The following is a 56780-nucleotide window of genomic DNA, read 5'->3' as shown; positions in this document are numbered from 1 at the left end:
AGTCCTCGGGGTTTGAGGGTGATCTGTTCGGTGACGTCGAGTTGGTAGTCGGGTTCGGGTTCGAGGGTGAAGGCGTGGAGGATGTGGGCGAGGGCGAGCATGGTTTCGTGGTAGGCGAATTGTCTTCCGATGCAGGCGCGTTCGCCGGTTCCGAAGGGTTTATAGGCGGCACGCACGTTGGGGTCGAGAGTGCGTAGTTTCTCCGGGAGGAATCGGTCCGGGTCGAATTCTTCGGCGTCGTGGCCCCAGCCGGGGTCTCGGTGGGCGGCGAGTGTGAGCACGAAGACCCAGTCGCCTTCGCGGAATCGGTAGCGGCCGTTGTCGATGGTGGTGTCGTGTTTGGCTTCTCGAAAGTATCCGGGCGCGATCGGCCACAGTCGCATGGTTTCGTCGATCACGCGGCGTAGGTAGCGCAGTTTCGCGACGTCGTCGTAGCCGATGTGGGGTTGTGTGCGGTCGGGCCAGCGTTCGTCGACCTCTGCGCGGGCGCGTGCTGCGATATCGGGTCGGGTGGCGAGGAAGTGCAGGGCGAAGGCGAGTACTCCGGCGGAGGTTTCGTGTCCGGCGACCAGGAATGTCAGGATCTGGTACCGGATGTTCTTCTCGTCGAGTGCGTCGCCGGTGTCGGGGTCGGTGCTGTTGAGCATCAACCCGAGAAGGTCGTCGGTGCGGTGGGGATCTTCGTGGCGGCGTGTGGCGATGACGTCGTCGACGAGTTTCTTGGCGAAGTCGACGTCGGTGGCGTACTGAGCGGCTCGGCCGGGCGGGAAGCCGTGGATGAAGGGGGGCAGGTTGGCGTTGCGGTTGATGAAGCGCAGGCTGCGGGTCATCGCGGTGACGAAGGGGTGCTCGTCGGTGTCTGCGCGGGTGAAGGAGTCGAAGCCGGTGCTGAATCCGCAGCGTCCGATGACTTCGAGGGTGAATTTGTTGGTGTCCTCTGCGACGTCGACCCATTGATCGGTGCGCTGGGTCCAGTAGTCGATGAGTTCGGCGGCGGTGTCGGTCATGGTGTGGTGGTAGCTGCGCATCGCGGACTGGGTGAACGCGGGGGCGAGGACGTTGTGTGCTGTGCGCCAGGCGGGTTCGTGGTTGTAGGCGGTGAACAGTCCGTCGCGGGCGATGCGCCGCATCAGTTTGAACAACGGGCTGAGGTTCTTGCGCCAATGGGTTTCGTTGTTGATCTCGGCGAGCAGGTCGACACCGGAGACGATGACGACCGGGTAGTTGATGATCCGCCGTTCGTAGATCGGCCCGAGCAGACGGGCATCACGCATCGCCGCCTGGGTGGGTTTGCCCGGTCGTACGGTCAGCAGATCCCCGATCAGGGGGAGTCGCAGCGGCGGGTGGGGTAGTTCCTGGACGGGACGGGCGGACAGATCGGTCAACGGGATCGCTCCTTGGTCGGTTGGTGTGGCGATGCCGGTCTGTGTGCCCGGGAGGTACTGGCAGCAGCGAGGACGGGAGGCCAGCGGTCGGCAAGGGCGAGTAGGACCCGTAGTTCGGAGTTCGGATCGTTGGCTGTCGACGGTGTGCGGGGCGCGATGCGGGCGGTATCCGGATCGGGTTGTGCTCCGGCGAATTTGGCGTCCAGCGCGTGGGCGACCAGAACGGAGTATCGCGAGATTCGGGTGCCGAGTTCCGTGTCGGCAGCGGGATGGCCCTCGCCCGCAGTGGTGTCTACTTGCATGTATGGCCGCAGACCGAGCAGGGTGTCACGGATCTCGACAGTCATCCGGTGTAGCCGCGCCGCGGGTGGGTGTCGTGCGAGTTCGGCAGCGGGGTATAGGACCAGCCCGGGAAACGCCGCGGTGAGATCACGCCACAGGGGATACAGTCGGCGAGCGTGTCGGCTGGTCGTATCCCAGCCCAGGCGGGTGGCGAGCATCGCGAGCAGCGGGATCGCGGTGAACAGGGAGCACAGCAACGCTGAGAGGAAGAATGTGGCTGCTTTACGGCTCATCCGAGGGTCGTCGGGAAACGGCAGGTCGGTATAGGTTTGCAGCGCGGCAACTGTCGGGCCCGCGAGCGCGTCGCACAGCAACCCCGTCGCGGCGGCGAAGATCGCGGCGTAGACCAGCTTTTCGCGCCGGCCGAGGTCCTCGACCTGGAAATCGTGGACACAGATCCGCAGGACCGACACCGCGCACACCGCCAACGGCGCACCGAACACCGCCCAGAACACGACCGCGGGCCAGCTCAACGCTCGATCGATGAGCATTCCTTCTCCGCGGGCGGGGGTTCCGGCGATCAACACCGCCACGAACACCAGCGCGATCGTGAGATCGTAGCGGCGCTGCCGTTGCCGGGTCGTCGTCGGATCCGCTCCGTGCCACAGCCGGGCGATCCCGTAGATACCGGCCAGGATGGCCAAGATCGCTCCCAGCGACAGTTGATGCCACAGACTGGCGTAACGCGGGGCCAGATCGTGGTGATGCAGCACCATCCCGACAACTCCCCAGACCAGCGACCGGTTGATCAGCTTGTCCGTCGTTGTCTGGTTGATCAGCCGGAACCGCATCACAGTGACCACGGACTCGAGCACGATAACCGGCACCGTGACAGCGATAGGAAGCGCCGAGATCAACGCGGCCCGCTCCGGAAGAAGGTGCCTCGCATCGGCGACTGAGACCTCGGCGGGTGGGTGGCGTGCAGCATCGCCGCATCGGCGAATGCCTCGGCCTCACGCTCGGTGTCGTCGCCGTAGGCGTCGCGGCCCAACACGTGTCGGATCGAATCACGCGCAATCGAGGGCATCAGCGCCGCCAACGCGGTACCCCTGAACGTATCGGCCTGCCCGGAGGGTTGCCGGTCGTGTCCCAGCAGCATGTGCCCGATCTCGTGCAACACGATGTGCTGGGCATGCCAGGGCGAGGTATCGCGATCGTAGACGATGATGTCGTCGTCGTGACGTGCGATCCACAGCCCGCTACCCGTACCACATCCGGCCCCACCCAGCATCGATGTATCCATCGCGGCCAACTCGATCGGGCGCCCGCGATACTCGGCTACCGCGGCGATATAGGCATCCAAGTCCCATGGGCCAGGAAACGGCACCACGACCGAAAGCTCGCGAAATCGGTCCCCCATACTCGACATTCGATCGAACTCTCCCGGGACCACGAACCTGCGAGGGGCCACCCCACGGACTTCGCGATCCCGCACACTCGAAGCCCGCCCTCCGAACAACGCTCACCTGACCCTACCGGTCACTCGACAACCCCGCACGACCAGACAGGTACTGCCAGAACAGAACTCGTAAGTGTACTTTCGCCGTTGTCAGCGGTCGGTGCTCGGTCCGGAACGCTGATGCGATCCATCGGTGACAGCGGCGAATCTTCCCCCGCGAAACCCCTCGTGGGCAGACCTTCGCCGGTGCGACCGAAATCGATCGAGCCACCTGTCAGTACGCCACTTACACGCCGTCCCTTCACATCGGAAGAATTATTCCGAATACGGACCGGTCGCATTCCTCGGTAATCGAAAGATTACCGAGCGATGAGACCAAAAAATTCAGCCGATCGGAAGCTATCGATAATATTCGAGTGAATAGTGGAAGTCATCGGATCGAACAGTCGGAATCGATGCAAGCGGTGCCGCCGCGTCCGGCTCCCTGCTCGCGTCGTGGTGGGCGAGGGCAGCGGTCAACTGCTCGGCTCCGCTCGGTCGCGGGCCTGGCATGGCCGAGTTCGGGCAGGTGTTTGTAGAGCGTCGAGCGGGAGCGCGCGAGGAGTCGCGCGGTCGAGGACGCTGATTGGTCGGGTGCACCCGCCTGATGTGCCGGTGTGCTGCTTGGACTCGACTCGCAGGATCAGATCGGCTCGAGCTGTGGCGCTTCCGCGAAGGTGACCGGAACCGTCTCGCCCAGAACTGATTCCACGTCGAAGGCATCGGGGTCGCCGTGCAGTTCCTCGATGCGCTCGTGCCTGAAAGGTTGGTGGTCGCAGGTCAGGTTCGCGCGGATTCTTCGATCCACAGGCGCGCATCCAGGGCTGCGAACGCCGCCTCGGCCTTGTTGCGGTGAGCCGGGTGGTGTCCTCGGCGAGTTCGAACCCGGCGTCGTAGAGGCAGGTCACCACTTTGGCGGCGACTTGCTCGGCAACGGCTGTCCGTCCGGGTGTACCCGGGGCGCCGTCGATAGATTCTCGGGTGAAAACGGCCGTTTCGGCCCGGTAGTGTCGATCGGCATGGCCACGCCCGAGATCGAGCAGGCAATGACCTGGACCGCCGTCATCGGCACCACGCCGGTCGTGATCGTGCTGCCCCGATTCCGTAGCGTGCACATCGCCGAATCCGGCACGCTGGCTACCGCGGACGCCTGGACCACCGCGCTCACCGAACACGGCGCCCAGCCGATGCGCGATACCGATTTCCTCGGCGATCCGGCACCGGGCTGGACGGTCACCATCGGCGCGGGTGTGACCACGGTGCGGATCACCGGCCCGACCGGACTCGGCGAAATCTACTCCGGCGGACTGGAAGCTGATATGCAGTGGCGCGAGCGGGTCGCGGGTCTGCATCACATCGGCACGGGCCTGATCGTCATCAGCGGCACCGCCGATCAGCTGACTCCGGACGCCGCGCTGGAAATGGTGGAGGCCGAACGCGCGGTGTGGATTCGCGCCACCGTGCTGGCCTGACAGGACGGAACTTCGACCCCAACATCCGCCATATCCGGCCGGAGTTCTGCCGATGCTCCCATGTCAGGATTTCCTGACAGCCAGGTAGGCTGTCAGGAAATCCTGACATTTGTCGAATGGGGACGATCATGGGTCGAGAGACCGAAGACGGGCGGCACGAGGGCGTGGTGGTTCATGTCTTCGCCGATGGTTGGTACGGCAGCGGCTGGGGAGGTGGACCGAAGGTCACCGAACGTGCCGACGACAGCCAACTGCATATCGATGACTGGCAGACCCGGTCCTGGGATGAGGTGGTCGCCTTCAGAGCGATCTGCTCCGACCTCAGCCACCACAGCAAGCGCTGCTGGAGCGGGCCGACCTGGACCAGAGTCGCGACTGCGGAGGAGGCCGATCCGGCACGCCGTCGCGTGTACGCGCCCGACCCTTATGGTCTCGACGAGGCCGCCGAGGACCAGATCATGGTCGACTGGCTCAACCACATCGCGCCGACGCGCGGAACCTACGAGATCGAGCTGGCCGCACGCGAGGTCGCCGATGCGCAGATCCGGCTCGCCGATGCCGTACGCGAAGCCCGGGCGGCCGGCGCGTCGTGGGAGGCGATCGGCACAGCCGCAGGCATGAGTCGCCAGTCCGCACATGAGCGCTGGGCCAAGCCGGACCGGCTCATTCCACCTGTCAGGCGATGAGCGCACCTGGGGCTGCCGCGCCGTCCCGCTGAGGTAGGGCTCGGCAGAACCGAAAACGCAGCGGACGACAGGGCTCCGTGCGGGCGGCCGCGAGATCACCACCGTCGCCCTCGCCCAACTCGCCGAACACTTCGCTACCTCAGACGCCATCGGAGCGGTGATGGACGGACGCGCCGAAGAAGGGGTCGGCGATCCCGACAACACCGCCACCGCCGTGTCGATTCTCGTCACCGACCTGTTCGACGCGCTCGGTTGACCTGCACTACCAGGAGTCCTCGCTGGTAGACCGCCATCTGAGCTTCCTCTTGCGGAGCCCTGTGGTGTTCTCTTCCTCATCTCCATCGAGAGGCCCCAGTTGCGGATTGCGCCTTCCAAGCCCTGCTGAGATTCCCTCGCCATCTCCATCGAGTGAGCTCGGGCGGGGAGCTTGTGTGGGCGTGGGCGGGGGTTCCAGCTCGACGATCAATGACACGAAGTTGTTGTACAACTCGTTGCTGTCGATTCGGGAATTCCAGGCGATGGTGCTTCCCTCGGAGTTGCCGTGATGCAGATCCGGCCCCATATCGCCGCCTCCGCGCAGGGTGTCCATCGTCCAGCTGCCGTCCGTGCGGACCGTCAACACGCAACCTCCTCTCGCACTTCCCACGGGAAGCACCCAGCCATCACCTCTTTCGGCGAACATGCCTGGGCCGGGCTGCGTCACCGGGTCTGTGGGGAGGTTCATGTCGCGTGCCGTTGTCCAGAACTCGCGCACCACGTCATCGACCACTGCCCAGTTCTGTTGATAGAGAATCTGGTCCCGCGCTGCCGAGTCGTTCAATTTCGCACGGTGGCGAGCCACATCGTCGGCCATACCCATGCTTGCAGGGTATCGCTGGAAGCGATCTCCGATCGGACCACGTCGGCTGCTGACACCGCCTCAACAAGCACTTTGATCAGTGTTGTCCGCCCCGAACGTGGTTCAGTACACCGATCGCACCCAGCAAAACCCATTCCGCGTTGTCCGCGCTGGCGATCACGGAAACTCTTGGCTAGCAGATAGGCGCGGCCGCGCCCGGTTTGTCGGGGCAGGGATCAGAATGATCGCTATGACTCTGGTTGTGGTTGACACCAACATCCTTTGCGGCTCGCCGTGGCTGCGCCGACGGGATTGGCTGTCTCTGCTGGAGAACCGGGAGGCATGGGAGGTGAGGGTCGTGGTGCCGGAGGTCGTGTTCTTGGAGACAGTGAACGTAGTCCGCCGGAATTGGGCAGTGGAGTCGGCGAAGCTGGCGAGCGTGAAGGCCGGGGTGTTCGGGCTGAAGGAACAACAGCAGGCGATGATCGAGGAGATCGCCCGGCGTTCCGGGGAATACGAGCAGTGGCTTCGCGATCACCTCAGCGAGCTGGGTGTGCTGATCGTGCCGACTCCGCAGTTCGGTTGGCTTGAGGTTGCCCGGCGCGCCTCGGAGCGGCGGGCGCCGTATTGCGAGCGGGAAGTCGACGGGCTCCGGGACACGCTCATCTGGTTGGCGGTGATGTCCCTGGCCGAGGAGAACGCGGACGAGAAGGTGTGGTTCGTCAGCGACAACCATCGCGATTTCGGCGACGTTGGCAAAAGCATCAGCCCGAAGGAAGCATGCCCGTTCCCGCTGCATCCCGACCTGGTCGATGATCTCGACGGTAAAGAGCTCTCGGGCCGTGTCGAGTATGTCGTCAAGATGGATCGGCTGGTCCGGAAGTTCGAGTCATTGTTCGAGTCGATCACTGAGGCCGAACTGGTGCGCCGGACCGGCGAATTCGATCTGAATGTCCTCGCGAACCTGTTCGTGGTCTCACTCGCCGGTTTGGACGTGGATCCTGAACTTGCGGCATTGCCGTTGCAGACCGTCGCTGCCAGGGCAGTGGATGCGGAGAAGACGATCGAGGGGTGGCGGTTCAGCGATGGTGCCGGCCGCGGGGAGGCGGGGTGGACGGTGCGGTTCTCGGTAACCACCGAGATCGACCTCGCGTTGCTGGGCGACGGGTTGAGCAGCAGCACGGTCACGAAACAGCTACGGGTGTCCGGCGACATCCTGGTCTCGCCGGATGGGGAGCTCCAGAGTGTGGAGGTGACGTCAGTCGAGGCGTTGCCCGATGATCCGATGCGTGCTCGGTGGAAGCGCCGTGCCGAGCGGGCGGCGATGCCGAACCCGTTCGCCCAGTTTGCGGCCGTCGAGGGGGTCAAGAACTCGATCGCGGACTTCGCTGCCCAGTATGCGGCCTCGGATATGTTCAAGAGTCCGATCGCGGACTTCGCTGCCCAGTATGCGGCCTCGGATATGTTCAAGAGTCCGATCGCGGACTTCGCTGCCCAGTATGCGGCCTCGGATATGTTCAAGAGTCCGATCGCGGACTTCGCTGCCCAGTTTGGGGCCCGCGGCCTGTTCCAGAACTCGGTCGAGGACGCGGCCAAGAGGGCCGCGAGAGATCCGGAAACAGAGACGGCAGAGTCCGCCGAGGACAGCGAGCCGGAGGAGCCACCCGAGCCCGACGAGGATTGAGCTTTCAGATGATTTCGAGAGTCGTGCTCAAGAGATGGTCTACATCGTGCGGCGGCGGTGGCATGCGCAGCGCAGACCGAACAATCCTTCCCCACAGACAGCTCGCACCGTGCTTGCAGAGGGCAGCCATCAGGCCACAGCATAGTGGTCTGCTGCGGCCCTGGTTCGACTTGTTGCGGTACCCAGGGGGTCGTTACACGGTGGCGAGGGTGGGGAACAGGTGCTCGATGTCGGTGCGCAGTTTGGCTGGTTCGGTGAAATGGAATGCGACCCCGCCCCATTCACGGAAGATCTCGCAGGTATCGGCGCAGTCGTCGATGAGGATCGCGTTGGCGGGTTCGAGGCCGTAGAGGGCCAGGGTGGGGCCGAAGAATCGGTCGGGGGATTCCTTTTTCAGGCTGCCGACGCTCGAGGACACGATCAGTTCGTCGATGCGCAGTTCGCCGGTGAGGACTTTCGGGGCGGCTTGGGCGAAGCAGGCCATGTTGTCGGAAGCGACGGCGAGGAACGCGCGGTCACGCAGGTCGCGGACGATGTCGGCCATGTCGGGGTCGACCGTGGCGTTGCGGCAGTCGCGCAACAGCTCTCGTAGCAGGTAGTCGTCACCGTAGCGGCGCGGTAGCGCCACGTTGAGGGTGGTGATGACCTCTTCGTCGCTGACCAGCCCGCGCATCCAGGCGCCGACGTAGTCCTTGCGGCCGCGGAAGAGGTCTTCCAGGGCGGCATCGAGCGCTGTGGAGAGGGGGTGTCGGGAACTGGCGAGGATGCTGTCCCAGAACTGGGCGGTCGATAGCGTGTTGTACCAGTCGAAGAACACGAAGACATCGAAGATGGGGAGCACGCATTGTTGGCTGGTGCGGCTGGTCATTGGGTCTCCCGGGTCCGCTGCTGGATCGGTGTGCGGCCGGTGACGATATCGCCGACGAGCCCGATCAGCCCGCGAACACCACCGGCCCAGCAACTGAGCACCGCTACAGGGTACAGCGCCGATCCGGTCGCCACCTGGGGACCGGTGGGCCGATATTCGGCGGGGAAATCCAGCGATCGCAACCCGGTGAGCAGCCGCAGCAGCGGCCCGTAGAGCGCCAACAGCCACCCTGCGGCCGCGACCACGCGTTGGCGTCGACTCATCAACAGCAGGGCCGCGACCTGCACCGGAAGCCCGGTCACCCACTTGAGTCCGCCGTAGGTGCCCTGTGCCGCGATCAGCAGGCCGCGTCCGGTGCGCGCGTATTCCAGGCTGCACAGCGGGCCTCGGATCCAGGTCCGGCGTTGGCGTTGCAGTTCCCGGACCGAGCGGGGTGCGTCCCCGCATTCGAGGGTGGCGAAGGGGTGGATGCGGTGACCTGCGGTGCGGACCGCGACCCCCAGTGCGGCGTCCTCGAGGCCGAAGCGTGGGTGCGGGAGCCCACCGATCTGCTGGTAGAGAGCGCGTGAGATCAGTAGACCGTGCCCGACGGCGTGCTGGTACCACCGCGCGCCGATCCAGGTCGGTAGCCACCAAAACTGACCGGTGTCGGCGAGGTAGCGCAAGATCTCGTGTTCGAAGGTCCAGCGTGATTGGTAGAACGCTTCGGCGGTCGCGGCGGGGCTGAGTTCGGCCAGGTTGGCGAAGAACACACTGGACTGTTGGGCGATCCCGACTCCCGCCGCGGCGAGTTCGATGATTTCGGCGCACCCGTCGGCCGAGACCCTGGAATCGATGTTGGCGACATAGAGGTAGTCCGGTGCGTCCGCGGTGCTGGTCAACCGGTCCAGTGCCCAGCCGAGTTGTTCGCCGTAGGTGCGATTCACGCGCGGATAGTGCAGGTGCTGGGTACGTCGGTCGGTGACGGCGCGAGCGATACTGTCCCAGCTGTGCGGTCCGGTCGGGCGTTCGTGGCGTTCGCGTTCGGTGGTGACCACGCACAACCGCAACTGCGGATGATCGGCGCGCAGCTTTGCCCAATGGTCCACGCAGTCGGCCGCGCGGTCCGCTTCGTGCAGCATCGGCACGACGATCACGACCGATCCGTCGGCGCCGACAGTGGTGGGCTCGGCGGCAGCGCGGTCGGTGGTGAGCGCGCGCAGACCGGTCAGGCTGGCGTGCACGCACCAGGTGCTCCACGCCCCGTTGATCAGCATCAGCGTGGCCACGGCCCACCCCGGCCAGCCGCCGGGTTCAGAAGGTTTCACCGACGTGCCGGCAAGCCTGGGCCACCACCTGTGCGAGTGGCTGGTTGCTGTCGACGGTGATGATCCGTGCGCCGCTGGCGGCCAGGACCTGGTCGTAGGCGTCGAGCAGCGCGGACAGAAACATGTGGGTGCGCATCCGGGGATCGATGGTGCGAGCGAGGCGTTGGTGGCGCTCGACCGCGGTCTGCGCTCGGACGGCGAAGTGCACCACGACCGGCGGGATCGGCCGTTCGCAGATCGGTGTCGGTGCCTGGTCGGGGGTGTCGGGGTCACCCGGCAGGCCGAACGCGGTGTGCAGCGCGAGCCGGTAGGCCGCGATCGAGATGTAGCAGCGGTCGAAAATAATGGTGGGACTGCTGGATTCGGCGGCGGACTTCCATCGCTGGTCATCGAGATCGCGATAGACCGCGACCCGGTGGTGTTGATCGTCGGCGTCTGCGGACAGTTGCGCGGCCCGCCACCGCGCGTCGGTGGCGAGAAGTTCGTGGTAGTCCGGCACGACCGAGATACCGCGGTAGCGACGTTCGAGTTCGGCGGCGGCGGTGGACTTGCCGGTGAACGGCAGCCCTTCGAAGGCGATCACACGCTGGCTGGATCCGGTCATGGGTTGCTCGTTTCCGCGGTGATGGCCGCGGCGAGGGTCTCGACGGTGTCGTCGGCACCGACCGGGAACCGTGGTCGCAGTAGCTGGCCGGTGTCGAGTCCGGGATCGGTGGTGGCCAGGTGGGTGTAGAGGTCGAACCGTTGGTTCAGGGCCACGGTGGTGGCGTTGTAGCAGCCGTGCGGAAGCACGAATTCGGTGCATTCACCGAGCAGTTCGGTGAAATGCTCCTTGGCCTCGACCAGCTGGAACAGTGCTTCGTTCTCGGTCATCGGGTCGTGGCGACCGGCTCCGGAACGGTCGCGGTAGCGTCCGCCCAACGGTGTGGCCAGCAGATTCCCCACGAGGTCGTAGCTGGCGACCCGCATATGGGAGAAGCCGTGCGCGGCAACACGAACCCCCAGTCCGGCCGCGGCGCGCAGATCGTCGGTAGTACCGTAGCCGGACCGCCCGATCGAGGTGACCGGCGCTGCGATCACGACCTCGGCGAAAGCACCGATGTCGAGGTTCGCCAAGACCAGGTCGAACACCGAGCGCCGGTTGTCGTCGAAATACAGGCGCACGTGCCGGGACAGGTCGTGGTCGTCGCACCAGCGGATGATCGCGGCGAGGTTGTCGGCGGTGATGTCGTAGCGGCTCCACAACTCCTCGGTGGTGGCGGCGATGTCGTGCATGACCAGGTTCACCGTCGCGTCGAGCTGGGTCAGCGTCGCCGACAAGATAGTCGTGCGATCAGGGCAGATCATGGGCAAGCAACTCCGTGAAGAACCGGCGGTGCGCGAGCGCCAGGAGGCGGTCGCGTTCGCTCTGGCAGTGATGGGCCGGGTTGTGCTCGACGTGCAGCGCGGCACGCTCGATCTGGGGCACGACCGGCACACCGCGGGCGACAAGGCGTGCGATCAGGCTGGTTTCGGTGAAGCCGTAACCGGTGAAGGATTCATCGAACCCGCCCACCTCGAGCGCGGCGGTGACCGGCACGGCGAAGCAGCCACCGGCGACCATGTTCGGCAGCAGCCACGGCCCCACGGTGCCGTGCCAGCGACGGAAGTAGTCGGTGCCGGTGACCAGGTCGAACCGGCGACCCACATACAGCCAGTCCCCAGGGTCCGCGATCCAGGACGGCTGGAAACGGCACGACCACCGCCAATCCGCGCGCACCGAAGCCAGCGCCACCGCCGCACCGGGGTCGAACCCGTGGTCACCTGCCCGATAGGTCGCCATCAAGGTCGCCACGATCGGTGCCCGCGCGGGCGGGTCTGCGGTCGGGGCACCCCACAGGCGGCAGGTGCTGATCACCTGCCCGGCGTCGACCAGGACATCGGAATCGACGAACAACGCCATATCGAACCCGCTGCTCGCGCGTAACCCGATATTGCGGGCCGCGGTACGGCCCTGGTTGCGCGGCAATCGGATGACATTTGTCCCGGCCGTTGTCGTGGCGGGGTACGGGATGGTCGGGGAACCGTCGTCGACGACCACGATCTGAGTGTCGGGTGGACCATCGGGATGAGCGGCCCGATACGCGGTCAGGGCGGCATCGAGACGGGACACGCATTCGATCGCGAGGGCGCCGGTGTCGTAGTAGGGCACGATGCACGACACCCTCGGCCGCGGCCGTGGCCACGACGGGGTACGCGGATCGAACCCGTAGTCGTTGTCGTGTCGCAGAATCGCCGACCGCAACGTCCGCGCCCGCCCAGCTGCACCGTCCGGAGGCGGGGTCTCACCGGTGTTCATTGTCACGGATCCTCTTTCTGTCACAGGAATTCGACATCCGGGCCCGGTGCCACGACGGCGCAGGCGTCGAAGACGTACCGGGCGGTGCTCAGGGTCGCGAGGTCGAGCCGGTCGTGGGCTATCAGCACCGCCACCGCCGACACCGTGCTCACGAGTTCGGTGGTGACGACGGCGAACACATCGGCGACACCTTCGGCGACCGGGTCGTAGGTCAGCACCCGCACGCCGTGATCCCCTAGTGCCGCGATCACGTCGAGGGCTCGGGAGCCTGCGACGTGGGCGACGTTGGGTTTGTAGGTGATCCCGGCGACCAGCACCACCGCGTCGGCGGCCGCGATCCCGCGCCGCGCCAACCCGGCGACGATGCGCTCGGCCACCCATTCGGGCACGGTGTCGTTGACCCGCAACGCGGCGTCGATCAATGGTGAGACACCGCCGATGTCGCCTATCCGCCACGACAGGTAGCGGGGCGCGACCGGGATGCAATGGCCACCGGCGCCGATACCCGGGCGAAACGCCATGAACCCGTACGGTTTTGTCGCGGCCAACTCGACCGCCGCCGAAATATCGGTGCCGAGCCCGGCGGTGTGGCGGGCGATTTCGTTGACCAAGCTGACATTGACCAGCCGGAAGGTGTTCTCGATCAGCTTGGCCAGCTCAGCGGTACGCATATCGGGCGCGGGCACCACCACCTCGACCAGACCTTCCCAGAACAGCGTCACCGCCGCCAACGACGCGGCATCGACCCCGGAAACGATCTTCGGGACCGCGGGCAGCGCGGCGAATCCGTCGCCGGGGTTGATCCGCTCCGGGCAGTACCCGAGCCGGACATCGGAGCCAACCGACAGCCCTGTCGACTCCAGCAGCGGGGCCACCACCTCGTCGGTCGTGCCGGGCCACGTGGTCGATTCCACGATCACCGTGCATCCCGGCCGGGCGTGCTTCGCGACCGTCGCCGCCGCGTCTTCCAAGCACCGCAGATCCGGACGTCCGCCGATCAGCGGCGTAGGCACGCTGATCACCGCCACCTCGAACCCGGCCAACAGGGCAGGATCGACGGTCGCGACGAACCGCCCCGACGCCAGAGCCTCGGCGATCAGGGGGCGCGGAACATCGCCGAGATCATCGTGTCCGCCGGTCATTCGCGCGATCCGGTCGGGATCGATGTCGTAGCCGATCACGTTGTGGCCTGCCGCGACTGCCAGCATCGAGACCACCGAACCGACGTGTCCCAGACCGATCACAGCGACCTTGCGTGGCACCGCCGGTCTGCGTCGATCGGGCCCGGACTGCTCCGATATCGCCATCGCGGCCTCTCCCCTCCAACAGCTTGCCCGGGGTGGGTGAAAATCAACTCCCCGTGCAATCGAGTGTGGGCGCGCGCGTCGGCGAAATCGTCTACAACCGTCTACATTCGGCGACTAGCATCATCGGATGGGCGAGCGGCGCCAATCCTCCGTCATCGGCGCACGTCTGCGCGCGGCCAGAGAAGCCGCAGGCAAGTCCCTGGCGTGGACCGCCCGCCAAACCAACTACAGCAAAGCCGCCCTCGGCCACGCCGAGAACGGTGTCCGTCGACCGAGCCCGGACCTCATCACCTGGTATGAACGACTCTTCGGGGCCACCGCCACCGACCCGGTGACCTCGCTGTCGACACTCGGAAAGGGAGACGTGGATCGACGATCGTTCCTGCGCCGCGCCACCTACTCCGCCGCCCTGTCCGCCACAGCGCTCGCGCTGACCCCCGAAATCGGGCGCATCGCCGCGATCGATGACACCCGTATCGTCGGCATGGGCGAGGTCAACGCCCTACGCCAGGTCACCGACGCGTTCCAACGCCTCGACGAGCACCGCGGCGGCGGAGTCGGGCGCACCGCCATCGCCGAATTCCTCGCCACCGACGTCGCCGATCTGCTGCGCTCACGCTTCGCCACCGCAGAGGTCCGTTCCCAAGCACTCTCGGCGGCCGCCGAACTCGCCTACCTGGCCGGGTTCAAAGCACACGACGCCAACCACGACGGCATGGCCCAGCGCTACTACCTCGCCGCACTCGAACTCGCCGAAGAATCCCAGGTACCCGGCCACGACGGCTGGATCTTCCGCATCCTCGCCCTACAAGGCGCGGATCTGGGCAACCGCACATTCAGCGTCCAGCTCGCCGAAGAAGCGGTACGCCGAACCCGCGGCCGCGTCGACGGCGCCACCCAAGCCCTGTTCAGTGTCGCGCTGGCACGCTGCCACGCCGAAACCGGCGACCGCGCCCGAGCCCACGACGCGCTACGCACAACCGAACCATGGATCACCGCCGACCGCGGCGATCAACTACCCGCGTGGTGCGCATGGTGGGGCGGCGACAAAGCCACCGTGAACAGCCAAGCCGCGAAAACCCTACGCGCACTCAACGAATGGGGCGCAGCCGAATCGCACCATCTGCTGGCCACCACCTTCTGGGACCCGAACGCACACCGACGCGTCTACGGGCGCACCTGGGCCGACGTCGGCCTGGCCCGGTGGGAAAACGGCGACCACGGCGGCGCGGTCGCCGCATGGGAAATCGCCGTCCCCATCCTGCAACCACTGCAATCCACCCGCGCCGACGCCGCCCTGACCAAGATCAGCAAACGCGCACCCCAGCTCGTCAAAGCTTGACGGCGAACCCGTTCTGGACATCGACCCCACCTGCCCACCCCGCCAGCCGGATTCAACAGCTGTCGCCACATGGACACACGTTGCCGCACAGCGAATCCCAGAACGAGCGGGTTCGCGGAATGTTGCCTGCCGGGGATCGAGTCGTAGCAGCGGGGTGCTGGCATGCTGAAGTGATGCTGTCGCATCCAGATCCGCAGTCCGCCTTGAACATCGAGGATCGGCATCCTGTCGACATCGCGCGGGGCGGCCTCTCCGGCGCGGACGTGAAGTCGCTTTACCTGCGTGCCGTGCAGGATTCCAGTGCTGCGGCGGCGGGCTTCTACAACCGCAACGTCCGTGTCGCCGTTGGAGGTAGCGCGGTGAACGTCCGCGTGCCCATCGACGGCGCGGCCGTGATGGACGTGCGGCAATGGCCCGAACCTCAGATCCTCGCCACGATCGCGCCCTACGTCAGCGACGCACCGCGGCTCTACGCTGTCAACGAACAGCCGCGATGTCAGATCCAGGAATACGTGCACGGACACCAACTCGACCAGCTCGCGCCGCGCGGCACCGCTGTCCCTGACCATGTCCCGACCGACGTCGCCGCCCTCTTCGCCGACCTTCGCGCCATCCCTATCGACGCACTGCCGTCCCCAACAACCGATCTCGATGACCATCCACACCGATTCGCGCACAGATTGTGGGGTAACACCCGTCGCCTGCACGAGGGCCACCGCAGCGAGTTCGCCGCGCTGTTCCGACGACTCGACATCCCCGAAGACCCCTTCGCGCCGTTGTCCGGCGCCGCCGGATCGCTACAGGCGCGTCCGTTTCGACTGATTCACTGCGACCTGCATCGCAAGAACATGCTCATACGTGCGGGCAGAACAGTTTTCCTGGACTGGGAACTGGCGTTGTTCGGCGACCCCCTGGCCGATGTCGCGATCCACCTGCTGAAGATGACCTACCTCCCACACGAGCAGGACGCGTTCCTCACCGCCCGGGCCGCCGTCGAACCCGACGCGGTTTCCCCCGGCTGGCGCGAGGACCTCGACCGCTATCTCACTCACGAGAAGGTCAAAGCCGCCGTCATCGACGCCGTCCGCTACGCCGTGGTCATCGCCGAACACAGCCGCAGCCCTGCCGGGGAACAAGCACTCGTCGACGGTCTGACCCGCAGACTCGCTGACGCCGGACCCCTCTGGGATCGCGCTGCACCTGAGCGCGACCGAGTCGAAGCAGCCCTACGCGCACATTGAATAAATGCACCTCCACAGGTTGACGCAGGCACTCACACGAGCATCGGCGGTCCCGGTCCGGCCGGTCGGCAGTGGTCTCCTACCTGGTCACAGCCACCGCCGTGTGGCAGGTCGCCCGACGTCGCCGGACCCAAAAGTATTATGGGAGAGTGAGTTAGAGGTCCGAAGTCCGGCGACAGACTCGATTCGCATCCGGGTCGAACAGCAGCGCAGCAGTCGCGCGGCAGCCAGGAACTCTCGCGGTGACGGAGTGCGCGCACCCGATCATCGCTGCTCACAACTCTCGTCGCGTCTGTGTTCTGTCGGAGGGTGCGGCGCGTCCGTTCGCGAAGGGGATAGTGATGTCGGTCGATTACACCGAACCGGTCGAGACGAAGCTGGATTCGATGCGCCAGGAGTACCAACGGATACTGCGATCGCCGCGACGGTGGTCCCTGCGGGATCTGTTCAGCACACCGGACCTCGACATCGTCGAATACTGTCGCGATCTGACACCGAATCGATTCGGGGTAGCGGCCTGCCGGGAGGTGGAACGGTGGTGCCGCCAGCACCAGATCTGGCTCGAACCCGGTGCGACGCACTACAACAGCATGACCCCCTACCTGCATCCGAACACGATCAACCTCGAGCGGATGACGGTGATCGGCCTGTTCAACGCCATCCTGTACTGGTTGAACGACACCGTCGGACGGGACAGACACGCGCACTTGTCCCTCACGCAGCAACAGCACGCGCGAGCCACCATCGACCGCCTGTGCGCCATGCTCGAAACCGGCAATCTGCCACCGGGCCCCGTACCCGTCGAAGTCGCCACCCACGAATTCCTGCAACGACTAAGCCTCGACGCCGACCCGCGCTGGCTGCGGAACACCCTGGATTCCTCTGTTGCGCATCTGCGTCCGGCGAACCGTGATCAGAACGCCCGCGCCCGCGGGCAACTCCTCGACGTCGGGGACTACATCGCGCTGCGCGCCGACATGTCGGGCATGTATCCGGTCCTCGCGTTCTGCGAATACGGGCGTGACACCTACTTGCAGTGGGGTCCGATCGCCGCTGCCGGGCTCGACACCGACCTGAGGCGACTACGGGAACTGACCGTGCAGATCGGTGGCCTGATGAACGACCTTTTCTCTTTCGAGAAGGAATGCATCACCGGGGGCGCCGACTCCAACTTGATCCCGATCATCCTGCTCAACGCCACAGACGCGACCTTGGCCGACGCGATCGAGCACGCCGCCGCACTCGTGCGTGAACAACTGACCGAATTCCACGTCCTGCGCACCGGACTCACCGCGCGGTGCGCGGGACTCGCCGACATCGCACTGGGAACCATCATCGGCGAGCACATCGACGACCTCACCGGCGCGGTGCAAGCCACCTGGGTGTGGCAGGTGAGCACCGCCCGCTACAAACGCACCTCCATCTTCACTGAAAACCACCAGCACTGAACCCCGTCGCCCGCATCGCACCCGGCGGCGCTCCGTGCGGACGGCCGCGGCCGCTCGCCGACGCGTTCGATGCGCTGACCGGTGCCATCGGCGCGCTCGACGCGACAGCCACCGGGGATCCGGACGGCCGATGTCGAATGTCGTGATGTCGTCGCGGTCTCCTGATTTCCCCCGCCCCCCGACAGTCATCGGGAACAGTCGATTCGCTCCAGCTCGAACCGGACTCTGCCGCCTGCCCCGATCGTGACCTTTCGGGCAGGAAGGACCCGATCGCCCGGATCGCAGGTATAGGCGACCAGGAAGTGATCCAATTCGGCCGCGTCGATCTGCGTGGTGGTTTCGGTTCCGTATTCGGCGAAGTCGGCGTCGGTGGTTTCGGCGATCAGTGATGCCATTTCGCTGCTGTCGAAATCGGGTTCGCCGGCGAACCGTGGCACGCAGTTGTCGGCGACATTCCGGGCCAACGCGGTCAGATTCGAATCCACGTCGACCACATCGTGGTTGATTCGATTGCCCCGGCGATCGAGATAGACGGACGCGCGGTAGATGATCATTCGATCCTGACCTTCCAGGATGGGGAGGGGCGCAACAGCGTCTGCGCGCGAGAGCGTTCGTCGAGTTGGTGAGGCTGTGAGGTTCGCTGATCTGCACGTCTCCAGTTCGATCGGACGATGAAGTCCGGAGCGTGGCGATTGCCGCGCGTCGCAGTGCTAATTGGTCAGTCGGCTGTGGTCTCGTAGCTGTCGATGACCGTGCCGTCGGTGGTGACGGCCTCGATCCTGTGGGTAGAGCCAGGCTCGCAGCCGAGGTCTGCGGCGGACAGGTCGAGGTTGTCCGCCAAGGGCAGGACCGCGCGGGTAGTGGTCTCGATGTCGATGACCTGCTCGGTCTCCTGGTGGGTGGCGATGGTGCGTACGGTGATGGCTTCGGCGCTACGGTCGTTGTCCTGCACGAGTTTCCAGAAGTCGTCGTGGGGCATCGCGTCGATGTCGTATCCGCCGGTCGCTTCCCACAGTCCGGCGACGATGGCGTCGAGGTCGTAGTGGGTGTGGTGGGCGTCGCCCGCGTTGATGGCGTTGGCGATGGCGTGGCGGGCGGCGATATCGGTCAGCATTTTCGCTCTCCTTCGGGCGGGTGTTTCGCTGTATCGAGCGGGTCTTGCTCTGCCTCGTCGAGGGGCGTGGCGGGAGCGTGGTTCGTGGGAGATGTCGCGCGTTCGGCGAGCAGTGCTTTGACTCGTGTGATCGGCGCTCCGGTAGCCAGTGCGATGTCTGCTGGCGGCATCGAGCGCAACGCGAGGGCGGTCACCGCCGCGCGCAACGCCGTGGAGTAGTCGTTCGCGACCGAGCGCAGGTGCGCGAGTTCCGGTGTCTCCACGACGAGGGTGACCGGCGCGGTCACCTCGAGGTGCGCGAGCCCGGCGGCGATGTCGACGCGCAGCGCTTTCAGCGTCCGTCCGTGTCCGTACACCCCGTGCTCGGCGACGCGGCCCACCCAGGCCCGTCCGCGCCGCTGGGCCAGGCAGTCGATGGCCTCGCTCATCCGGCCAGCTCCAGGTCGGCGATCACCTGTTGGGCGAGGATGTCCGGAATCTGGGTGGGCAGAACCATTTTGCGCTCACCGATCAGGTACACCGTGTGCGTGTCACTGCTGCTGAGCGCGGCGACGGTGAACCCCCGCCGACTCGCTGCGACACGGATACGTGCGAGCGGGTCGCCCTGCTGGCCTCTGCCGCGCAGTGCGGCGGTGACTTGCTGGGCCTGTTTCCACTCCTGCAAGGTGATCACCGGCTCGTGCACGATTCCCGGTGACCATGCCCAGTCCTCCACCGGATTCCACCGGGAAGTCCCCGCGCGGCCGGTGCGGGTCGCCCGCCGGTTGAACACCTGGTGGCCGGTCAACTTGGGGTTGGCAGCCAAACCTTCGATCCGATTGTGGGTCCAGCGGTTATCGATCGGGTACCGATCGGGGTCGGCGGCCAGCACCGCGATGATGTCGGCGGATTTCAGGCCCTCCTCCCGGCGCAGGCGGCACAGTTCCCGGACGGCGTCGAACCGGCGCGAATCGGGATGGGGAACGAGTTTGCGTTTGGGCCGTGCGACGCCGAAGCGTCCCCGCGCGGGTTCGGGGGCGGTCTCGTCGACCACGCTGATGTAGGGGTAGGGCGGATGCCCGTGGTTCCAGCCGCCGACGGCGTGCTGGATCTGCCCGCCCATCGACATCTCCATCATCGCGGTTCGGTAGATCTCCGCGTCGACCTGGCTGTAGCGGCGTACGCGTAGTCGTCCTGATTCGGTGCCGCCGACCGGCTCGTTGGCGTACACCACCTCCACCCCGAACTTCCCGAGCTCGTGCTCGACGGTGAGGCTGGTCAGCATCGCCCGCGCCAAGCGGTCGGATCGCTCGGCCAGCACATGGGTCACACCCAACGGTTCGGCCCGGTCGACCAGGTCTTGGAGCCCACCGTCACGCCGGAGCGGAACGGCGAGCGTGTCATACATTTCCTGCGGTGCGAGGCTGCGAAGTTCCGGGGGCAGCATCCCGGACTCCACATCCCAGAAGTACGCCGCAAAATCCTCCCCTGGTTCCAACCGTGCCGCGGCCGTTGACACCTGGCGCGGCAGCGAAGTCGCGGGATTCTGGTTGTCTTTGGTGGATACGCGACCGACGAACACCGGGCGGCGGGGACGAAGCTCGGTCTTCTCGTAGTTCGGCAGGTCGGTGAGGTCGATGGGTGGTACGAATTGCACAGCTATTGCCTTCCACGGGTCTGCTGACGGACATCACTGATGGTACATATATGTATCACGATTGTGGTAGTTGGACAGCCCCGCGGACCACCCGCGATGATGTGTGCTGACCAGGATGGCGACAGTCGGCGGAAGGGCAGCGTGCGCGGCGACAAGGCTCCGCAGACCTACACCCGGGGTGAGTGGCCTTACGACGCGGTCGCCCAGGCGGAAGCTCCTGCGCCCGTGCACTACAGTCTCGCCCTGGCCCGCAGGCTCGACGAACTGTGCAGATCGCTCGATCTGTCTCATCGCGCTCTGTCGCTGGCAGCCGGAGTCGCGTCGAACGCAGTCGGGAGGATCGTGCGCGGCGAGCTCTACCCCGACCTGGCGACCCTGGCCCGACTGGAAACAGCCGCCCAGGCGTCGATCTATCCCGACAAGATCTATCGCGCGCTTCCTCGCCCGAGCCAGTAGCGCGTGCCCACCTGGCCGCATGTTGTCGTTGCGGTCGATACCGCGCGGCCCGAGCACTCGGCTGCGACGATTGATTCGTGATCACCCTGCTGGCACAGCATGCCGCACAGTCCAATTCCGATAGATGGTGGCTCACGCTCGCGGTTCCGACGGGGGTCATCATCGGTGCGCTCATCGCCGGTGGCTTCAACAAGTGGACGGCGAAGAAACCGCCGCACGAGAAGTTGGAGAAGCTGATTGCGATCTTGAAGGACTGGCCCGAAGACCTTGCAGGCAAAGAGACCGTCCATCAAGCTGTCGAACTCACGCTCGGTGAAATCCGAAGCACGGACCGACTGGAAGATATTCCCGATCCGGTGGCCCCGGATGCGGCACCTTCCGAGATCGCCGAAGCGGAAGCCACGGTCGATGACGTAGTCAGGGAGCGTGAACGGGTGCGCAGAAACGAGTCGCTCAAAAGTAGTTGGACGTCGCTGGCCTTTGCTCTTGCCGCCGTCTGGTTTTTCCTTCAGTGGTCGAAGGCTGGAATCCAAAGCCTGCCCTCGTTCATGGCATTCGTTCTGGTGAGCTTGGGGATGTCCGCCTTCGTATGGATCCTCGCACCCCTTCTCGGCGCGGCGTGGGACGAGACAAGAGCCGCCGGGGCCGATGCCGTGGCGCGGTGGCGTCGGCGCGGCCGTGTCGAGAAGTAGCCAACGCTGCCCAGTAGTCCGGAGCGGCACCGCCGAGGAGATCGCGCCCCTCGGCGGTGCCGTCGCATAGTGCGCGGGCCGCAGGGGGGTGCGGACGACGCACATTCGGCCGACTGGAGGGTAGCCGACCCATAGCCGAGATTACGCTGACAGACTGCTGACGTCCGGATTTTGGGCCACGAAAACCCGCGTCCGGCACGATCGAAGCAGTGAACTCGCGCATCCGGTGCGGCGAACCCACACGGAGACATCCGCGAGGTCCGACTTGAAGCCTGCGAACACACGCCCGAACTTTACTGCGAGCCGATCTGGTGTCCGTGAGGTCGGACAGCTTGTGGGTGCTCTCGGTAGCATGTTGGGGCACAGTGGTTTTGACGCATTGGGGCTCGTAGGGGGAATCGCATGTCCAAATCCAATGGTCGCCGTGCCCGCAGCAGGGCTATCACCGATGCCGCGCTCACGAGCGCGGCGGGCGTCGCGGAGGCAGGGCCCGCGACGACTCGGCGGTCGGTGCGGGTTCGTCGCGCCGACACGATCGCCGAGTTGCAAGGCTTTCGACGGTGGGCGGGCATGGCCGGTGCCGGTGGCCCGGTCACTGCGGCCAAACTGGTCGAGGCGCACTCGGGCGGCTATCTGGGGACCGCGTTGGATGGCAGCGGCGACACCACCGCCGATGAGGCCGCCGTCCGTGTCGGTCCGGAAGCGCTGGCGTGGGCACACACCGTCGCGTTGGTCGCGGTCACCGACTCCGACGACGAACCGATCGGCGGGTTGATGGCGGGACCGGCGCTGCACTTCCTGGCCTCGCTGCCCTCCCGATACGGTATGGCACCGGTGCTGGCCGGGATCATGCGCACGAGCAAACTGCATTTCGTCGCCGTCGACGAAGCCCACCGGCGTGGCGGTGTCGGAGCCGCGCTGGTGTCCACGGCGATCGCGACCGCGCGCACTGCCGGCGCGGATCTGCTCTACGGACAGTTCACCACCAGTGACCGCGGCCTGGCCCGCTTCTACAGTGGCCTCGGATTCGACCTCAGCCCACCGGATCGACCGTTGGACTTCACCTCGATCCTGGGAATCTCCGCAGGCCCGGCACCGATGCGCGGTGAAACCTTCTTCACCCGCTGGTTCTACGGCCCCACACGCTGAACCCGCTGGTAGGACGAGGTTCTCGGGACGCGAAATCAGCGATGTCTCGGTCGTTGTAGCCGCCCAGGGCCATCATCCAACTGTGGCCCCCCGGATCGGAGAGCGAGGGCAGCGCTCGGTTGGCCAGCCGCGTCTGCGCGTTGCGGCGCACCTCGTCGAGGGTGGATCCCAAGGTGGCGGCCAGCTTTTCGAGAACGCTGTCCTCGACGTCTGCGCCGATCTCGACCGCCATGTACTTCCCGACCGCCAGACCCGCACGTTCGGCGACCACGCGCGGGCGCGTCGCGCTGGCGATGCGCAGCAGAGCCAACTCGATCCCGATGGCCTCCGACAACAGTCGGGCGTCACGGGCGGCTTCACGTCTACTGCGGACCTCTGCTCTGTCGCGAATACCGAACATCGCCGCGCCCTTCCATCCTACGAACTCTGCGTTGCCCCCAGTTTGCCAATACTCGTGCCTGTCCACGACCCTTTCCGACAATTGCGACACCGCACCGGCGGCCGCCGATGCGGTTCAGCGCAGGTGAGGTGGCTGGTCGCTGGTTCGGGTCGGTCGGGATTCGGTCACGGTGTACGGTGTCGGCGGGCAGTAGCGAGCCTCACCGTGTCGGGTGACCGTCCACGCCGGACCCCGACGATACGGCCAAGGTCCCCAGCGGATCCCGCCACCGAAGCCTCCGTCGCCGAGTCAACATGCTCGGGTAGCGGAGCGTGGACCGCTGCCCCGGAAAGCCCGACATGACTCGCTCCGCGGACCGTAAAGCCCGAATCCGTGCCTACATGGCCACCCATCCCGGGACCAGCTACACCGACGCCGCCCGCAGCATCGACACCAAATATCTGAGCCGCGGCACGGTCGCGGCCTGGACGGCTTCGGCCGCCGAATCCGCGATCCCCGGTCCCGACCCCGGCGCGCTCGGCGCGCTACTGGTCACCGCGCTGGGGAAGCTGCGCGCCACCGACACCGGCGCGGCCCCGGTGATCCGCCTCGCTCGCGGGGGCGGCGCGTTGGCCGCTGCCGCCTTCGTCGCCGCGCAACTGCACCGGCACGCCGTCCCGGCCCGGGACAACTTTCAAACCGTGTTCGGTTCCTGCACCGACTCGGTGCAGGAACTCGCGGCGCTGTGCGGGAACTACCTCACACGCACTCACGGCCTGGACGCCGAGAACCTCTACGCCACCGTGGGCGATCCTCTGTTGCACTATCTCGGCCCCGACGCCGAAGTCCTTGCCGCGCCGATGATCATCCTCGGTGGTCAGGCAGCCGACCTGTTCATCGCGATCGCCGAGGACGAGTCCGCGCTACCCGAGCACCGAAAAGCCGCGATCCGCGCCGCCGACAACGCCCTGATCGCTTGGAGCCATTTCGGCGGCGACGGAGGCGGCTGGTGATATGGACGGTGGTTTGAGATCCACTGTCCTGCAATGATGTTAGGCTCGCAGTGATCACCGCGGGGCCGTCGGCCGCTGCGGGTCACTGATCACAGCGCGTCTCGACGCGAGAATCCCAACAACGCTGCGGCAGACCGTATCCGGTCTTTCCGCGCCATCACCGCTGCCCGCTGCTGGCAGGCGAGCGAAAGTGGTGGCCTCGTTGTCGAACCCGTAGTCGGGGAGGAGTTCTCGTGATCGGTAGTGTTTCCCGTGCGGCGGGACGTGGCTGTGAGATTCTTGCGTGCACTCGACGCTGTGCGAGACAGGCCGCCCGCCGCACCCAGCTCCGATCCCGGCGCGACTGACGTGGGATCACTACAGCGCGACCCGGCACCTACCTCGCCGCGTTCGCCCGGAGTATGGGTCGGAGTCGACGTGGCCAAGGCCGCTCTGCACATTTGCGCGATCGATACCGGCGGACACGTGCTCTGGTCGCGGCGCGTCGAGAACACCGAAGCCGCGATCACGCAGGTGATCGGCGAGGTCACCGGCCCGCGTCGACGCCGCCGCGTTCAGTGGGCGGTGGATATGACCTCGGGAGCGACCGCGCTGCTGATCACCCTGCTGCTCGCGGCGCGGCAACCGGTCGCCTACGTCCCCGGCCGGCTGGTCTCGCGCATCGCGAGCGGGATCGCCGGCGGAGCCGCCAAGACCGACGCCCGCGACGCGCGCACCATCGCCGAGATCGCCCGCATGCGCACCGACCTACAACCGGTCACCCCAGCCGACCTCACGATCGCCGAACTACGGGTGCTGCTGAGCCACCGCGATGACCTGCTCACCGAATGGGTCGCCGGAATCAACCGCCTGCGTCAACAACTGGCCGCGATCTTCCCGGCTCTGGAACGCGAATTCGACTACTCCAGCCGCTCCGGGCTGATCCTGCTCACCGCCTACCAAACCCCGGCACCACTGCGCCGCAAACACGCCACCGACAGGCTCGCCGCGCACCTACGGCGCCACGGCGCCCACGGCGTCAACCCGGGCGGAGTCACCGCCATGGCACAGCGCGCGGTCGCGGCCGCCCGAAGCCAACGCATCACCCTCCCGGCCGAGAAACTGACCGCGGAATTGATCGCCCGCCGCGCGCAACGGCTGCTGGAACTACGAGACGAGATCGCCGCGCTGACCACACGGATCGAGATGTTGTTCACCGGTCACCGGTGGGCGGCGATCCTGACCAGCGTGCCCGGCATCGGAACCCTGCTCGGCGCCCGGTTCCTCGTCGAGACCGGCGGCGACCTGCGCGCCCGCTTCGCCACCGAAACCAGCCTGGCCGCCTACGCCGGACTGACCCCGGTCCCGCGCGCCTCGGGAACGATGCTGGCCAGCGTGCGCCGCCCGGTTAGGTACAACCGCTACCTACGCAAACTCTTCTATCTGGCCGCGCTGGGCGCGATCCGCCAACCCGAGGGCCCCTCGCGCGTCTACTACGACCGCAAGCGCCAGGAAGGCAAGGTCCACGCCCAAGCGCTGCTGTGCCTGTCGCGGCAGATGTGCAGGGTGGTATGGGCGCTCCTACGCGACAATCGCGTGTACTCCGCCGCCGCCCCGCTGCGACTGGCCCGGTGAACCGGGGAGGTCCGGCCGTCGGGCACAACTCGCCGTTCGGCGTTGCGTGTCGGACAGGCGCGCGAGAAGGTGCTGCCTACAGTTTTCGATCATGGGCAGTGGTGAACGAGATCGGTTGTTCGGCTACGACTATCGGATGCGGTGTCCGGCGTGTAGTGAGGTGACCGCGGTGAGCGCACAGGCATATGCGGAGTCCGAGCAGACCTCCGCCGCCCGTGTGCCGTGCGCGAACTGCGATGCGTCGATTCATATCGGTCCCTACGTGACCGCGCTGCGAGATACGCACGATCCACTTCTGTCGAATCAAGTTGCAGCGCAGCAAGTGTGGTACCACACGAGCACGGCCGCAGACTGGCCCTCGGCGGTACACACCGGTACGGGCGCTGATGCCGCGCTGCATGTCGGGAACTATGCGACGGCGGTCGAGAACATGCTGCGCCGGATGTCGGACCAAGGTGATGCGAGCAACCGGTTCTACCTGCATCGAGTGTCGCTGTGTCTGCGAGGCAGTGATATCGAGGAGGGGTTCCGTGACGAGAACCACGAACCCGCCGCGCAACTGGGGCTGGCTGATCTCGAGATCGCCGGTGTGCTGGCGGTGCGGTACATGAATACGCTCGAAAGCCCCGGATCGCTGTCGATGGCGATCGATCCTGCGGGAATCGCGGCAATCCAGTCGATCGAGTTGCCGGTGGACACCGGGCCGCGAACAGAGGTGGCCACACCGGAGCTGGGAGAGAGGATGGCACCCACACAACTCGGGTGGTTGTTGGCCCAGACCTATCTCGACACAGCGGTGAATCCCCAGGTGCAGGAATCGTTCTGCCACGCGCTGGTCGGTCGATTGCTGGATACATCGTGCTCACCGGCGGAACTGGACGCCTATGCGCGCAACTGTTCCGGGCTCCTGGTGTGCCCACGAACAGTGATGACGGCGGTCTCCACCGCTCCTGCGCGTCCCGGTCAGGAAGTCGCGCTGGTGCGGGAACGTCGTGCGTCCCGTGGCGTCGACGGTGTCCGCTGCCGATAGACGCGCCGCGCCCCGGTCGATGTCGGGGAACACTGTGGAAACTGGTGTCTACAGGCAGCTGCGGGGTGCCCGGAGCGGGAGGTAATCGGGGCCCAGTCGAGGAGATGTTGGGCAGCAGGCGAAGATCAGCTCGGAAGTGTCACCGATCGTCCGCACCCACAACATTGACAAGGTCACAGAGGTCTCCTTCAGATCGCCTCAATCAACTGCTAGTGAAACCCCGGCTTGTCGGGGTGTCCTTGCGACTGCGAACCCGAAGTCGACGATGACGTCCGCGCTGGCTGTTCTGAATCCGACGCGATGTGCCCGCCGATGCGGATCAGAACGAGGGAGGGTCGGCGGTGATCTGTTTCAGGTCTCGCCCGCTGACTCCGATGTCGAGGTAGCGCTCCTCGCCGTAGCGGTGCGGATAGCCGGCGGCGAGGGCGGCCGCGATGAACTGGCCGTCGTAGTAGAAGACGCCTGTGGCCGATTCGGCGACGCGACGGAGGTAGTAGCTGTCGACATAGCAGGTCGAAACCGGCGGGAGGTGATCGCGTAGCCAGTGGGCGATCTCGCGCACGGCTGGTTCGCGCTCGGTGAGGCTGGCGCGTGCGGCGGTGAGGCTGAGCGCGTGTTGTTCGGGTGTCTGGTCGGGTTGGTATCCAAGGCCGATCCCGATGCCGTGTAGGCCCAGGCGTGGATGTTCGGCCATGACCTCGGCCAGAGTGCGCAGCGGCTCGTGGGCGACGGTTCGGCGTGCGGGAGCTCGCGCGGGCTGGGGTCGTGAGTGTTCGCGGCGTCGGCCGCAGCTGGCGTGGTCGCATCGGGCAGGGTCCGGTAGCGCGCGGATGGTCAATCGCGGCAGCGCGCCGAGTTCTTGCATCGTCGTGGCGATCTCGCCGAGATAGGTCGGTCGGGTCAGGGCGTAGCCGCTGTCTTCGAGCGGAATCCACAGGCCCCGTTCGTCGGCGGGCAGGATCGGCAACGCTTTGACGATGACGCGCACGATGTCGTCGAGTTCGAACCACTTGGCGCCGTAGCTGACGGTCACGGCCACCAGAGGCCCGTGCTCTGCTCGGGTCTCTGCCCAATATCGGCAATAGCGTGACCGGGTCCAGGTTTTCAGCGGCGGCAGGATCCGCACGCTGTCGGGAACCTCGACCTCGGAGGGGTCGGAGGTGTGGAGTTGGCGGCGAGCGACCATGTAGGGGCTGCGGGTATCAGCTTGCCGGGAACGAATCGCGGCTTTGCGGCGTCTGCTGCGGGTCATCACATGCGTCCTCTCGCGGGATGTCCCACGTCCGCTCCCGCCAGGAGTTGTGCATGCGCGAGGTGACCATCAGCGCGATTCGATACGAACCTTGTCCTCGTCGCCGTGGTGGACGTGGGCCTCCACGACTCGGAGCAGGCACGCGCTGCGGTGCCACACGCCAGCTTACGCCGCGCGGAGTCGATGTATTCGCGCCGCCACCCTCTCGGAAACCTGTGCGAAACCGTGCACTTCGCGGGTGGCGGTCTACCGCAGTTGCTTCCACAAACTCAGCAGGCTGGCACGGTGATTGGCATGCGATGATATCGCGTGCCGATCAGGGTGCTCGGGCGGCGGCCTCACACTGTGGCTACCCGAGCGGATCGAACAGGAGGGGTGCGATGAGAAGTCAGATCCGTACGCTGGCAAAGCCTTTCAGTGAACACGATTGGCCGGGTCTGACCTGTCCGACTTGTCGTGACGGCGTTCTGGGCGCGCCGAGCATCGTCTATGAGAACGACGCCCGCGACCCCGCGACGGACGCGAAGTTCGACAACGATCCAACCGCGCCGGAGGGTGGCTTTCACGGTCATCTCGTGTGTAGTCGGCAAAGGTGCGGTGCGTGGGCGGTCATCGGAGGCCGGTACACCACCGACTGGCAGATGTTCCCCGGCAACATCCTGGACCTGTGGGCGGTCCTGGAGGTGAAGACGATTCTTCCCGGCCCCTCGATTCTCGAGTTGAGCCCCGGCGTCCCGGAACCTGTCCGGCGGGAGATCGATCGCGCGTCGAACCTGATCTGGCTCGATCCACAAGCCGCAGCTGGAGCGCTGCGTTCAGCGGTCGAGAGAGTGATGGATGACCACGACATCCCCGCAGAGGACTCGAACGGGGGCTACCTGACCTTGCACAATCGTTTACAGAAGTTCAAGCAGAAGAATCAGCAGACCGCCACGTTGCTGATGGCAGTGAAATGGGTGGGCAACGGCGGTGTCCACCAGTCCGCCGCGATGTCGGCCGACGATGCTCTCGACACCGCCGAAATCGTCGAAGTCGCGCTCGGCGCTCTCTACGCTCCCGACGACAGCGCAATCCGGGAACGCGCTGAACGCATCAACACCGCCAAACGGTTGGTGCCGTGACCATCGGATGCTAGTCCAGCCCCCGCCACCACCGACCCGGCCGAAGTTGGGCCCGCACCGGAACTGCTCGTATGCGGCCGCGCCTGGCGGTCACAAGGGCGGTGCCCCAGCGTCCATCTATCACGACAAACCTCGTGCGGTCCTGGCGCGAGCACTGAGCCTGTGAATAGGGGATCGCGGACCCCTGCCGGAGGCGCTCGGCACGACCGTTGGCAGCGGCTGGCACCGACATCAGATTCGGGGCGGTTCCACACTGGCGGGGTCCGGAACAGTGTCGGGAGCCACGTGTTGCGGGCGCTGGCGGTGGTGGGCACCGATCACCGCCGACAAACCGATCTGGGAATGGCGCGTGATCGAGCAGTGGCACCGCGCGCGACGCGGGCAAGGTTGGGCTGCGGGCACCACCGTAGACCTCAACGGTCATCGTCGATAGATCTCATCGCCGATCAGATCCGCAGAATGCCAGCAGGGCACGTCACCCGCGGACCGGTACTTTGTGGCCTTCGGCTTCCGATTTCGATCACGCGGCGGCGGTGGACCGATTCCTCCTCGGCGTGGCTGATGGCGTCCACACACGCGGGTCGCTGTACCCCGTGCGCTCTGGCGGCCGGGGTACAGCTGAGCGGGGCTGCGCTCGACGCGTTCGTTCCGCGCACGACCTGGGGATTGTCAGGCGATGAGGGAGGGGCGGGTTCTGGCGAACCATCCGTCGGGTTCGATAGCGGGCGGGGTCGTCGGTTGGGGAGTTGATGGTGTGTCCGGTTGCTGCGGCCACAGCACCGTCGACGTTGCGGCGCCGTGGCGGATCGCGGCGGTGTCGAGCTCGATCCGGTGTTCGGCTATCTGTTGGGCGGGCCAGGCACCGATGACCGACAGCCGTCCCGGGGGAGGAAGCGGGGTGAGGTAGTAGTTGGCTGTGGCGAGCAGTGTGCTCCCGCCGCTGGCGGAGGCCATCAGTGTCGGAGTGTCAGGGTCGGTGGGGTCGCCTGTCCAGTTGGTGACGGTGCGGCCGTCGGCGAATTCGAGACCGATGAGGAATTGGTCCTTGGTTCCGCCGGGGTAGCCCGCGAAGGCACCGAGGGCGGTGCAGCGAGCGCCGGGGCGGACGTGGAGCTGGAAGTGTAGTTCCACGCCGTCCGTGTAGGCGCGGGCCCCTGCTATCGCGACCGCGATGTCGTCGGTTCGCAACAGGATCGCCTGCACCGCCACCGCGGTAGGGATCTGGTTGGTTGGTCGCAGTAGCGTCCGATGCTCCGGAATCGTCTGCGGTGGTTGTTGTTCGGTCGGCACCGATTTACCCATCTCGGGCACTCCTGTCATCGAAAGTCGTTCTGCGAGCGCAGAATCCCACCGGCCGGTGGGATTCGAACAATAGAGATTGGTACCGACAGTCGAGGACGTGTTTTGACCTGCGGTTCGAGGTTGGTACTACCAGATCTGGGGCCTGGAGATCTTGTACCCGGTCGCTGTGATGGTCAGCGTGAAACCTCGGGCCAACTCTGGAAGCGCTTCGAGAATGTGATCGAGCACGTCATTTGCGGCTTGGGCAGTTTCTTCCAGCCCACTGCGCGCGTTGAGGACTGCCTGCTCGCCGAGACCGTCTGCCGCTGTGTATCGGGTGCTGTAGGAGCCGTATCGCTTGCCCGTTACCTGGCCTTTGTGGTCCAGTACGTCGCGCGCGTGGCCTGTGCCCTGATCTATGCCCGAGACATACTCGTGTTCACGTCTCCACCGATGGAAGTTCTCGCCGCGGTGGTCGAAGGCATTGTTCCACTGAGGTGTGTTCACAAGGGATTCGAGCCGGTGACGGCGCTCGCCGAAATTCCCCACCTGTGCTCGCCGAAATTCCTCGCCCGTGAGCGGTGTCGATTATAGGGGTTGGCGGTTGCCGGTGGTGGCTCGGCGGAGGTGGTCGGCGGTGGCTTGGTGGTCGCGGAGTCGGTAGGAGTCGCCGTCGAGGTTGATGACCATGGACCGGTGTAGGAGTCGGTCGAGTAGGGCGGCGGCGACGGTGTTGTCGCCGAGGATTTCGCCCCAGGAGCCGACGCCGCGGTTGGTGGTGATCGCGATCGAGGTTTTCAAATATCGTTGCGAGACAACCTGAAACAACGCGGAGGCGGCTTCGGCGGGGAGGGGTAGGTAGCCGAGTTCGTCGATGACGAGCAGGGCGGGGCCGGCGTAGAAGCGCATGGTGGTGGCCCAGCGGCCCTCGATCGCTGCGCGGTGGCAGCGGGCGGCGAGGTCGGCGGCGGTGGTGAAGTAGGTGCGGTAGCCGGCGTGCGCGGCCGCGCGGGCGAGGCCGGTCGCCAGGTGTGTTTTTCCGGTGCCGGGGGTGCCGATGAGTAGAACGTTGGTGGCGGTTTCGAGGTAGCGGCAGGTGTCGAGTTCGTCGAGTAGTGGTCGGTCGATGCCGGAGGCGGCGTCGACGTCGAAATTGGATAGCGAGGCCGGGGTGGGTAGGTTCGCGAACCGCAGCCGTCCGGCCAGGCGCCGGGCTTCGGTGTCATCGACCTCGATCCGTAACAGCTTCTCCAGTGTCGCTGTGGCCGAAAGGTTCTGTGTGGTGGCGTCGTCCAGGACCGAGGGCAGTGCTTCGGCGGCGGCATGCAGCTTCAGAGTGGCCAGATGTGATCGCAGTTGTTGGTAGCGGGTCGCGGTCTCGTCGGCGCCGACGGCTTTGGTGGTGCGGCGGGCTGTCTTCTTCGGCGCGGGGGCGCTCATTTGCGGCTCCTGGCGGTGGCGGCGCGCTCGTAGGCGGCCAGATCGGTGAGGGTGGCATCGGCGGCAGCCGTCGCGGCGTTCGAGGGGTCGGCGGTGGCTCGTAACGCCGCGGCGGCGGCTCTGGCAGTGGCGCCGGGTGGGATGCGTTGCTTGCGGCGGTGGGGTCGGCTGGTGTTGGCCGCGGCCATCGCGGTGGCGTCGAGTGCGACGACGTGGCCGTGGTCGCGGACCGTGGCGCCCAGGCCGTCGGCGGCGCGTTGATGGCGGGCGATCACGATGCCGCCGGTGGTGGCGATGTCGATGTGGTTGCCGCGCAGCGGTTGTGCGACGACAACGGTCGCCGACGCCAGTTCCGGTGGCACCGAGTAGCGGTTGCCGCGCCAGGAGATCATCGCCTGCCGCGAGGCGACCCGAGGTTCGGCGAGGATCGCCGGATAGGGTTCGGCGGGTAACGGTCGCAACGGTTCCCTGGCGGCGACGGTCGCGACGCTGGCGCGTCCGTCGGCGGTCGGCCGAAGCCGGGTGTCACCGCGCAGCGAACAGAACTTGTCCAGCCCTGTTTGGGCTTGCTCGACGGTTGTTTCGTCGGCGAGTGTGCGCCACCAGCGTTGCGCGGCAGTGTGATTAGCTTTCTCGACCACGCCTTTGCGGTTCCCGCTCCGGGGCGGGCAGATCACCGGAACCACGGCGTAATATTTCGCGACCGCGGCGAACGATGCGGTGAGCTGACCGCTGGAGGGATGGCAGACCGTGGACATGCGGTCGAACCGCCACGACCCTGTCACCCCGCCCAGACCGCGAGCGACGCGGTCGAGCCCTTCGATCAGGTGTGGCTGGTCGGTCGATGGTGCGAGATAGCCGCGCCAGCGGCCCGAGTGGGCCAGTGACCCGACCAGCAGGTGCGCGTTGGCGCCCCACCCCCAGGAGGCGGGCGGATTCGGCAGATCGACCCAGTCCCATTGGGTTTCACCACCCGGTGGATGCGGGATGACCGCGTTGGGGCGTTCGGTCGCGGTCCGACAGGCCTGGCAGACCGGCCGCAGTTCGCGGGCGCGGATGTTGCGTGTCAGCGACTGATACGACAACGGGAAACCGAGGGGCTCGAGCTCGTCCATCAACGTCTGCGCCCACAAGTGCGGGTCCTCGGTCAGGCGGGCGCTCACGTAGTCGAGGAACGGTTCGAACGGGTCCGGTAGATGCCGTTTCCGTATCCCTGGGGTGCGTTCCCCGGCCAGATAAGCTCGAATCGTCTTACGGTCACGACCGGTATGGCGGGCGATCTGGGAGATCGTCCAGCCTCGGGCGCGTAGGGCACTGATTTCCACATCTTCCTCACGTGTCAACATGGAAAAGCGGGCCTCCTCCGATCGAAAGCGCTGGTCAGGTGTGGTAACCATCAGCATTGGAGGAGGCCCGCCCTTCACGGCGGAGCCACACGGACAAATGGGGAATTTCGGTGAGCCTCAGCGGGGAAATTCAGTGAGCGCCGTCACCGGTCCAGAGCAGCCTCAACACCTGATGGGCACGGAGTACTCACTGCTCGTAGGAGCTGGACCGTGTTCTCGGTCAGTGATAGCCAAGCCGCGGAGGCATCGGTGACGAACGGTCGATAGCTGGGGCCCAGCGCTTTCAGTCGCTTTTCACCGGACATCCGTTGCTGGATTTCGGGATCGGTGCGCATGACTCGGCTCACCAGATTGATCAGGCGGTGCCCGACCGCGATCACGGCTTCACACAGGGCGTCAGCGTGAAGCCGTTGCGCGAGCGCCATCGCGGGATCTTCGACGTCTGTGCGGATCGCTTCCTCGTGCCACGCGATCTCGACATAGGTCGCGACCCCCAACATCAGCGACTCCGCGATCGACCCGGCAAGCGCGCAGGTCTCTCGCCATTGGCTTTCCCCGACTGCGACGCTCATGCTGGGCTCGAAGTCGGCTCTGCTGTAGCGCCACAATCGATCACATACCTGGTGGATCCACGAGAGCCCCAAGTCTTCCACCGTCGGAGACGGCAGGTCGGTGTTGTGTGCGCCGAGATGCGGCAGCTTTGTCCAGGCGACCTGGCCGGCATCAGGGAGGTCGACCAACCTATCGCTGGGCTGCTGTGACGCCTGGCTCTCTGCTGATCCAGGTACTTGGGTATCCGGATCTTCGTCTGCGCCGACCATCCGGATTCTCCTCCTCGACCTCGCTCGCCGGAGGAACGGTACACCCGATGCGGTGGCGCCGCCGCTGAGTTTCGCGTGGACAGCGACACCAGCCCACCGCAATCTGATGACCTACCCGCCGTCGTCGACGGTGGCACTGTTCGCGATACCGAGGATCACGAACAGCCACGCAGATACACGGGTCTGGTACATGGCGGTCTGGTGCCACTGCCGGACGCGGCGCAGACAAGAGTTGCCTGCCACCGAAGTCGGCGCGGCCACTGATCGCGGCGTGCGTGTATCAGGCTGGCTTGGGCAAACTGGCCAGAGCTTTCAGCGCGTCGGCGAGTGAAATCGGGTGATCGATCTCCTCCGCTGCCAGGCCTATCTCGGCGAACTGTCGCAACAGTTTCGAGTAGCTCGTCCCACGAGCTGAGGCTGCCTCCTTGATCCGCTGATCGAGCTCAGGGGGCAGTTTGAACGAGCGGGACACCATGATGCCCTCTGGCCCTGGCACGGGCGGTAGGTCGACCTCGTCATCGGTGTACTGCAGGCGTGCAGTCATCGCAGCCATTTCTTCGGGGGTGTCCGGCCATCTCTGATCGCTCATCGGTTGTTCTCCCACTTGTTGAATTCCTGCAACTGGTCCGCGGTCATATCTTGCGCAGCGACAATCTGGTGGTCGAAGCCTGACAAGTCCCGGAGAGTCACGATCAGTGGTCGGCCTTCTTCGGTGCGTCCCCAGATCGTCAACGGGGATAGCCCAGTCGTGGGGTCGATGCCGCGCCGGGGCCATCGGTGCTCGGCGTAGAGCACCTCGACGACCTCGTGGCGCTCGATCCCCGCAAGTCTCAGGACGGTGAGGATGCCGAACCACCATTCATAACTCACGGTATCGATGATACCAACTCGGTACCACGCGCGTGGTACCTCTGAGGAGCGGGCTCGCTCAGCCCATCCTTGATCGTGAGAGCGGGCCAGATACGGACCACGAACTGGATAGTGCTCAAGAGGCTCGAACATCCGTCTTCGCCGGCGAGAACCCCGACATATCCCAACACTGGTCGCACACGGCCATCGGCAGGGGAAGTTCATCGCGAACGATTGCGGGCCCGGAACACACTGCGCATGTGCCCACAGCAGCCGCCAGTTCGTCAGCCAGAGTCCGCACACCCGTACTCCGAACAACGGAGGCTTCCGAAAGAGCTATCGAGGCGTGTGTTGGGTGGCGATGGGTCGTCACAGTCGCGGTGGTCTGCTTTCGTTCACCTGGTGCTGATGTGCCTGCCTGCGCGGCGACGTCGAATGCCTCTGGACGGTGCCCGAACGAATCGCGGCCGGGGATCCGTTCCCGATGCGGCCCCCTTCTTCGGATAAGTCATTTCGGCAGGTGTGGTTCGAGTGCCGCGGCGAACTGTTGCGCGATCTGGCATGGCTCGCCGAATCGTGTGCCTTCGTCGCTGAGCCATCCGGCGTTGACTTCGAACATGCCTTGTTGGGCGTCGAAGGACACGTAGCAGGTACCTGGGTCGAGTCGTTCACGGGACACCAGGCCTTGGCGTTTGTTGACCCGGGTGTCGCCGACGATGACCGCGTTCTCCTTCTTGCGTAGTTCGTAGAGGGTGTGGCTGGTGGAGAACAGGGTCACGACCAGTTTGGCGGATCCGTGCTGGCGAACGTCGAGAGGTCGCCAGTTGCAGACCCGCCACGATGCGGGGCCTTCCGGTGCGTCGGTGACAACATGTCTGGTCGCCGGGTCCAGACCGGCTGATCGCAGGGCCTCGTCGAAGTCTTGTCCCCGGCACGGGTTGAACACGATGATCTGGTCGGTGTCCCGGATGGCCATTACCGCTTTCCCGGCCACGGTGTTCGTGCAGCCGGGCAGCAGAAAGGACACAGCAACGCAGACGATCAAACTGCCTCTACCCCAACGCATTCGAATCACAATCCCTCGATCGAGGCGGCCTCCCCGCCATGTCGAGCCCGAAGACTACCGCAAGCCTGTTCGGCGGTGAGCTCAGTGCGTGACCGGAATCCATCGAGCGATGCCGTCCTGGTCGGCGACGGTGCCGAACTGACGGTCGGCGAAATGACCCCCGAAGCCCAGCGTCGCGGGCTGCTGGAGCTCCCGGATGAGCCGGTGTCTGGTCTCGACAGCCTGCGCGCGGTCGTGGTCGACGGCGCAGACCAGGCCGGGGTGAGTGATCTGCAGGTCGGAATGCATGGCGTCGCCGAGGACGATCAGGCGTTCGCCGCGGGAGACGATGTCGTAGCCGAGGTGGCCCAGGGTGTGTCCGGGTAGCGAGAACGCTCGCGCACCGGGGAAGATCTCGTCGCCGGGGTCGACGGTGACGACCTGGTCGGCGAACGGTTCGAGCATCGCGGCCAGTGTGCCTTGGTCGTGGGCGAGGTCGTGGCGGCCCCAGTCGGGTGTGGAGACAGCGACTTTCGCGTTGATCAGTGGTGGTGTGCTCATTCCGGGTGGGGTTTGCCAGAGTAGGCCGAGGTGGTCGGCGTGTAGGTGGGTGATCGCGACGGTGTCGATGCTGCTCGGGTCGACACCAAGCACGCTGAGGTTGGCCAGCATCGCGCCGCCTCGAAGGGCACCGAACTCCGTTTCTACTTCGGTCAACCCGAACGGTTGACCGAACCCGGCGTCGACCAGCATCGCCCGGTCGTTGTGCTGGATCAGCAGTCCGCCGACGCTGGCGGTGAGAGACCCGTCGGCGAGGTAGTCGCTGTTGTCGTTCCAGAACCCTTCGGTGCTGTCGGGGAACCACTTTCGAGCATCCAACGGCGTGTGCCCGTCGGGGATGTAGGTGACTGTCAGATCACCGACTCGTGTGCTGCGCAGGGGCGCGGGGGTGAGTAGACGTCGGTCGCCGAGGACAGTCATGAGGGAGGTCTCCGTCTGGGAACGGCTCAGCGTTCCCGTCGTCGCAGGACCGGCCGTGAGGCGACCGGATTTGGTTGGTCGGGTCAGAGAAGGACCCGGTGGGTGTTGATCGGGGTTGCCGGGCGGTGACCTTCTCTGGTCTTTCCAGATAACTGGACCGGCTTCGCCGTGACAACCACTCGAAGTCCCCCAATTTGGGTGCATTTCGGGGATTCCGAAACCATCAATCGTCTGAGGCGCGATGTCACATTCGCTGGCGGTGACCACCACGGTCGGCGTCGACGGTTCTGGCGATTGGTGTGTTCCGCATCGAAAGTGCTGCATACCCCGATGCAGAGTTGCTGGCGCGGTGGCGAGGACGGTCCAGTCTCGCGGGTTCGCCGTGTGCGCGAGTGCGTTTTCGGCGGCCCGGGTGATCTGTTCACGTCGTGCCAGCCACGTGCGCCAGCTGAGGAGTTCTGCGCTGTCGAGGGTGCGCAGCGTCCGTCGACGGTGTCTGCGGTGCGTGGTCTGCTCGGCGGGGGTACGAGTGTTCCACCAGGTGCGTTGGAACCGGTAGCTGCGTAGAACTTTCGCTTCGGGACAGTGCATGGGCAGAGCTGGCGGCAGGGGTGTGGTGGTCCAGCGCAGGCGGTCGGTGTGTAGGCGTTGGTGGAGGCGTTCGGGGTTGCAGTGCCCGAGTGGGGGAGGGGTGCTACAGCTACTGGGGGAAGTTTCCTGACCCGTCTGCTCGAGATAGGCAGCTGCGGCCGCTCCGGTGCGGTAGCTGCGACTTGGCGTGGCACCGCGTCTGAAGGTGTGGGCTATCTCGAGCAGACCGGCGTTGATCGCGATGGTGAGGGCGGACTGCACGGTCTTGGGGTCGAGTCGGGCACGTAGGGCCAGGGTTCGGATGCTGATGGCGCCCTGGTGTCGAACTATCGCTGGTGCGAGGGCGTAGAGAACAGCGGCGACGCTGTGGCGTTGTTGAGGTCGACGGGCACGCACGGCTGCGGAAGCGTGGGCGGCGCCGAGCAAACCTGCTCGTAAGGTTTCGATCTCGGAGTCGTGTGGTGGGCCTGTGAGTGTGTCGACACGGTAGCGGCGAGGCCTGTCGGTGTGGGATTCGGCGACGGCGCGTTCCCACAGTCCTTGCCATCCGTCGCGGGTGAGTCTGCGGCAGCCCGACGGTGCCGCGGTTTGCGCTCGCTGCCAGGCATCCTCGGCGGTGGCGCCTTGTTCGGCGGCCACGGTGGTGACCGCGGGCATCCAGAGATAGCGTCGCCACCACCGTTGCCCGCGTTGAGCGGACTTCCCGGCGGCAAACCCGCGGTGGTTCCACGCTTGTGTCGCGGTGTAGCCCAGCCGGGCCATCGCGCAGGCGAGTCCGTATTCGCGTCCGGACCGGGACTGATCTCGCGGCCCGATCACCGCACGCCCGGGTGAGCGACGCACGGGCGGCCGCGGATAGCTCACTCTGGTGTGCGGCGATCGGGCCTCGAGGACGTGGCGTGGTGTCATCGTTGTCGTGATGACGGGAGCGGGTAGTCCGGCCCGGTGGGGCGCGGTGAGCAGCCGCAACGCTTTGCCGCTGCGGTTGTCGATCGGGACTCGGAATCGTCGGGCCAGTGTCCTGCATAGTCGGTTCCAGGACTGGTCGTGTTGTGGATCGGGCGCGACGGTGAGGACGTGGCGGCCTCCCGGGCGACCGGACTCACGCACCAGGTAGGGCAGCTGGTTCTCGGCGCACCAGCGGACGAGGATCTCCGCACAGACATCGGCGAGGATCTCGTCGGCGGGATCGGGATCGAGGTCGGCGGCCAATATCCCTGGCCTCAGCGTTCCAGCGACAGACACGGCTGGGCCGTCTCGGATCGCGGCGCTGGCCTCGTGCGGGTCGCGGGCGATTCCCGCGCTGTCGTTGTCGGGCTTGATCAATACGTACGGTGCGGTGAACAGTACCTGGTCGAGCGCGCCGAGTAACGGCGCGGAACATGCTCTGCGGGTAGCTGACACGGCCTGGGGGCATGCGGTATCGTGAGACCTGTCGTTCACGACTGGTCCTCTCGTGTTGGGGAGTGTCAGTTCGGCGGTGAGGCGTGCGGCCTTGCCGATGTTTGGACTGTGGAGCCCTTGGCCTTGCCTGCCAGGGGCTTCCGACATTTCCGGGGTGCCGAACTGTCGTATCGAGTTGTGCGGTGCGCGGATCGAATCCGCTCCCAGGCCTACATGCCGGCCTGTTGGATCGTCGGGATACTCCTCGGTGCGGTGCAGGCGGTAAGTCGAAGGACACGAAACAGCGCGGTTCGAAGTCCGCAGATATGCACGGCGACAGAGGAAGTCACGCGCAGAATTCGGCTTCGAGGTTCACCGGTTCGGTGAGTGTGTGTGAATTCCCCCCGTTCGTTCATGGTCGCGTACTCGCCGAGTGCGTGTCGCGTTCGGCGATCGATGCTTGCGGGTAAGCATTCAAGGTTTTCGATGGGGTAGTCAACGTCGCGAGGCCCCCAATATGGGGGTGTTCGTCGGCGCGAGGTCTCGTTGATAGGTCGTGACCGCGCAGTTGTGTAACCGTCGCAGCACCTCGTTGCCGGGCCCGGAGTGTGGCAGTGGCCGGTAGAGGGCGTACACGGTGTGCGCGGGCCCGCGTAGATGTTGGTTACGGCGACTGCTGCGAACCCGGTACCTGATCGTGCGACCGTCCTCGGCGTCCCAGAGAGTGATGCTGGCGTCGTCGATCACATCCTGCGGCGGGTCGGTGTGCCAGAGCCCATCGAAACCCTTTGCGCGCCTGTACTTTTTGACCAAGGCGGCGAAGCGTTCGGGATCGGCGAGTGGTCGCATGATCCTCAGTTCGAACAGGAGCGTGTGGACGAGGTCGAGACGGTTCTCGATGCGTTGGCTGGTGTCGTTGAGCAGGTATTGGATGAGATTGACCGGCCTCGGCTTTCCGCGGGAGCGGGGGACGGGGACCGAGTTCGGCAGACATGAAGCCCACTGCTGGTTGACGGCCACGATGTCGGAGTAGGGAAATTCGAGCAGCGCGGCAGGACCGCGCTGGTTTTCGAGGTGGTCTCGGTCGTCATCGGTGACGGCGGCCAGCCGATATCGTGGTGCGACCGGATCGATTTCGGGTCTGGCCAACGCGACAAGCGCCTCGGCGACGATCCTGCTGTCGGGGATATTCGTCAGGATCCGCTCGACCGATTCCGGTGAGAGTTCTCGTTCGTGTCGCTCCCATTTCTGGACCGCGCCGGCATGGGCGCCGATGGCAGCCGCGAAATCCGGGCGGGTCATTCTGGCGCTGGTGCGGATCCATCGCACATAGTCGCCGATGCGTGAGGGTTCGCTGCCGGTATTGAGCGGTGGAATAGCGAATCTGGAATTGGCCATGGTCTCCTCTCCGGCAGATGCCGAGACGTACACGCCTAGGTCGAGGCAACAGGTCGGTGCGCAATGCTGTGCCGGTTCGGTAGTGGGCTCCCTTCGGTGGTGTGAGGCGCTGTTGCCCGGACTCGGCGACAACCGACCCACAGTAGTGGGCTTTCGAGAAAGCGAGTTCCCCCAATTTGGGGGACTTTCGGTACGCGGTGCCCCGCAGCGGGGCCCTTTCGACCGGTCGTCGTGGGAGTGACCAGGCCGGACACCGGGTTGGCGGGGTGTCGCGGCCGACGGCTGGCTGCGGCCAGCGGTTTTCGTTGCTGCGCAAAGCGGGGTTGACAGCACGGTAGGTATGGTTCGATTCCTAGTGTGCAGCGATTCTGCGGAAGCGCACCCGCGGCGGGGGAGTTGGCGGGGCGAAACGCACCCGCTGCGGGTGTGTTTATGCACGGATCAATTGTTTTCGGGTGCGCGAGTATTGAATGCACCCAATTTGGGGGGATTGTGGGCGTTGACAGCGCAGCAGTCCTGTCCAAGACTGCTATCTAGCTTCAATCGTTCGCCGCGAGTCCGATATTCGGGGCAGATCAGGGACGTGGAGCTCGTAATTCGGGACAGCTGACAGGGTGCGCTTCGGAGGGGTTCGACGGCGCTTCTGGTCAATTCACATCGCCGAGATAGGCGCGACTCTGTGGCGCCTATCTGGATTGTGGACGGTTCCCGACGACATCTCGACGGGGCCTCTCGTGGGCTGGGTCCGAAATTTGCCGATGCGTGGTGTTCGCGCTCGGTTTCTCGAAAGGAACACTGTCAATGGATGTACTCGGCATTCTGTACGCCGGTTCCACGTTCGTCGCCAACGTGGTCTCTTCGATCGGGTGGGGCCTGACGATCCTGCGGAGCTTCGGCGTCCCCATCTGATCGATCCCCCTCGGCGCTGATGGCGCCGTTCTCGCAGCGTCGGCGCCGCCCGCGACATCACGCCAACCGGCGGCGTCGACGCTGTCACCTTCTTCGTCCGCGCGTACGGCTCGGTCCTGCGCGCGTCGACACCTTCGATGAGGAGTTCTCTTTCATGCGAGTACGTAACCCCCGACCGACGCACGAGTCCGGCTGCGCCGGAATGATTTTCGCCGCCGGTGTCTGCTCGGCGATGACGGCGGGCCTGCGATGAGCCGTCGTGATCGATCCCGCCGGTGTGTGCAGGTCGGTGCGTGGAGCGCGACGGCCGCGGCGGTGACCGCGGTGGCGCTCGTCGCCGCCGGGACGGGGACAGCAGCCGCTGATGCGTTGGCGTTGCCGGGATGCCCCGGACTGTTGGTAATCGGGGTGCAGGGCACCGGTGAGAGTTCGCCGTCGGCGAGCCCGAGTCTGGATACGGGCATGTTGGGCACCATGTTCGGTCCGATGTTGACCGCCGGGGTCGATATCGACCGTGTCTACATCGGCTACCCCGCCAGCTTCGGCGGCGCGATCGGCACCGGCCCCGGCACCGCCAGCTACGCCGATTCCGTTGCCTATGCCCGCTCCCGGCTCGACGACACCGCCGCCGCGGCGGTCGAGCAGTGCCCGAACACGCGCCTTGCGGTCGCGGGCTTCTCCCAAGGCGCCGCGGTGGTTTCGGACTTCGCCCAGGACGTCGGTGCGGGCAACGGACCGGTCGCGCCGGATCGTGTCGCCGGGGTCGCGCTGTTGAGCGACCCGACCCGCCCCGTCGGCCCGGACCCGATTCCGGGTCGGCCCGGTCAGGTCAGTCCGGACCCGGCCCCGGGCACCGATGGAGACGCCACTGCGGCGATCCACCTGGACCCGGTGCCGGGCAGCGGCGGAATCGCCGATACCGGAACCGATTTCAACGCTTTGGAGGGGCGGGTGGGTGAGTTCTGCGCAGCCGGTGACCTCGCCTGCGATGCCCCCGCCAACGCCGCGGCCCTGCAGGTCGCCGCCGGTGTCGCGGCCCAGTCCGACTTGCGTGATCCGATCGCGGCCGCCACCTCGATCACCGCGTCAATGCAGGAAACCGCCGCCGAAGCGAGCACACAAGTGCTGCTCAACGACGTCACGGTAGAGGCCGGGCAGGTCAATTACGTTCCGGGGCAGACGGTGTCGCAGCGCCTGGCCGAGGCCTCCGACCCGGGCGGTGTCACCGATCCCGCCGAGGCCGTAGCCGCGGCGGACAAGTCGGCCCAGGTGATGGCCGCGATCGCCGCGGACCCGATCGGGCAGATCCCGCGTCTGGCCGGTCAGGTCGGAGCCGCGATCGGTGCGGAGCTGGCGGCCAACGCCGACATCCTCAACCCGGCCACCCTCGCGCACTACGCCGCGGTGATCACCAACCACACCGGCTACGGCGCCACCGGTGAAACCGGCACCGCAGCGGACTGGTTCGCGGCCCTGTCCCAAGACCTGTCCGGCGGTGCGCCGTGAACACCGCTGCGGAAAACGACACCGCCGCTGACGAATTCGGTGGAGTGAGCACGCACACGCTGGTGGCGGGAATCTCGTGTGTGGCGGTGTTCGTCGCCGCGCTGGGCGCTGTCGTGTCGAGTCTGCCGGTCGCGGCGTTGGGCAAGGATCTGTCCGCGCCCGCGTATCAGGTGAGCTGGGCGACGACCGCGTACGCGGTGACGTTCCTGGCATGGCTGGCCGTCGCGGTCGCGGTCGTGGCACGCCAGGGAATACAGCCGAGTCTGGTGACCGGGTTGGTGGGATTCGCGATCGCGTCCGGGGTGTGCGCGCTCGCTTCCACCGCTGCGGTCCTGGTCGGTGCCCGCGCTGCCCAGGGCATGGCCGCCGCGCTGCTGGTCGCCGCCGCGACCGCCGCCCTGACTTCGACCAGGCACGCGTCCTCGCTCAAGCAGGCCATGACCATTCTCGCCGGTGCGGCGGCAGTGGCAGCGGTGATCGGTCCCGCACTGGGTGTCGTGGTCACCGATGCGGTGGGGTGGCGGGCCGTGTTCGCGATCAACGTGCCGGTGTGCGTGGCGTTGGGTGTCGTGGCCGTATCGGTGTTACCGGGTCCGCGACGGAACTGGTCCGCGCCGAGACCGGACTACCGGGGCGGGCTGCTGCTGTCGGGCGCGACGGCCGCGGTAGTCGCGGCGGCCTCGGGTGCTCGACGATGGCCGGGGCCGTTGTCGTGGCTGATCCTGTTGATCGGACTGTTCGCGATCGGTGTGGCAGTTTTGCGGACCGTCCCCAGGGCTGCGCAGTCGACGTCGGGACCGAACTGGCTGTTTCGGACGATCACAGTGACGACCCCGGCCACGATCGTGGCCGGGGTCGGCGCGTTCGGATACCTGCTGGCGGCATCGCTGCTGATGCCCCGCCCCGGTCACGTCAACTGGCTCGACGCGGCCGGATGTGCCGGAGCGGTGAGCACGACCGCGATCCTCGCCTCGCTCCCGGGAAGCCGACACCCGCGACCCTCCACGCTGATCGTGGCCGGTGTCACCGGCCTCGCGACGGTGGCCGCCGGGCTCACGCTGATCTACACCGAAATCGTCAGGGCGCAACCGCAGTGGTGGGCCTGGACGGGCGCGGTCGTCCTGATCGGCGTCGGGATCGGCGCCAGCACAACGACACTGGCCACACTCGCCGACCTCGCCCCGGCCACCCCCGACCCGGCATCCGGCGCACGCACAACCCTGGTCGGACAGGTCTGCGGCGCGGCCGGAGCCGCGGGCCTGGGTGCCGCGCTGACCTTCGCAGATCTGCTGGATCTGACGTTTCCGTTCTGGGCGATCCTGGCCGCCACCCTCGCCACCGCCGGTGTCGTGATCGCGTTGATCCCGGCCTCGGCCCGCGCACGGATCACCGAACCGGCGCAGGGGAGCTCGACATGACAACCCTGCCAGGAAACCGGGGGCACTCGAGCGTCGAGCGACCTCGCGATCCCGCTGCTGTCCGGACCGAATCCGCAACGACCACCCGAGGGTGGGAAGGGCACCGGCGACCGGGGAAACGTGTACCGGTCACAACAGACAACCCTGTCGTCTCGACGCGGCGAAATAGTTGCCCCGCAGCGGAATTCACCGCCGCACCGGCGTCTTGCTGCGGATATCGGGACCGATCACGCACGGTTGGCTGCTCTCTGCGAGGAACGAGAACCCGCCGCCGGTACCCGACACTCTCGACCATCGACCCCTTCGAACCGGCAGCCAGGGATCGGTGGTGGAGATGACCGCGCAGATCGTAGGACTGCTGGGACTGGCAGCGGCAGTGGTCGTGGTCAATGCCGTGATCGGACTGACCGCCGCCGAACCTGTCCGCGCGCCGGTTCGCCCCGTCGACGACCAGGAGCGGCAGCGATGATGTCCCACACCGCCGCATCAATGGTCGCCGCGGGTATCGGGTTCGGGGTGGTGGCCGCGAACCTGGCATTGGTCTTCGTCGGGCACCGTCCCCGCCATCCCGCCATCGACGCGGGCTATCGCATGCGACCGCGCGACCGCCGACCTGCCATGGCGGGTCTGCCCCGGGCAGGAGAGCGATGACGGTGACGACGGAATCCGAACTCGCACCATCGCAGACCCGCGACGACGACCGCCCGGTAGCGCCGTGGGTGCTGCTCGAGACCTCCGACGGTCCCGACACGTACCAGGTGATCGCCGAAGGCCAGCGTCCACGCCGCCGTACCCGACTCGAACGCACCCGCCTGGCCGGTAGCAGCGCGGTCGCTCGTCGGCTGCCGTCGCTGATCGCCACCGCGATCGCTACCAGACATCAACAGACCGCCACCGCACACCGCGCCTCGAGCGAGCCGATGCGGATCATCGCGGTCCCGGTCACGGTCGGTGAGGAGGTTCTGGCTGTTCAGATGTGGGCAGGGGCCAGCACGACGCCGATCCCGCCCAAACCGGCAGTAGGGACGGTGCTTTGGCCCGTCGGTAGTCGCGGGGTCGGCCTGACCTCGGGTGTGTTCGAGCGGATGATCGACAGCGACCAGGTCACCGATGGGTGGCGGACGTTGCCGGACCTGATGCGACACTTCGACCACGTCGAGGACCGCAACGGGCTACTCGCTCTGTTCGATGACACCGCCGAACCGCGTTCTTGGGTGGGCACCGTCGTCACCAGTGGTTTGGTGACGCGGGCCCGCCGGACATTGAGCCTTTCCGAGTAGCGGCGTGTCACGGTCAGACGCTGCGGCCGTGTTGAAGATGCAGCAACACCAGCGCGGCTGCGGCGATGGCACCGATCCGGCACGGGCACAAGCTGACTCGACGCAATGCCTTGAACCATTTGAGCAGTGCGTTACCGCGCTCACCGACCGCGCGAACCTGGTTGTGGGCCTTGTTCGCCGTTTTCTGTTCGTCGGTCAGCTGCCCGCCCTTGGGCTTCTTGACCGCGACCGTGATCGTTGTGGCCTCGCCCAAGTATCCGAGATCGCCCAGCACGGGCAGGTTTTCACCGGTCCAGTCCGTGAGCGCGGGCAGCATCTCGGGGTGGGCGCGCAGCGCGGTGACATCGTGCTCACGTCCCGGACGAACCTCGGAGGTCCACATCGGCCACCCGTCCGGGGCGGTAACGACCTGGATGTTCCCGCCGTGGCGGCCGTGTTTTCCCGACCACCAGAGGTCGACTTTGACCCGGCGTGGCACCGAGGTGGCTTTGGCGGTGGTGGGGCCGGCTTGGCCGACCCGGTCGGTGTGGATGAGCGTACCGTCCACGCTGATGTGCTGGTGCCCAGCGACTTTCGCGGCCAGCAGCACGTTGTGCAAGGCCGGGGCCTGGGCGGCGAGAGTATCGATCACCTCGTGGAGGCTGTCGTAGGCGGTGGTGCGGCCGATCGCGTTGTCCAGGGCGAGCTGCTCGACACGGGTGCCGTCGGTGAACCACCGCAACCCCAGCACTGCCTGTTCGAGGCAGGTCAACGCCCTCCAGCGGGTCCCCAAGGCCTGGCGGCGCGCGGCCAGCAAGCCCGCGACGTGGGCGACGGTGGACTCGGGCAACGGCAGGATGGCGATGTATGCGACACTCATGACGCGCGGAACCTCTGTGAAGTTGATCTTTAGTCGGACCTCCTTCATACGCCAGAGGTTCCGCGTTTCGCGTTCCACCCCAACATCTTTCAGCACCGCCGCAGCAACCGATCCGTCAGACCACTACTCGGAAACGTTCATTGTTCGTCGCCGCGCACAGTACCGGGGTCGGTGCGGCCCGGGTGGTGCGTGCTGTGGCCACCGATGTCAGTGTGGCGCATCCGCCCTCGCCGCCACCGGTCTCGATCCGACTGCTACGTCGGTTGCCGGTGCGCGGCGGGCACGGCATAGGTGTCGTGGACCTGAAATCGGGCCTTGTCCACGAATGGGTCCACGCAGGCCCCGCCCCACTGCATCGGCTGGTGACCGAGCAGGCCACCCTCCATCCCGACGACCGGGCACAGGTGTGCGCGGCACGCACCGACCTGCTCACCGGGAACGACCACGCCCGTACGACCATCCGGATCCGGTTCGGCATCGGCGAGCAGTGGATCACCGTGAACGCCACCTGGGTGGTCCTGACCCGTGACGGCGCACCGCAAGCCATGGTCGACCTGCACATCGCCGAGATGTCACGGCGTCCCCGCGCGGCGAAGGCGCTCGAGCAGTGACAGGCACCCGAACAGCCGACCTCCTCGGAGCGCGGTGCAAGCAGAACCGTAGGTGTGGCGAGGGGTGCTGCCGCAGTGCGGGATTGGATCGACCGGGGGAATCACATTCATCGCTGGCGTGGGTATCGACAGCACCCGAGATAAAGGAAACACCTCTCATGGATGCCCACCTCAGAGTCGCTGTCATCGGCGCGGGATTCGGCGGAATCGGCACGGGCGTGGCACTGCTACGCCACGGAATCCGAAACATCGCGATCTTCGACAAAGCCACCGAACTTGGCGGGGTGTGGCGCGACAACACCTACCCCGGCTGCAACTGCGACGTCCCCGCCCACCTCTACAGCTTCTCCTTCGCCCCCTACCGCGATCCGGCGGTGCGGTATCCGGGCCAACCCGAGATCCTCGCCTACCTCCACGACGTCGTCGAGACTTTCGGGCTCACCCCCTACCTGCAACTGAACACCGCGATCATCGACGCCCGCTACGACGAACCCGACAGCATCTGGCGGTTGAGCACCTCGACCGGGCGACAATTCACTGCCGACCACGTCGTCTTCGCCGTCGGCATGCTGCACCGACCGAAACTCCCCGTCATCGACGGCCTGGACGAGTTCACCGGCCCGATCTTCCACACCGCCCGCTGGGACCACGCCACCGACGTGACCGGACGTGATGTCGCGGTGATCGGCACCGGAGCCAGCGCCGTGCAAGTGATCCCGCGCCTGGCCGCGTCCTCGCGGCGGGTCACGGTGTATCAGCGGACCCCGTCCTGGGTGCTGCCCAAACCGGGCTACGACTTCGGCGCGGCGACCCGATGGGCGTTGAAATATCTGCCCGGCGCGCATCGTGCCTACCGGTGGGCGGTCGCCGCGGCCGCGCAGACGGTGTTGTGGCCGGTGATGGTGCGCGGCTGGTCGAGGCGACCGGTCGAGCTGCTGGCACGCGCTCACCTGCGCCGCCAGGTCCGCGACCGGACATTGCGGCAGGCGTTGACCCCGTCGCATCCGCTCGGTGCGAAACGGATCCTGCTGTCGGACGACTACTATCCGGCGCTGACCCGGGGCAACGTCGAACTCGTCACCACGGGGATCGAGTCGATCTCCGAGAGCGCGATCCGGACCGTCGACGGCCTCACCCGACCTGCCGATGTCGTGGTGTGCGCCACCGGGTTCCGTGCCACCGAGTTCCTGGCACCGATCCGAATCCGAGGCCGGGGTGGGCGGCTACTGCACGAACAGTGGGCCGCCGGTGCCGAGGCGTATCTGGGTACGGCGCTGCCAGGGTTCCCGAACCTGTTCATGATCGCCGGACCCGACACTTTCAACAGCGCGGGCTCCAACATTGCGATCAAGGAATCACAGATCCGCATGATCCTCGCGGCGATGCGATGGTGCGAGGAATCCGGCGCCCACGCGATCGAACCCTCGGCCGCCGCCATGGCCGAACATCAACGGTGGCTGCGAGAGGCGTTGTCCCGCACTGTCTGGCCCGACGGTGGACCCAGCTGGTACCGCACCGAGGCGGGGCGCGTGGTCGCGCCGTGGCCCGGCACCGCCACCGAATTCGACCACGTGGCACGACGAGACCCGGCGACAGTGTTCGAGCCGGTACCGGCGCCGCAGGTGGCTGCCTGCCCGGCGGACGATGCTCGCCGCGACACGGAAGTGGTGTCGGCATGAGCACGAGCGAACCTGCAGGTCGGGGCACCGCAGTAGTCATCGGTGGCGGCATGGCGGGGATGTTGGCGGCGTGGGCATTACGCGGGCACGCGAGACGGATCATCGTCATCGAACGTGACCACTACCCGGAAGGACCCCAGTTCCGGGCGGGCACACCGCAAGCCCGCCACGCCCACCTGCTCCTGGAAGCCGGACATCGCCTGCTCGAGCAGATGTTCCCCGGGATCCGCGACGAACTCGTGGCGGCGGGCGCGACCATGGTGCCGATGGCGTCCGGGCTGCGCTGGCTCGGTCCGGCCGGGTGGATGGCCCGCCACGACGCCGATATCGCGTTCCTGTCCTGCACCCGCGCACTGCTCGACCACGTGATCCGCCAGCGGGTCCGCGCCGCACCATCGATCCATTTCGAGCAGGGCACCAACGTCGTCGGACTGACAGGCGGCCCGTACGTGGTCGACGGCGTACGGACAGTGGCGCGCGGCACCGGAGTGCGCAGGGTGATCGACGCGGAAATGGTCATCGACGCCTCCGGACGTTCCTCGGCACTGCCCCGATGGCTCGAGGAACTACGGTGCCCGCCGGTCGCCGAAGAACGCGTCGACCCCAACGTGATCTACCTGAGCCGCCTGTTCGACCGCGATCCCGACACCGACCCGGGATTCGGTGCCCTGTACCTACAGACCCGAGCTCCCCTCCATCGCGGAACCGGCTCGCTGTTGCCCGTAGAAAACGGGCGATGGCTGTGCAGTCTCGGCAGCATGGCCGAAACCGAAAAGCTCTCCGGAGAACAAGGTTTCGACACGCTGCTGTCGCGGATGCGGGACCCGATCCTGCGGGAGACAATCGCCGGTCTGACTCCGGCGGGCGATATCCGAGGGTTCCGTCCCGGTGTCAGCGTTCGTCGGCACTACCAACGCAACGCCCCCGACGGGCTGGTCGTCCTCGGCGATGCCGAGACCAACTTCAACCCCGTCTACGGGCAAGGAATGACCGCGGCGGCGTTCGGCGCGCACGCGCTCCACGCCGCCGTCGCCGGGGTGGGCGGGATCGGTCACGACGCCGCGCGTGTGGCACGCGCGCAGGTGGCGGCGGTGTCACGGGACCCGTGGCTGATGTCGGCCGGTGAGGACGCCCGGTTCCCGCAGACCATCGGCGGGCCGTCCGGTGCCTTGGCCCGGTGGCAGCACCGCTACCTGGACCGAGTCCTGTCCCACGCCACCCACGACGCCGCCATCGCGGCCGCGTTCACCCGGGTGATGTCGCTGCTCGACCCACCGACCACGTTGCTGCGACCCAGGGTGCTCGCTCCGGTCCTGCTCGGAATCAGGTGAGCCCGACATGAACGGTCTCGAGCAGGCGCTCGCGCATCCACCGATGGTGACGGCCGGGCTGTTGGGTTTCGCGGCACGACGACTGGCGCCGGGCGATATTCGGGCCAGCGCCGGACAGTGCGCGGCCTATCTGCGCTACACCCGCCGCGGTGACCCGCCCGCCGACGCGGTGATCGCGATGGCACGCCGCCTGCCGGGCGGGCACGGGAGTCGAATGATCGAGACCGCGATCGAGCACGGCATCGACGCCGTGCCCGATCCACCGCCCGAACTGGTCGCGTTCTTCGACTCGCTCGCCGTGCCCTACTGGGTCGACACCGACCAACTCGAGCTCGCCTCCCGGGTGACCGCACGCACCGGTGCGGCGGGATTCACCGCGTTGACCATGGCATTGCTCGGCGGGTACCTCGCCTCCCGCGTCGCGAAAACCCTCGTGGCTTCCGGCGAACTCGAGCACATGGCACCACGACGGCTCGCCGAGACTGCCGCCTGGTTCGCCCAGGTCACCGACCTCGGCGGCCTGCAACCCGACGCCCCGGGATATAAAGCCACGCTGCGGGTGCGGCTGCTGCACGCGAAGGTCCGTGCCGGTTTGGCCGCCACACCCGGCTGGGACTTCGACGCCTGGCATCACCCGGTCAACCAGGCTCAAATGTCAGGTACAACAATGCTTTTCGGGTGGTCGCTGCTCAACGGCAGCTGCGGCCTCGGCCTGAAATTCACCCGGCGTGAACGCGCGGCGGTCTACCACCAGTGGCGCTATATCGGGTACCTGCTCGGCGTCGACACAGCCGTCCTCCCTGTCGACGAAAACGACGCCTGGAAACTTTGGTCGATCCAGGCGCAGCTCGAGTTCACGAACCCTGATCAGGATTCACAACGACTGGCCCACGCCCTGATTCAGGCGATCGGCCCGGTGCTCATAGGCGACGGCCGAGACCCGCTCTCGCGGGCGGGACGAATCGCGGTGACCGAGTTCCTGTCCGCCTGCGCCCGCCTGGCCCTGGGCCAGCACTACGCCGACTTCCTCGGCCTCAGCGACCGGAAAACCGCGCAGGGCATTGTCATCGCTGCCGTGGCAGCCACCGCCGCGCTGGAATACCCGCGTCGCCTGCTGCCCGGCGCCACCCGCTGCGCCGAGACCCTGGGCCGCCACACGCGCTCCGCGCTGACACACCGTATGGCCACCACACAACACCAACGCCGCGCCGCGTCGATCGACGGCGAGATTTCCTGCCCGTCACCTGCTTCGACCTCGAAAAGGAACAGAACATGCCCGTGAAACGATCCTCCATACTCCTCGCTGCGACCGGCATCGTGCTGCTCGCCGCCGCCACTGTCACACACTTCGCGGTGGCACCGACCCTGACGAAGATCCCGGGCAGCCTCGACGACACCACGTCCTACGACGGGACCATGTCGATGCCGGACCCGGCCTCGCCCGGCAAGACCGTCGACCAGCCGATAGTGCTGGAACGCCGCGTACGAGCTGACTCCGTCGAAGGCAACACGGCGGTGATCACCCTCAGTACGGACGCTTACGCCGCGCCGAGAGACACCAACGCCAGTCCGCTCTCACGCGAGGTCCACCGGTACGCGGTGAACCGCGACGACTTCGGACAGGCTGACCCGCCCTCCGGTGTCGAGGTCACCGATCAGCTCGGCGGCGCGGTGTTCGCCCTGCCACGGGACTTCGACCGGCGCGACCACCACCTCTTCGACGCCAATACCCGCCAAGCCGTCCCGCTGAACTACCTGTCCTCGACGACGATCAGCGGACGTTCCGCCGATACCTTCGGCGCCGAGAGCAGCGGCGCGGTCGCCGACCCCGCCCTACTGACACAGGTGCGTGCCGGGTTCGGCTCCACGGTCGGCACCGACGGAACATCCGTGCCGACCACTGTCGCGGCGGCCATGGGAATCCCCACGGACCGCCTCGCCCGTTTCGACACGTCGGCACCGGTCACCTACACGGTGCACACCACCTGGCAGATCAGCGCCGACCGCGCATTCGGCGTCGTGCTGGCCCTCACCCAAACCGTGCGGATCGACGCCGTCATCGGAGACACCGCCGACCCCGTGTTGGTCACCACGCTGCAGAGGCTCGACGCCCACACCAGTGAGACGAGCATTACCGACACCGCCGCCGCCCTCGACAGCAGCGCCACCAAACTCGCCCTGATCGAGCAATGGATTCCCTTCGCCGCAGCCCTCGTCGGACTCGGACTGCTCGTCATCGCGATCGCCCGCCGCACCCCGACGACCGCAACCCAAACCCCCACCACCTTCGAGTCACCGCGCCACGAATCCGCCGACCTCCGATGAACCCCGCGGCTCACTGCCCAGCAGTGGGCCGCGCTCACATCAACGGCTTCGGTCACGCCGAACCCGTCGCCGTAGCGACCGATTCGACTGCGCCGTCTGTCTCCGGCGGCCGGAAACAGTACATGCCTGAACCTGCCCCACGAAATAGCTGCTTTCAGCCCAGCCGGGGCGAACCCCAAGATCCGAGGACACCGTGACAATCGCTCGACCGCACGCCGTGGCTACCGCGAGGTCCCCACTGAATACCAGCTCTCGGCCCTCGCCGCGCGGGACCCGATCGGAGGTCCGCCATGCGAAGTGAGTTCCGCCACGAGCAGCGCGGCGTCCGGGGGACGACCAAGCCCGCACCGCGTCTGGTCTCCGGCACGGTCTCGGAACTTCTGGATTTCTTCGGCAAATGCCCGCAGTGCGGCTACGCGGCGACCGCGACGGAGTCGGTGTGCCGCTACGACAACGACAGGGTCGACTCCAAGATCTACGTCACCTGCGCGCTGCCGTGCGGCTGGGGCGCAATGGCCAAGCCAGGCACACGGACCGTGCGGCCGACGCCGCAGCCTTAGATGTCAACGACCGCAGGTCGCAGCATCCCGCTACACGCGGGCCGAGCTTTCCGCCGATATCCGCACACGCGAGGTTCGCGCGGCACGGTGCCGCAAGACGACTTTGTCGCGATCGCGTCGGCCGACGCGGTGTTTGGCGACCAGGCCCCTGTCAGCCGATGCTGGCGCAGATCGTGGTCGCGTACTGGCCGGTCGCCGACTTTTCGTCCCGGGGGACCCCATCGACGAAAATGCGGCAGGTGACCCAGGTTCCGGTCGTCGACGCCCCCAACGCCACGTTGGTGAGGGTGGTGGTGTTGAGGATTGTCTTGCGCCACGGGGCCACGGCGGGAACGTCCTGGATCAGGCGAGACACCTCGTCGGAATAGGTGACCGAGTTCAACGCTGGCGCGTCGGAATCGATTTCGTAGACAACGGTTCTGCTCGGGCTGGTCGGCGCCGTGGTCGTCGGGGCCACGACGGCGGGGGATGACACTGCCGTCGTGGGGGTGATCGTGAACGACGCGGAAGCCGCAGCGGGTGTGGCCTGCTCGTGGCCTGTGTCGGTGGTGCAGCCACCCAGCATCAGCACGAGAACAGCGGCACTGATCCACCGTGAGGACTTGCGGCACATCAGCGACTCGCGCCGAATCCGATGCTGCGTGAGGGCAGGGGTGGTCGCGGTCACGGGTCCTCCAGGGAGATGGTCGGCTCCATATCGCCGTTCGCGCGGGAACAGTCGGCCGACTCTTGCGATGTCGATACACGGTCCGAATTCGGCATGCGCCGATCGTTTGTGTGGAATTCCCCATGGGCGGTGCTGCCTCCAGGGGGGTGAGAGGCAGCACCGCGTACGAATCGCCTGGGGTATACCCCATACACGAGGGATGGGAAGGGGACTCGCACTCCGTAGCAGAAGGGGGGTTTCTGCTGAGACCAAGATTTCCACGACCCAGGTGATGCTGTCAATAAACTGAACTCCCCCAATTTGGGTGTATTTCGATCGAATTCCGACCCGAAACACACCCGCTGCGGGTGTGTTTCGCCCTCTCCGGGCTTCTGTGCTGTGTCGCTGTTCACCGAACGCGGTGACCTCGCCGAATGCTATTGCGCGAGCGCTGTTTGCGGAATATCGTGCATGGTGCGCCCATTGCGATGGGTTTCCCAGTGTCACGCCGGTAGCGGGCCTGGATGTAGCGCCGCATGGTCAGTAGAGCTACTGACTCGCGGTATTCCGAATCGACGGTAGCCAGCAACGACATTCTCTTGTCGTGGACTGGTTCTGTCGCTGTTGTTCGGAATTGTGAAACCGATTCAGTGTCAACGGTCTACATCGAGGCGAGGCGACGGATGACGAATGATCCCGGCCGTCAGTGGCGGTGGTTGACAGAGAACACCGACGCCGACGACACGCGCACGTGGGAACGTATCGAATTGCTCATACGTGCAGCGGCCGTCGCGAGTCTGACCGAGGCGGAATTCGTCCGGCGATTACGCAGTTCCGGGGTGGCGGTATGGGCCAGCGGGTTCGATCACCGCGTGTCGGCCGGAGGCTATGTGGTGCAGGCGCCGGTCGGTTCCGCAGATATCCGCCACGACGTCGCGATCGGATTGGATCTCGGGTTGGGGATGCTGCGCGAGCAGTGGGACCAAGGACCTCAGGCCGCTGTTGCTGCCCGCTGGCAGTGGCACGGCACCCGCACGCCGGGAGACTTCGACCGCGACCGGATCGCGTTGTCGCACCCGGTGATGTGGTCTCGGATGTTCAGCGACGCCGCACAATTCACCCACGAGCTACGTCGACTGCCGCCGGCGCGGGCAGCGTCGCAGTGGGCGTGGGCGTCCGCGCGACTTTCGGGTGCTTTCGCGGCATGGTCGATACGTGCCGAACCCGACCTGAACGGTCCCTTCGCGACCGCGGCGTTACAGCTGCGCTGGTCGGCGTCGGCACTGCAACCCGCCCAGGACCTGGTCGTGGGCCAGCGCCGCCGCGCGGCCCCCAACCTTTCCCGCGTCGCGTTCGGGCTGACGAATCTCGACCACAGCGCCGACGACCCGACCCGGACGTTGCTGCTGGTGATCCAACTGTGTGGCGCGCTGTTCGAGATCGGCAAAGCCCACCGCCGTCGCGGCGAACTCCCGCGCGCCACAGCCCTCGAGCACGCCGCGGCGGGGTTGAACACCGTCTGCGAACAGCTCCACACCGACGCCTGCGCCCCGGGACCGGAGGGCTCTCGAGCATCCGTGAGGCCGACTGCCGCCACCCTGCCACCCGCGATCGCCGGACCCGAGGACGGCGATATCTCGAAACATATTCCCGCTCAACCGAAAACAGGACGAGGGACCGATGAGGAAACGACGTAGTACTCTGCTCGCGCTGGCGAGTCTGCCGGTGCTGACGGTGTTGCTGGGCGCCCCGGTGCACGCCGAGCAGCCGGGCCTGGATTCCCCGGGCAGCCAGCCGCAGCAAGGCTTGACCACACCCGCTCCGGCTCCCGCGCCGGACGCGGGTCAGGCTCCGGCAGCGGTCGATGTGCCGACCGTGGTCGACCTGATCCCGAACCCGCCGCGCCCGCAGCCGAAACAGCAGACGGTGCCGCAACCGCAGCGACAGGCCACACCGCCCCCGGTCGTGCAGGCCCCCGCACCGGCCGAATCCGACGACACCGAACAGGCACCCGAGCCGGAGGTGACAGAACCCGCTCCCGAAGCGGCACCCGCCGCGCCGTCGGGTCCGGTACCGCGTGTGCTGCGGGTGGGTACCGAGTCGGTGCCGGTGCCGGACTGGGTGCCGCCGGAGGTCCAGGCGGTGGGTCAGGACTTGGCGGACAAGGCCGAGTGGTGGGCCGCTGCCGGTTTCGACGCGGCCGGGTTCTCCACCGACGACTCCGACCGGCGCGCAGCCGCGACCATGGTCGGCGCGGCGGCGGGCGCGGTCACCGGCGCCGACGCCGCCGGTGCGGTCGGTGGCCTCGGTGGCTGCTTCGCCGGCATGGCGCTCGGTGGTGTCGCGGGCGGAGTGATCGGTGGCGCGGTCTCCGGTGGCGTCGCCGCACCGCTGGGTGCGTTCGTCGGCGGGCTGGGCGGCTGCATCGCGGGCGCGGTCGTGATCGGCGTCCCCGCCATCGTCGCCGGTGGCGCGGTCGGTGCCGGTCTGGGCGCGGCGGCGGGTGCGGCACTGGGGCCGGGCGAGAACCTCGACGCGCCCGAACCGGCCGAACCCGACGCCGGTGCCGGTGCCGTCGAGCCGAGCGAAGAGGGTGAGGACATCGCTGCCGCGCAGCAGGACGGGCCCGTCGTCGACGAGGTCGGTGAAGGCACCGAAGCGGTGAGCGAGGACTGCACGTGAATCGCGGCGTGCGTGGGATCGGTGTGGTGGCCGCGGCGTTCGTGATGAGCGTCGCGGCCACCACCGGCGGGACGGTGTCGGTGGCACGCGGCGACCCGGCGCCGCCGTGCCCGGTCCTGCTGGCGATCGGCGTGCAGGGCCCCGGCCAGGCATCGGCCGACGGGTCCGATACCACCGACTCCGGACTGCTCGGCGAGGTACTGCGTCCGCTGGCGACCGCGCCCGAAGGCACCGTCGAGCGCGTGTATGTCCGGTTCGCCGCCACCTTGAACGGTGTCGGCACCGACGAGGCCGGGCAGAGCCCGTATCAGCGCAGCATCGCGGCAGGCGTGACCGAATTGAACAGGGTCGCCGCGGAATTCGTGGCCCGGTGCCCGCAGGGCCGGATCGCGGTCCTGGGCAACGCCCACGGCGCGCAGGTCGCCTCACAGTTCGCCCAGCAAACCGGGCGCAGTGGCGCGGGCGTGCCCGCCGACAAGGTCGCGGCCGTGGTGCTGTTCGGCGACCCCGACCGGGACGCGAACACCCCACTGCTGCCGGGAGCATCGGGCCGCAGTGTCCCGAACCCGGCGCCCGGCACCACCGGTGACGCGGTCACCGCGCTCGCGGGACTGGTCCAACAACCCGCCACCGGCGCGGGCATCAACACCGCCCGATCGACAACCAGGAGTGGCTACGGGTCGTTGA

Annotated in this window: 56 protein-coding genes (2 of these 56 cut by a window edge); 27 read left to right on the top strand and 29 right to left on the bottom strand. The window is 66.5% G+C overall.

Annotation, left to right across the window (positions count from 1 at the left end; all coding sequences use genetic code 11):
- The 4 genes from OG225_RS40995 to OG225_RS40980 all read right to left on the bottom strand — a co-directional run.
- On the bottom strand, positions 1–1385 hold the 5' portion of the coding sequence (locus OG225_RS40995; protein WP_331758497.1) for a cytochrome P450. It extends 25 nt beyond the left edge of the window; only the first 1385 of its 1410 coding nucleotides appear in the window; the start codon lies at positions 1383–1385; the stop codon falls past the left edge of the window.
- Complete coding sequence (locus OG225_RS40990; protein WP_405183647.1) at positions 1382–2542, bottom strand: MAB_1171c family putative transporter; 1161 nt, start codon at positions 2540–2542, stop codon at positions 1382–1384. The genes OG225_RS40995 and OG225_RS40990 overlap by 4 nt, the downstream gene beginning before the upstream one ends.
- A gap of 38 nt (positions 2543–2580) precedes the next feature.
- The gene (locus OG225_RS40985) at positions 2581–2970 is read right to left on the bottom strand and encodes an ImmA/IrrE family metallo-endopeptidase (protein ID WP_405183646.1); all 390 of its coding nucleotides are present in this window, start codon (positions 2968–2970) and stop codon (positions 2581–2583) included.
- A gap of 838 nt (positions 2971–3808) precedes the next feature.
- The gene (locus tag OG225_RS40980) at positions 3809–3973 is read right to left on the bottom strand and encodes a hypothetical protein (protein WP_216915442.1); all 165 of its coding nucleotides are present in this window, start codon (positions 3971–3973) and stop codon (positions 3809–3811) included.
- A 211-nt stretch (positions 3974–4184) separates the two neighbouring features.
- Here OG225_RS40980 and OG225_RS40975 point away from each other — a divergent pair, with 211 nt between their 5' ends.
- Both OG225_RS40975 and OG225_RS40970 read left to right on the top strand, forming a co-directional pair.
- Complete coding sequence (locus OG225_RS40975) at positions 4185–4637, top strand: hypothetical protein (RefSeq protein WP_405183645.1); 453 nt, start codon at positions 4185–4187, stop codon at positions 4635–4637.
- A 116-nt stretch (positions 4638–4753) separates the two neighbouring features.
- Positions 4754–5323 (top strand): hypothetical protein, encoded by a 570-nt coding sequence (locus tag OG225_RS40970; RefSeq protein ID WP_405183644.1) that lies wholly within the window; start codon positions 4754–4756, stop codon positions 5321–5323.
- Positions 5324–5585: 262 nt separating this feature from the next.
- On the opposite strand, the gene OG225_RS40965 is transcribed toward OG225_RS40970, so the two are convergent.
- Positions 5586–6182 carry a hypothetical protein gene (locus OG225_RS40965; RefSeq protein ID WP_405183643.1) on the bottom strand — a complete coding sequence of 199 codons (597 nt, stop codon included), beginning with the start codon at positions 6180–6182 and terminating at the stop codon, positions 5586–5588.
- 229 nt (positions 6183–6411) lie between these two features.
- Between OG225_RS40965 and OG225_RS40960 the strand changes: the two genes are divergently transcribed.
- Positions 6412–7845: a PIN domain-containing protein gene (locus OG225_RS40960; protein ID WP_331758485.1), complete on the top strand. Its 1434-nt coding sequence runs from the start codon at positions 6412–6414 to the stop codon at positions 7843–7845.
- Positions 7846–8038: 193 nt separating this feature from the next.
- Here the strand turns inward: OG225_RS40960 and OG225_RS40955 are convergent, their stop codons facing one another.
- The 6 genes from OG225_RS40955 to OG225_RS40930 are packed head-to-tail and all read right to left on the bottom strand — an operon-like array spanning position 8039 to position 13665.
- Positions 8039–8713, bottom strand: coding sequence for an HAD family hydrolase (locus OG225_RS40955; RefSeq protein ID WP_331758484.1), 675 nt, complete (start codon positions 8711–8713; stop codon positions 8039–8041).
- Positions 8710–10020, bottom strand: a complete 1311-nt coding sequence (locus OG225_RS40950) for a glycosyltransferase (RefSeq protein ID WP_331758482.1) — start codon at positions 10018–10020, stop codon at positions 8710–8712. Before OG225_RS40950 ends, OG225_RS40955 begins: the two co-directional genes overlap by 4 nt.
- A complete protein-coding gene (locus tag OG225_RS40945; protein ID WP_331758480.1) occupies positions 10007–10624 on the bottom strand; it encodes an AAA family ATPase in 618 nt (205 codons plus the stop codon). The genes OG225_RS40950 and OG225_RS40945 overlap by 14 nt, the downstream gene beginning before the upstream one ends.
- Positions 10621–11367, bottom strand: coding sequence for a hypothetical protein (locus OG225_RS40940; RefSeq protein ID WP_331758476.1), 747 nt, complete (start codon positions 11365–11367; stop codon positions 10621–10623). Before OG225_RS40940 ends, OG225_RS40945 begins: the two co-directional genes overlap by 4 nt.
- The gene (locus OG225_RS40935; RefSeq protein WP_331758473.1) at positions 11354–12358 is read right to left on the bottom strand and encodes a glycosyltransferase; all 1005 of its coding nucleotides are present in this window, start codon (positions 12356–12358) and stop codon (positions 11354–11356) included. Before OG225_RS40935 ends, OG225_RS40940 begins: the two co-directional genes overlap by 14 nt.
- A gap of 20 nt (positions 12359–12378) precedes the next feature.
- Positions 12379–13665, bottom strand: a complete 1287-nt coding sequence (locus OG225_RS40930) for a nucleotide sugar dehydrogenase (RefSeq protein WP_331758470.1) — start codon at positions 13663–13665, stop codon at positions 12379–12381.
- A gap of 127 nt (positions 13666–13792) precedes the next feature.
- Between OG225_RS40930 and OG225_RS40925 the strand changes: the two genes are divergently transcribed.
- The 3 genes from OG225_RS40925 to OG225_RS40915 all read left to right on the top strand — a co-directional run bounded on the left by OG225_RS40925 (position 13793) and on the right by OG225_RS40915 (position 17696).
- Positions 13793–15007 (top strand): helix-turn-helix domain-containing protein, encoded by a 1215-nt coding sequence (locus OG225_RS40925; protein ID WP_331758467.1) that lies wholly within the window; start codon positions 13793–13795, stop codon positions 15005–15007.
- 173 nt (positions 15008–15180) lie between these two features.
- Complete coding sequence (locus OG225_RS40920; RefSeq protein ID WP_331758464.1) at positions 15181–16248, top strand: phosphotransferase; 1068 nt, start codon at positions 15181–15183, stop codon at positions 16246–16248.
- Between the two features lie 341 nt (positions 16249–16589).
- Positions 16590–17696 (top strand): terpene synthase family protein, encoded by a 1107-nt coding sequence (locus OG225_RS40915; protein ID WP_331758462.1) that lies wholly within the window; start codon positions 16590–16592, stop codon positions 17694–17696.
- A gap of 185 nt (positions 17697–17881) precedes the next feature.
- Here OG225_RS40915 and OG225_RS40910 read toward each other — a convergent pair whose 3' ends face one another.
- The 4 genes from OG225_RS40910 to OG225_RS40895 form a co-directional block, all read right to left on the bottom strand.
- Positions 17882–18250 carry a hypothetical protein gene (locus OG225_RS40910; protein ID WP_331758459.1) on the bottom strand — a complete coding sequence of 123 codons (369 nt, stop codon included), beginning with the start codon at positions 18248–18250 and terminating at the stop codon, positions 17882–17884.
- A gap of 164 nt (positions 18251–18414) precedes the next feature.
- Positions 18415–18810, bottom strand: a complete 396-nt coding sequence (locus OG225_RS40905) for a hypothetical protein (protein ID WP_331758456.1) — start codon at positions 18808–18810, stop codon at positions 18415–18417.
- Positions 18804–19238 carry a hypothetical protein gene (locus OG225_RS40900; RefSeq protein ID WP_331758454.1) on the bottom strand — a complete coding sequence of 145 codons (435 nt, stop codon included), beginning with the start codon at positions 19236–19238 and terminating at the stop codon, positions 18804–18806. The genes OG225_RS40905 and OG225_RS40900 overlap by 7 nt, the downstream gene beginning before the upstream one ends.
- A complete protein-coding gene (locus OG225_RS40895; RefSeq protein ID WP_331758452.1) occupies positions 19235–20446 on the bottom strand; it encodes a recombinase family protein in 1212 nt (403 codons plus the stop codon). Before OG225_RS40895 ends, OG225_RS40900 begins: the two co-directional genes overlap by 4 nt.
- Positions 20447–20587: 141 nt before the next feature.
- Here OG225_RS40895 and OG225_RS40890 point away from each other — a divergent pair, with 141 nt between their 5' ends.
- From OG225_RS40890 to OG225_RS40880, 3 genes are all read left to right on the top strand, one after another.
- Positions 20588–20902, top strand: a complete 315-nt coding sequence (locus tag OG225_RS40890) for a helix-turn-helix transcriptional regulator (protein ID WP_216916185.1) — start codon at positions 20588–20590, stop codon at positions 20900–20902.
- A gap of 77 nt (positions 20903–20979) precedes the next feature.
- Positions 20980–21594, top strand: coding sequence for a hypothetical protein (locus OG225_RS40885; RefSeq protein WP_331758447.1), 615 nt, complete (start codon positions 20980–20982; stop codon positions 21592–21594).
- A gap of 402 nt (positions 21595–21996) precedes the next feature.
- Positions 21997–22743: a GNAT family N-acetyltransferase gene (locus OG225_RS40880; protein ID WP_331758444.1), complete on the top strand. Its 747-nt coding sequence runs from the start codon at positions 21997–21999 to the stop codon at positions 22741–22743.
- Here OG225_RS40880 and OG225_RS40875 read toward each other — a convergent pair.
- On the bottom strand, positions 22712–23143 hold the full coding sequence (locus OG225_RS40875; RefSeq protein ID WP_331758441.1) for a hypothetical protein: 432 nt from the start codon (positions 23141–23143) through the stop codon (positions 22712–22714). The genes OG225_RS40880 and OG225_RS40875 overlap by 32 nt on opposite strands.
- A 338-nt stretch (positions 23144–23481) precedes the next feature.
- Here OG225_RS40875 and OG225_RS40870 point away from each other — a divergent pair, with 338 nt between their 5' ends.
- From OG225_RS40870 to OG225_RS40860, 3 genes are all read left to right on the top strand, one after another.
- The gene (locus OG225_RS40870) at positions 23482–24135 is read left to right on the top strand and encodes a hypothetical protein (protein WP_331758439.1); all 654 of its coding nucleotides are present in this window, start codon (positions 23482–23484) and stop codon (positions 24133–24135) included.
- A gap of 348 nt (positions 24136–24483) precedes the next feature.
- Complete coding sequence (locus OG225_RS40865) at positions 24484–25749, top strand: IS110 family transposase (RefSeq protein WP_331758804.1); 1266 nt, start codon at positions 24484–24486, stop codon at positions 25747–25749.
- Between the two features lie 169 nt (positions 25750–25918).
- Positions 25919–26779, top strand: a complete 861-nt coding sequence (locus tag OG225_RS40860) for a hypothetical protein (protein ID WP_405183642.1) — start codon at positions 25919–25921, stop codon at positions 26777–26779.
- A gap of 319 nt (positions 26780–27098) precedes the next feature.
- On the opposite strand, the gene OG225_RS40855 is transcribed toward OG225_RS40860, so the two are convergent.
- A complete protein-coding gene (locus OG225_RS40855) occupies positions 27099–28031 on the bottom strand; it encodes a hypothetical protein (RefSeq protein ID WP_331758435.1) in 933 nt (310 codons plus the stop codon).
- A 299-nt stretch (positions 28032–28330) separates the two neighbouring features.
- Between OG225_RS40855 and OG225_RS40850 the strand changes: the two genes are divergently transcribed.
- Positions 28331–29152 (top strand): DUF4145 domain-containing protein, encoded by an 822-nt coding sequence (locus tag OG225_RS40850; RefSeq protein ID WP_405183641.1) that lies wholly within the window; start codon positions 28331–28333, stop codon positions 29150–29152.
- A 669-nt stretch (positions 29153–29821) separates the two neighbouring features.
- On the opposite strand, the gene OG225_RS40845 is transcribed toward OG225_RS40850, so the two are convergent.
- From OG225_RS40845 to OG225_RS40800, 10 genes are all read right to left on the bottom strand, one after another.
- On the bottom strand, positions 29822–30472 hold the full coding sequence (locus OG225_RS40845) for a hypothetical protein (RefSeq protein WP_405183640.1): 651 nt from the start codon (positions 30470–30472) through the stop codon (positions 29822–29824).
- A gap of 108 nt (positions 30473–30580) precedes the next feature.
- Positions 30581–30982, bottom strand: a complete 402-nt coding sequence (locus tag OG225_RS40840) for a hypothetical protein (RefSeq protein ID WP_405183639.1) — start codon at positions 30980–30982, stop codon at positions 30581–30583.
- Positions 30983–31021: 39 nt separating this feature from the next.
- On the bottom strand, positions 31022–31873 hold the full coding sequence (gene istB / locus OG225_RS40835) for an IS21-like element helper ATPase IstB (protein ID WP_331758428.1): 852 nt from the start codon (positions 31871–31873) through the stop codon (positions 31022–31024).
- Positions 31870–33219 (bottom strand): Mu transposase domain-containing protein, encoded by a 1350-nt coding sequence (locus OG225_RS40830; protein ID WP_331758426.1) that lies wholly within the window; start codon positions 33217–33219, stop codon positions 31870–31872. The genes istB and OG225_RS40830 overlap by 4 nt, the downstream gene beginning before the upstream one ends.
- A 143-nt stretch (positions 33220–33362) precedes the next feature.
- Positions 33363–34040, bottom strand: coding sequence for a hypothetical protein (locus OG225_RS40825; protein WP_331758423.1), 678 nt, complete (start codon positions 34038–34040; stop codon positions 33363–33365).
- Between the two features lie 280 nt (positions 34041–34320).
- Positions 34321–34629 carry a hypothetical protein gene (locus tag OG225_RS40820; protein WP_331758421.1) on the bottom strand — a complete coding sequence of 103 codons (309 nt, stop codon included), beginning with the start codon at positions 34627–34629 and terminating at the stop codon, positions 34321–34323.
- Entirely contained in the window at positions 34626–34910 is a 285-nt protein-coding gene (locus OG225_RS40815) for a hypothetical protein (protein WP_331758419.1), read from the bottom strand. Before OG225_RS40815 ends, OG225_RS40820 begins: the two co-directional genes overlap by 4 nt.
- Positions 34911–35397: 487 nt before the next feature.
- On the bottom strand, positions 35398–35865 hold the full coding sequence (locus OG225_RS40810; protein ID WP_405183638.1) for a DUF3558 domain-containing protein: 468 nt from the start codon (positions 35863–35865) through the stop codon (positions 35398–35400).
- A gap of 171 nt (positions 35866–36036) precedes the next feature.
- Positions 36037–38949, bottom strand: a complete 2913-nt coding sequence (locus OG225_RS40805; protein WP_405183637.1) for an MBL fold metallo-hydrolase — start codon at positions 38947–38949, stop codon at positions 36037–36039.
- Positions 38950–39384: 435 nt separating this feature from the next.
- Positions 39385–40287, bottom strand: a complete 903-nt coding sequence (locus OG225_RS40800) for a hypothetical protein (protein WP_331758414.1) — start codon at positions 40285–40287, stop codon at positions 39385–39387.
- A 1158-nt stretch (positions 40288–41445) separates the two neighbouring features.
- Between OG225_RS40800 and OG225_RS40795 the strand changes: the two genes are divergently transcribed.
- From OG225_RS40795 to OG225_RS40775, 5 genes are all read left to right on the top strand, one after another.
- Positions 41446–42702, top strand: coding sequence for a cutinase family protein (locus OG225_RS40795; protein WP_405183636.1), 1257 nt, complete (start codon positions 41446–41448; stop codon positions 42700–42702).
- Positions 42699–44120, top strand: a complete 1422-nt coding sequence (locus tag OG225_RS40790) for an MFS transporter (protein ID WP_331758409.1) — start codon at positions 42699–42701, stop codon at positions 44118–44120. The genes OG225_RS40795 and OG225_RS40790 overlap by 4 nt, the downstream gene beginning before the upstream one ends.
- Before the next feature lie 334 nt (positions 44121–44454).
- Entirely contained in the window at positions 44455–44589 is a 135-nt protein-coding gene (locus OG225_RS40785) for a hypothetical protein (RefSeq protein ID WP_331758406.1), read from the top strand.
- Positions 44586–44771: a hypothetical protein gene (locus OG225_RS40780; RefSeq protein ID WP_331758403.1), complete on the top strand. Its 186-nt coding sequence runs from the start codon at positions 44586–44588 to the stop codon at positions 44769–44771. Before OG225_RS40785 ends, OG225_RS40780 begins: the two co-directional genes overlap by 4 nt.
- A complete protein-coding gene (locus tag OG225_RS40775; protein WP_331758400.1) occupies positions 44768–45400 on the top strand; it encodes a GAF domain-containing protein in 633 nt (210 codons plus the stop codon). Before OG225_RS40780 ends, OG225_RS40775 begins: the two co-directional genes overlap by 4 nt.
- Positions 45401–45413: 13 nt before the next feature.
- On the opposite strand, the gene OG225_RS40770 is transcribed toward OG225_RS40775, so the two are convergent.
- Positions 45414–46259 carry a transposase family protein gene (locus OG225_RS40770; RefSeq protein ID WP_331758801.1) on the bottom strand — a complete coding sequence of 282 codons (846 nt, stop codon included), beginning with the start codon at positions 46257–46259 and terminating at the stop codon, positions 45414–45416.
- Positions 46260–46453: 194 nt separating this feature from the next.
- On the opposite strand from OG225_RS40770, the gene OG225_RS40765 reads away from it, so the two are divergent.
- The 6 genes from OG225_RS40765 to OG225_RS40740 all read left to right on the top strand — a co-directional run bounded on the left by OG225_RS40765 (position 46454) and on the right by OG225_RS40740 (position 52765).
- Complete coding sequence (locus tag OG225_RS40765; protein WP_405183635.1) at positions 46454–46870, top strand: hypothetical protein; 417 nt, start codon at positions 46454–46456, stop codon at positions 46868–46870.
- A gap of 158 nt (positions 46871–47028) precedes the next feature.
- Positions 47029–48549, top strand: coding sequence for an NAD(P)/FAD-dependent oxidoreductase (locus OG225_RS40760; protein WP_331758396.1), 1521 nt, complete (start codon positions 47029–47031; stop codon positions 48547–48549).
- The gene (locus tag OG225_RS40755) at positions 48546–49880 is read left to right on the top strand and encodes an FAD-dependent monooxygenase (RefSeq protein ID WP_331758395.1); all 1335 of its coding nucleotides are present in this window, start codon (positions 48546–48548) and stop codon (positions 49878–49880) included. Before OG225_RS40760 ends, OG225_RS40755 begins: the two co-directional genes overlap by 4 nt.
- 7 nt (positions 49881–49887) lie before the next feature.
- Positions 49888–51162, top strand: a complete 1275-nt coding sequence (locus tag OG225_RS40750; protein WP_331758394.1) for an oxygenase MpaB family protein — start codon at positions 49888–49890, stop codon at positions 51160–51162.
- Entirely contained in the window at positions 51153–52205 is a 1053-nt protein-coding gene (locus OG225_RS40745; RefSeq protein ID WP_331758393.1) for a porin PorA family protein, read from the top strand. The genes OG225_RS40750 and OG225_RS40745 overlap by 10 nt, the downstream gene beginning before the upstream one ends.
- Before the next feature lie 290 nt (positions 52206–52495).
- Positions 52496–52765 carry a hypothetical protein gene (locus OG225_RS40740; protein ID WP_331758392.1) on the top strand — a complete coding sequence of 90 codons (270 nt, stop codon included), beginning with the start codon at positions 52496–52498 and terminating at the stop codon, positions 52763–52765.
- Positions 52766–52916: 151 nt separating this feature from the next.
- Here OG225_RS40740 and OG225_RS40735 read toward each other — a convergent pair whose 3' ends face one another.
- A complete protein-coding gene (locus OG225_RS40735; protein WP_405183634.1) occupies positions 52917–53432 on the bottom strand; it encodes an MmpS family transport accessory protein in 516 nt (171 codons plus the stop codon).
- A gap of 662 nt (positions 53433–54094) precedes the next feature.
- On the opposite strand from OG225_RS40735, the gene OG225_RS40730 reads away from it, so the two are divergent.
- The 3 genes in view from OG225_RS40730 to OG225_RS40720 are tightly spaced (each overlapping or abutting the next) and all read left to right on the top strand, a layout consistent with a single transcriptional unit that may run on beyond the window.
- Positions 54095–55108 carry a hypothetical protein gene (locus tag OG225_RS40730; protein ID WP_331758389.1) on the top strand — a complete coding sequence of 338 codons (1014 nt, stop codon included), beginning with the start codon at positions 54095–54097 and terminating at the stop codon, positions 55106–55108.
- A complete protein-coding gene (locus tag OG225_RS40725; protein WP_331758387.1) occupies positions 55092–56093 on the top strand; it encodes a hypothetical protein in 1002 nt (333 codons plus the stop codon). The genes OG225_RS40730 and OG225_RS40725 overlap by 17 nt, the downstream gene beginning before the upstream one ends.
- On the top strand, positions 56090–56780 hold the start of the coding sequence (locus tag OG225_RS40720; RefSeq protein WP_331758385.1) for a cutinase family protein. Its footprint extends 809 nt past the window's final position; 691 of the gene's 1500 nt are visible here — the first part of the coding sequence; it begins with the start codon at positions 56090–56092; the stop codon falls past the right edge of the window. The genes OG225_RS40725 and OG225_RS40720 overlap by 4 nt, the downstream gene beginning before the upstream one ends.

It is taken from the genome of Nocardia sp. NBC_01377 (assembly GCF_045040005.1).
Lineage (GTDB): Bacteria > Actinomycetota > Actinomycetes > Mycobacteriales > Mycobacteriaceae > Nocardia > Nocardia noduli.
The sequence above is the reverse complement of the archived record's forward strand: the minus strand, read 5'-3'. Positions and strand labels throughout refer to the sequence as shown.

Bases quoted from the DNA above. Each gene is read 5' to 3' on its own strand.
- OG225_RS40985 (WP_405183646.1), bottom strand. From the start codon at position 2,970: ATGGATACATCGATGCTGGGTGGGGCCGGATGTGGTACGGGTAGCGGG.
- OG225_RS40975 (WP_405183645.1), top strand. From the start codon at position 4,185: ATGGCCACGCCCGAGATCGAGCAGGCAATGACCTGGACCGCCGTCATC.
- OG225_RS40970 (WP_405183644.1), top strand. From the start codon at position 4,754: ATGGGGACGATCATGGGTCGAGAGACCGAAGACGGGCGGCACGAGGGC.
- OG225_RS40965 (WP_405183643.1), bottom strand. From the start codon at position 6,182: ATGGGTATGGCCGACGATGTGGCTCGCCACCGTGCGAAATTGAACGAC.
- OG225_RS40960 (WP_331758485.1), top strand. From the start codon at position 6,412: ATGACTCTGGTTGTGGTTGACACCAACATCCTTTGCGGCTCGCCGTGG.
- OG225_RS40955 (WP_331758484.1), bottom strand. From the start codon at position 8,713: ATGACCAGCCGCACCAGCCAACAATGCGTGCTCCCCATCTTCGATGTC.
- OG225_RS40945 (WP_331758480.1), bottom strand. From the start codon at position 10,624: ATGACCGGATCCAGCCAGCGTGTGATCGCCTTCGAAGGGCTGCCGTTC.
- OG225_RS40940 (WP_331758476.1), bottom strand. From the start codon at position 11,367: ATGATCTGCCCTGATCGCACGACTATCTTGTCGGCGACGCTGACCCAG.
- OG225_RS40935 (WP_331758473.1), bottom strand. From the start codon at position 12,358: ATGAACACCGGTGAGACCCCGCCTCCGGACGGTGCAGCTGGGCGGGCG.
- OG225_RS40930 (WP_331758470.1), bottom strand. From the start codon at position 13,665: ATGGCGATATCGGAGCAGTCCGGGCCCGATCGACGCAGACCGGCGGTG.
- OG225_RS40925 (WP_331758467.1), top strand. From the start codon at position 13,793: ATGGGCGAGCGGCGCCAATCCTCCGTCATCGGCGCACGTCTGCGCGCG.
- OG225_RS40920 (WP_331758464.1), top strand. From the start codon at position 15,181: ATGCTGTCGCATCCAGATCCGCAGTCCGCCTTGAACATCGAGGATCGG.
- OG225_RS40915 (WP_331758462.1), top strand. From the start codon at position 16,590: ATGTCGGTCGATTACACCGAACCGGTCGAGACGAAGCTGGATTCGATG.
- OG225_RS40910 (WP_331758459.1), bottom strand. From the start codon at position 18,250: ATGATCATCTACCGCGCGTCCGTCTATCTCGATCGCCGGGGCAATCGA.
- OG225_RS40905 (WP_331758456.1), bottom strand. From the start codon at position 18,810: ATGCTGACCGATATCGCCGCCCGCCACGCCATCGCCAACGCCATCAAC.
- OG225_RS40900 (WP_331758454.1), bottom strand. From the start codon at position 19,238: ATGAGCGAGGCCATCGACTGCCTGGCCCAGCGGCGCGGACGGGCCTGG.
- OG225_RS40880 (WP_331758444.1), top strand. From the start codon at position 21,997: ATGTCCAAATCCAATGGTCGCCGTGCCCGCAGCAGGGCTATCACCGAT.
- OG225_RS40875 (WP_331758441.1), bottom strand. From the start codon at position 23,143: ATGTTCGGTATTCGCGACAGAGCAGAGGTCCGCAGTAGACGTGAAGCC.
- OG225_RS40870 (WP_331758439.1), top strand. From the start codon at position 23,482: ATGACTCGCTCCGCGGACCGTAAAGCCCGAATCCGTGCCTACATGGCC.
- OG225_RS40855 (WP_331758435.1), bottom strand. From the start codon at position 28,031: ATGACCCGCAGCAGACGCCGCAAAGCCGCGATTCGTTCCCGGCAAGCT.
- OG225_RS40850 (WP_405183641.1), top strand. From the start codon at position 28,331: ATGATATCGCGTGCCGATCAGGGTGCTCGGGCGGCGGCCTCACACTGT.
- OG225_RS40845 (WP_405183640.1), bottom strand. From the start codon at position 30,472: ATGACAGGAGTGCCCGAGATGGGTAAATCGGTGCCGACCGAACAACAA.
- istB (WP_331758428.1), bottom strand. From the start codon at position 31,873: ATGAGCGCCCCCGCGCCGAAGAAGACAGCCCGCCGCACCACCAAAGCC.
- OG225_RS40830 (WP_331758426.1), bottom strand. From the start codon at position 33,219: ATGTTGACACGTGAGGAAGATGTGGAAATCAGTGCCCTACGCGCCCGA.
- OG225_RS40825 (WP_331758423.1), bottom strand. From the start codon at position 34,040: ATGGTCGGCGCAGACGAAGATCCGGATACCCAAGTACCTGGATCAGCA.
- OG225_RS40820 (WP_331758421.1), bottom strand. From the start codon at position 34,629: ATGAGCGATCAGAGATGGCCGGACACCCCCGAAGAAATGGCTGCGATG.
- OG225_RS40810 (WP_405183638.1), bottom strand. From the start codon at position 35,865: ATGGCCATCCGGGACACCGACCAGATCATCGTGTTCAACCCGTGCCGG.
- OG225_RS40800 (WP_331758414.1), bottom strand. From the start codon at position 40,287: ATGGCCAATTCCAGATTCGCTATTCCACCGCTCAATACCGGCAGCGAA.
- OG225_RS40795 (WP_405183636.1), top strand. From the start codon at position 41,446: ATGAGCCGTCGTGATCGATCCCGCCGGTGTGTGCAGGTCGGTGCGTGG.
- OG225_RS40785 (WP_331758406.1), top strand. From the start codon at position 44,455: ATGACCGCGCAGATCGTAGGACTGCTGGGACTGGCAGCGGCAGTGGTC.
- OG225_RS40780 (WP_331758403.1), top strand. From the start codon at position 44,586: ATGATGTCCCACACCGCCGCATCAATGGTCGCCGCGGGTATCGGGTTC.
- OG225_RS40775 (WP_331758400.1), top strand. From the start codon at position 44,768: ATGACGGTGACGACGGAATCCGAACTCGCACCATCGCAGACCCGCGAC.
- OG225_RS40770 (WP_331758801.1), bottom strand. From the start codon at position 46,259: ATGAGTGTCGCATACATCGCCATCCTGCCGTTGCCCGAGTCCACCGTC.
- OG225_RS40760 (WP_331758396.1), top strand. From the start codon at position 47,029: ATGGATGCCCACCTCAGAGTCGCTGTCATCGGCGCGGGATTCGGCGGA.
- OG225_RS40755 (WP_331758395.1), top strand. From the start codon at position 48,546: ATGAGCACGAGCGAACCTGCAGGTCGGGGCACCGCAGTAGTCATCGGT.
- OG225_RS40750 (WP_331758394.1), top strand. From the start codon at position 49,888: ATGAACGGTCTCGAGCAGGCGCTCGCGCATCCACCGATGGTGACGGCC.
- OG225_RS40745 (WP_331758393.1), top strand. From the start codon at position 51,153: ATGCCCGTGAAACGATCCTCCATACTCCTCGCTGCGACCGGCATCGTG.
- OG225_RS40740 (WP_331758392.1), top strand. From the start codon at position 52,496: ATGCGAAGTGAGTTCCGCCACGAGCAGCGCGGCGTCCGGGGGACGACC.
- OG225_RS40730 (WP_331758389.1), top strand. From the start codon at position 54,095: ATGACGAATGATCCCGGCCGTCAGTGGCGGTGGTTGACAGAGAACACC.
- OG225_RS40725 (WP_331758387.1), top strand. From the start codon at position 55,092: ATGAGGAAACGACGTAGTACTCTGCTCGCGCTGGCGAGTCTGCCGGTG.